The organism is Paenibacillus sp. GYB004, assembly GCF_036577605.1.
GTDB classification, from domain to species: domain Bacteria; phylum Bacillota; class Bacilli; order Paenibacillales; family NBRC-103111; genus Paenibacillus_AB; species Paenibacillus_AB oceani.
Genome location: NZ_JARBDB010000011.1, coordinates 346,028 through 403,698 on the forward strand (window position 1 = coordinate 346,028; position 57,671 = coordinate 403,698).

Consider the following 57,671-nt stretch of genomic DNA (forward strand, 5'->3'; position numbering starts at 1 on the left):
GCTCGCCATAGGGGCTGTAGGCTGCAGCGGCGGCGGGGACAGCCGGGAGGGCGAGCGGGGCGGCTCGGAGACGGCCGGGAAACAGTCGGAGGCGAAGCCGCCGGAGCCGATCGAAATCGTTTTGTATGGCGGGCAATCGAACTGGACTCCAGAGATGTTCGACGCTCTCTACGGGAACGCGATCAAGAAGAAATTCCCGCATATTACGCCCAAGCTGATCCCGAACAGCAGCGTGCCGCTCGACCAGCTGATCACGGCCGGAACGCCGTTCGACCTGATGCTCGTCACGCCGTCCGGCACGCGCCGGATGGTGTTGGATTACAACCTGGAGACCGACTTGACAGAGATGATCCAGGCGAGCAAATTCGATTTGAACCGGTTCGACAAGACGATTATCGATACGCAGCGCGATATCGCCAAGGGAGGTTTGTACGGACTGCCGGCCTTCACCCAGTTCCAGGTGCTGTTCTACAATCGGACGCTTTTCGATAAATTCGGCGTCGCTTATCCGAAAGCGGGCATGACTTACGATGAACTGTACGATACGGCGGTAAAACTGAGCCGGCTCGAAGGCGGCATCAAATATTACGGGCTCGGCACCAATATATTGTGGCAGTATCGTACGAGTCAGCTTCCTGTAGAGCTTGTCAATCCGAAGACGAACAAATCCGTTTTCGACGACAAAGTGAAGACGATCTTTGACAACTGGGTACGATTCTTCACCGTACCGGGATTCGAAGCGACGGACAGGATGGCGAAAGGTTCGGATCTGGAAAATATGTTTTTCAAGGATCAGACGCTGGCGATGTATCCCCACTATACGAATGTCGCCCGGCGGCTGCCCGACACGGAAGTTCTGAACTGGGACGTCGCTCCGATGCCTTCTTATAAAGAAGCGCCGGGCATAGCATCTTCGGTCGATCCGTACTATCTGTACGTCATGTCCACGAGTAAACATAAACAGGCCGCCTTTGAAGTCGCTGCGTACCTTACCTCGCAGGAGGTTCAGATCGAGCTGGCGAAGGAAGGGTTTACGCCGGCAATCAATACGCCGGAAGTTCAAGCGGCGTTCGGGCAAAACAATAAAAACTACAAAGGGAAAAATATTGCCGCTTTCTTCCCCGATAAGTTTGCGGCGGCACCTCCCTTCTCGCCGTACTACGCGATCGCCGATACGAGCATCCAAGCCGTATTTGCCGAAGTGGTTACGGGCAAAAAGGATGTCAACACGGCTTTGCGTGAGGCCGAGGCGACATCGAACAAGCGCATCGAGGAGCAGATCGCCACTACCGGGACGAAGTGACCGGCAAGGAGCGGCACACAACGCTAACTTTCCGAATGGCGAAGAGGCGATGCAGGCGAACTATTCGTCTTCCAGGTTTCAGTATCGAGAAATGGCTTGTACGAAAAGCGGCGATTATCGAACGGCCACGCAAGTTGCACCAATGCAGGGAGAGTCAGTCGTAAAGTCAGGTCCTATCATTTCGGGTAACAGATGGGGTAAATAGGAGTGGAGAAAGGGCCGGAGATCCGATGAGCGATTTCCGGCTCTTTGGCGTTCGGACACAAACGAGCGTGAACTTACGCGTTTAATTAATTTATTATACGATCAGTAAAATTAGCTATTTACTGATACTTACACGTTTAATATAATGAACATATAACGGATTAGGAGTGAAGAGACAGAGATGGTTACGATCAAGGATATAGCAAAAGCGGCTGGCGTTTCCCATGTAACCGTTTCCAACGCACTGAATAACGGAAAGGGGGTAAGTGAAAAGACCAAACAAAAGATTCTCGCGATTGCCGCCCAAATGAATTACAAGCCCAACCTTGCCGCCAAACGACTTGTCGATCGAAAGACGCGCCACGTCGGTCTGATTTGGCCGTCCATCAAAGGACAGTTTTTTTATCACCTCAGCATGGAGCTTCATGCGGAAGGGCTTAAGCGCGATTTCAATGTGATCATCTCGATGAACGAGCCTGCAGCGGCCTTAAGCGTGTTTAATCAGGTTTTCGCGGATAACGTTATATTTTGGTGCCATTCCACTTGGGAACCAACCAGCGAATTTTTGACAGAAAAGGAGGCTTTCCAAGGCAAACTGCTGCTGATCGGTGGCAAAAAAATGGACGGCGCTCTGACGATCTCGATCAACCGGAGAAAGGGCATCTATGAGGCGGTCAGCTTCCTTGCCGGGCAAGGCCATACACGCATCGCTTACGCGGGCGGATATAACGATAAGCTGGAAGGCTTTATGCAGGCCGGCGACGAGCGCGGGCTCGACTTTCGCCGCGAGTATCTCGTGCACCCGAACGACGAACATTTTGAAGCCAAAATGAGAAGCATGCTTGAACATGAACAAAAGCCTACCGCACTCGTAGCCGATTCACACGCGGTGTATCTAAAGGTGGATCACGTTCTGCGAAAAAACGGGGTGCGCGTTCCCGACGATTTATCGATCATCGTGTACGACGATATCCCCGAGCTGGAAGCGCTTCCTGTCCCGATGACGACCGTCGGACCTTCGGCAAGCGAGATTGCCGCCAAAGCGTTCGATATGCTGACCGGGATCGTGAAGCCTGCCGACGAATCCGATTCGTTTGACCTGATGATAGAGACGGTTCTGACCGTGCGTCAATCGGTAAAGCCGGCGGCGCCTTGACTCGTAACACGGAATTGTTGCCTGTGTTATGGAGCAGGAGCACTTCCCGGACGATTACACAGAAGGAGCGATTCGAATGTCCGAACAAAAGATGAGCCGCAGATCGATTCTGACGGCGCTTGGTGTCACAGGCGCAGCGCTTGCGACGGGGCAATTTATCCAAGTCACCTCCGCTCAGCAAGGAACGGTTACGGGACATATATACGGAGGCGGGCCGGGAGGTTTGCCCGACATGTTGAAGAAGCGGGTGCTGGCACTGGACAGCATAGCCGACTTGAACGGGTATGAAGGCGAGTATGCGGGTCGGCAGGTGCATCTGATCGGCTATATGCCGGGCACGGATACGGGCGGCGGCATCTATTACTGGGACGCTGATTGTCCGAAATCCGCTCATAACGGAGGGACGATTATCAGTCCTACCGTGCCATTCGATATGAACAATCTGGCCGGATTTTTGCAGCGTGCCGGCGAAACCGACCCTTCCGGCCTCGGATGCTGGATGGCGATCGGCCTGCTGGTTGATGTCAATACGGTTTCTGCTCTGGTTGCGGGAGGGCGAAGAGAAACGTTTCACTTTGAAGGAGAAACGTCGATATCATCTGAAATTTTCGCCAAGTCGTCGCTCTACGCCTGGAATGCGGAGATTGTGCAGACGGCTGTCGACCATTCGATCGTTTATTTTACCGGCGTACCGGGACCGAGCTACAAGGATATCGTCGGCTTCAGGCTCGCTCAGCCGGATTCGAGCAGTCCCGGGGGAGGGACGGCCAATAATCACGCTTCGATCAAGTTCGGCGGCGGGGAATTCAACAGGGTGATGCTTAATAAGGTGGATACGGCTGCACTCGGGATCTCTTTCGGTTACGGAAGCATTCATCTGCCGCGCCGTCGCCACGAGTACGGAGTCGCTGCCTTCAACAGCTTCCGTAATATCGAGAAGATGGCGATCGAGAATATCGGGGCGTCGTACTCGATGATCGTCGGCAATGGAGTTGACGGAATTCGCGGCAACAGCCACGGGATTCGTCTGAGCGGATACGGCAAGCCGACGGACGCTGCCGATGCCGAATGCGAAGGCGTTGTCGGGGCTGCCAACGTCATCCGGGGCATGCAAACCGGCGTTTCGATGCAAAATACGGCCAAAGGATTTAATCTGTCGGCCTTGTATATGGAAAATGTCGGGTATGCGGTACATGCGATCAAGGGCACGTCACAGGCGAACAATCCGACGCTCGGCCGCCTCGATTTCTCGTCCAAAAACGTAGGCCGGGGCATCTGGTCGCAGGGAGCAAGCTATACAACTTACGACTTCACGATAAACGGCACCTCCGAGGGGGCAGGAGTCGAAGAACTGACGGAATCGTCCGCCGAAGGTCACAACGTGTACCGCGGAGTGATGAGAAGAACGGCGGGCACCGGAGCGATGATCCGGTACAGCTATCAAGTAATCGATTTACTGATCGACAGCCCGGCACAGAGCGGCTGCGTTCTCTCGGGCGGCTTTTGCCGGGGCAGCGTCACGGTTACCGGAGCGGGGAGCAACGGAGTCGCCGTGTACGGGTCGAACAACAAGCTGGAAGTCGTTGCCGCCAACTGCGCCGGCTACGAGCTGCTGATCGCCGGAAACCGCAACGTCATGGACGTTAACATCGACGGTGACATACTCCTCACAGGGAGCGACAACCAGCTTCGCGGCTTCGTAAGCGGTACGATCACGGTTCAAGGTCAAGGCAACGATATTACCGGCGTACAAGGTTATACGGCGAGAGGCAGGTATGCCGGTACGACGAATGCTGCCGGAGAAGTAGCCATCCCGCTCGGACTGAGATCCTACTCCAAAGGCTTTAGCGTAACGGCGACGGTGGAGGATGCTGCTGAAAACGTATCGTGCCGGCTTTTCTCGCTGGATTCTTCCGGCGTGGCGACATTCGCTGTGTTTGCTAATAACGTACCTGTTACGTCCAGCAGTGTCGTTATTCATTGGCAGGCGCAGGCGCTCTAATCGGGAGGCGGGAAGACGGATAAAAAGAAAGCTTCGCTGTTCACAGTTGCAGATGAGTGGTAATCGATATCTGTTAAGCGGATTGCTATAAGTAAATACCGTTGGAATGGAAGTGAAGAGCGGTATATAGTACAATGGCAGTAAAACGGCTGTCCAAAGGAGTACCTATGTGCCGAAATATAAAAACGTTGCATAATTTCGATCCTCCTGCGACCGACGAGGAGATCCAAGCGGCCGCGCTGCAATTCGTCCGAAAGCTGTCCGGATTCAATACGCCGTCCAAGGCGAATCAGGCGGCGTTTGAAGAAGCGATCCAAGAGGTAACGGAAACAGCCCGCAAGCTGCTCGGATCGCTGGTAACGAATGCGGAGCCCCGCAACCGCGAGATCGAGATCGAACGCGCCCGGGCCCGAAACGCAAAGCGGTTCGGCACCGCCGACGAGTAGAGGAATATATAGCGTTTTTGAAAGAAAAGCCCTTGCCGGGCTTTTTTCAATAGAACGGAACCCTTAAGTTCTTCACCGTGCTAAAGCGACCAGGGGGTTCTTCCCTTGACAAGTCAGCAGGTGTCGGAAGTATCGCAAGTCGCTTATCGTGGCCGTTCGACTTTGGGCTTGCTTAAAGTATTACGACGGAACCTGGATGAAGGCTAGCCCTAATAAACGCAACTTATTGTTGTTTTTCGGCGTTATATAATGTAGAAGGCGGCATAATAAAGGAAAGCGGGAAAGGGGGGAAGGCAGATTGGCAAAATGGGGTTCGTTTGTGCTGGAAATGATTCGGCTCGTCATTTTGCTTGTATTGAGCCTGCTAGTGCTTGGCGGGGTCGAACGAGCCGTATACGAAGCCGTATTCGGTTCCCCGGTCTACCATTGGACGATGACGGCTGGCAATCTGCTTTTGTTCCTGGTATTGTACCGGAACTACTTTCAGTTCAAGGGCTGGTTCAAATCGGAGAACAACAAAAAATTGAACAAAGCTACGACACGAGGCTTGGTTACGGTCTCCGCCGTACTGCTGCTGCTGCCGATCTGGCTTTAAACATTGGATAACCAGACATTAGCGCTATCCGGGCACCCCATCGAATCATCATTAGTATGAAGCGATAGGGTGTTTTTGTCGTTTCGGGAAAAAGCTGCATGCTGCATCCGGTAGAACCCAAAAAGCTTTGGAATGAATCACTGTTCCCTCCGATCACATAAGATATACCAAGGATCGAATGAGGAACGCCGGGCAGCGGCAGACTTAAGTCCGATTCGCTCCCGTTAATCGAACGTGCGGTTGAACTTCATCAGCAACTGGCCGAACATCAGCTGATCTTCGGCGGACCAGCTTTTCAGCAGCTCGGCTACGCGCTCTTGCCTGGCCTGTTTGTTTTCGGTCAATGCCGCCGCACCTTGCTCTGTAATATGCAACGAATAGGAACGCCCGTCGACGGGATCGGGAATCCGGTACACGTAACTTTTCTGTTCCAGCGCCGCCGTCTGACGGCTTACGGTTGAGACATCCAGATGAAATTCATCTGCTAGCGTTTTGACGCTGGCGGAGCCGTGCGAAGAGATTTGGTGCAGCAGCAAATAGGCGGAGCGATCCAGGCTCCCGATTTTTTTATAGGTGGTGAACGAAGAAATCCGGCGTATTAAGATCGACAATTCCACCTCGATGATCTCCAATGCTTGATCGTTCAACTTCTCTTCCAAGAAAAAACGCCTCCTTACATGAATCCGGTAACGCTAGTCCCATCATACCATAGGAACAAGCAGGGTGTGATTGACAACTTGACAAGTGGTTGTATAATACAATTATATAGATAGTTTCATTATACAACTTGTTTGCATGAGAAGGAATCGTGAAGCGGGGGGACGCGAATGCAAGCGAGAGATATTATGATCAGCCCGGTGTACAAAGTGAAGGAATACGACACGGTCCGTGCGGTCATCGAGAAATTTATCGATCACCGGATCAGCGGACTGCCCGTTATCAACGACCGGAATGAAATTAAGGGTTACGTAAGCGACGGTGATATTATGCGTTATATCGGTAAACACGACGATATGATTATTAGCAGTCTGACGTTTACGGCCGTCGTCAAGGGAGACGAGGAGGCGTACGACGAGCGGGTGCGCAAACTGATGAAGGTAAACGTGATGGAGATCGCCAAGAAAAAACCGGTGACTGTTCCTTGGGACGAGGAAGTCGAAAATATAGCGGCTATACTTGGCCGGAAACAAATCAAGAAAGTACCCGTCGAACGGAATGGAGTGCTTGTCGGCATTATCAGCCGCGGCGATATTATCCGCCACTCCTTTAAGTGACCGCTTCGGCCAAACGAATTGGAGGAATGGCTGAAAGAGTTTTTCCTTGTCTGGAAGGCGTTGTTCGCCATAAACAATTTGTGCAGACGATTTCGAAATGGACAAGAAATCAAGTCCATACCGGGCCAGCGATAAGACTTTGTCAGCAGCGATCGTGGAACTAGACGGGAAAGCCGTGAATTAGCGGCTTTTTATTTTTTGCCAAAACGGTTATGGTGGTCCGTCAATCTTGGGGGCATAAGTAACAATCATTTGAATCAGAGCGACCCATCAGGGTCTATTTTTGTAAAAATGCTGCAAATAAAAAGTTAACAAACAGGGTTGCCAATGTGATTAAAGAATACGTATAATGTACTTGAGTCATATGGATTAATCCTGAATATTTAGGAAGAAAGGAAATCGTATTCGTATTTAGTAATCGATTTCTAAAGAATCGGGTTTCGGGTTCCAGATGCGGAGGTGATCACGGACGTTCAAAACGTTGCGCACGGAACGTGCCGCGCAAACGGCAAAACTTTGTTCAAGCTAGGGTAAGCTTATTCAGCAGGAGAGGACAGGATGAAACAAAACCGATATTCGGTAAGCAGGGAGGATATGTGAAATGAGAACGATGAAAAAACGCATCGGGTTATCCGCGCTACTGCTGGCTGCAATCGGCGCAACATGTATTTGGCCGGATTCTAATGAAACCGCTTACGCGAGCGGTCCGATACCGGCTTTTCCTGGAGCCGAAGGCTTCGGCATGTACGCGACCGGGGGACGCGGGGGAGACGTGTACGAGGTGACGAACTTGAATGACAGCGGTCCCGGCTCGTTCCGCGACGCAGTCAGTCAGGGCAACCGCACGATTGTGTTCCGCGTAGGCGGCACGATCGAGCTGAACTCGCCGCTTATTATTACTAGCTCCAATTTGACGATTGCCGGCCAGACTGCACCCGGAGACGGGATTGCCGTGATCGGCCGCCCTGTGCAGCTGTCCAATACCGACAACGTCATTATGCGACATATGCGCTTCAGACTCGGCGACCGGAACAATTTGGAAGCGGATACGTTTTACATGGGCAACAGCACGAACATTATTATCGATCATTGCTCGTTTTTGTGGGGGGTGGATGAAGTCTTTTCCGCCTATCCGAATGAAAGCGTTACCGTGCAATGGTCGGTCATCGGAGAAGCGCTGAATACGTCGGTTCATTCCAAGGGCAGCCACGGCTTTGGCGGCATATGGGGCAGCGGGACAAGCTATCATCATAATCTGATTATGCACAACAGCGACCGCAATCCGCGGTTTATGACGTACATGGAGCCTCCATACCCGAATGACCGTCTGATCGACCTGCGCAACAACGTTATTTACGATTGGGGATCAGTTACGAGCCATAGCGGGCAGGGCCTTGATTTTAATATGGTGAACAATTACTACAAGTGGGGCCCGTCAACCCAGACGGCGCGTAAAAATATGATTTTTACCGGAGGAGAAAATTCGACCGCCCATATTAGCGGCAATTACATGGACGGTTCTGCAGCCGTAACGGCGGACAACATGCAGGGCGTGATCAATCCCGGCGCGACCGTAACGTTTTCGCCCGCCGAGGTGCCGCGTTCTTCGGCGTACCCGACGACCTCGGTCACAACGCATACCGCTGAGCAGGCTTATGAACTTGTGCTGGCCGATGCCGGCGCAACCTTACCGAAGCGGGATTCCGCAGAAGCTCGCGTGATGGCCCAAGTCAAAGAGCGCACGGGCCGGATTATCGATTCTCAGCACGAAGTCGGCGGCTATGCGGCGATGCAGGGCGGGACGGCTCCGCTGGACAGCGATCACGACGGCATGCCAGACGCGTGGGAATTGCTGCATGGTCTGGACCCAAATCATCCGTCCGACCGAAACGGCGATATGAATAACGACGGGTATACGAATTTGGAGCAGTATTTGAACGGCATCATGGGCAATGGCTCGAACAACCCGCAGGTGAGCATCGTAAGCCCGGGTCTCGATTCGTTTCATACGGCCGGCGGCAGCATGACGATTCAAGCGTCGGCCAGCGACAGCGACGGCACGATTGCAAAGGTGCAGTTTTTTGCTGATGATGTGCTGCTGGGCGAGGCGCTCAGCGCGCCGTACTCGTACACGTGGAGCTCGCTTCCGGAAGGGACCTACAGCATCACGGCCAGAGCGATCGACGACAGCGGGACGTCGACGAGCACGCCGGCGCGACCGGTCTACATTCATAATACCGGATCGATTTCGCCGTGGAGCTCGGCGGACATCGGTACGCCCGATCTGGCTGGACACGCGGATTTGACAAACGGCGAATATACGGTTAAAAGCGGAGGAGCGATCCGCGGCACCGCCGACGCGTTTCACTATATGTACCGGCCGCTTTCCGGCAACGGGGAAGTTATCGTTCGCGTGGACGAGATTACCCGCACGAACCAGCAAGCCAAAGCCGGCATTATGCTGCGGCAAACATTAGCCTCCGATTCGCGCATGGTCATGCTCGCGCTTGATCTGAACGCGCAAAAGTTCGATCCCGCCCTGCTGAGACGCGGCGGCACAGGTAACACGATTCAGACAACAACGTATGAGGCGGGCGTACCGCTCTCCCACTGGCTTAAGCTGCTTCGTTACGGCGAACGGGTCATTGTTTCACATTCACAGGACGGCTTGTACTGGACGAAACTGGGTGAAACGACGTTCCCGAGCGGAGCCGCCTATATCGGTCTTGCAGCCGATCCGGGCCAAGAACCGACTTTGCGACTACGGTACAATACATCGCGCTTTTCCCATGTAGTCTTCAACGAAATCCCGCCGCTGCCGGAAGCGCCGCACGGGCTGACAGCGTCTCGCTCAGCAAGCGATGTACGGCTGGGCTGGGAGCCTGTGAGCGGGGCGGACTCGTATACTGTCAAACGCAGCTTGACCAGCGGCGGACCCTACCGTACTGTCGGTTCTTCGGTTTACGGTCATTTTGTGGACAACAGTATGGAGGCAGGAACGAACTATTTTTATGTTGTGCATGCAGTGAATACGCACGGTGAAAGCTTCGACTATTCCGAGGAAGCAAGCGGAGCACTGCTCGGGACGAATCCGCTCACTGCGCTGACAGCGGAAGACTTCGAGACCGCAACCCTCGGCTCGCGCGTGCCGCCGCGTATTGTAGCTACTCCTGGCAATGAAACGAATTATGCGATCGTATCGGCTGTGCCGCCGGGCTCGACTGGCAATGGGTCGTCGCTTGCCGTGGAGCTGTCCGATTCCTCCACGGCTCAGACAGTGGCCAGTGTGGCGATTCCGCCGCAGTCCGGTCTATTTGCAGCCGAAGCGGACTTCATGCTGCCGCAGAGTGTCACGCCGATCCGGGCCTTCAAGGTGATGAACGGCAATCGCGCCCATATAGAGATTCTGGTATATAACGGCGTCGGCTGCCCGACTGTACCATGCTTCTCGTATCGTTCCGCGGCTGGCTATACTGCGCTGCCTGCGAACAACAGCTTCTCACCGAATACGTGGTACAACATTCGAGCAGAAGTAGACGTCCCGAATGAAACCGCGTCCATATCCATCAACGGTCAACTGGCGGGAACGATTCCGTTCTTTTACGGCTCGGGCTGGACCGTTCCGGCTTCCATGAACGCAATCGGCACGCAAACGGCTTCGACCGCGCAGACCAGTGTATTTTGGGACAACATGCGGATAGGCGTCTATGGTTTGCCCGCAGCCGCTGCGCTGACCGGCAGCGGCGATCATGGAGCGGCGGAGCTGAGCTGGACGGCAGTCGACGGAGCGGAGTCTTATCATGTGTACCGGATGGATACGGGACTGAACCGCTATGTGCGCATTGCCGCAGGGGTTACGCAAACGACGTTCACGGACGAGGATGTATCCGGGGGGGCTGCGTACGTATATGTCGTCGCCGCCGTACGGGCTCTGACCGGGGAAGGGGAATATTCGGCTCCGGTGGAAGTTACGGTTGCAGGGGCGACCGTACAGTCGGTCACGTCGATGTTAACCGGCTACCGCACGTCAGGAGTAATGGACGAAGCGTTGTACCGCCAGCTGGATAACAGCTTACGGCAGGCGGAACACCATCATGGAATAGGAAACAGCAAGCAAGCCGCTCATTTTATAAAAAAAATGATGGAAGACCTGGACCGGTTTCGCCAGACCGGCGCCTCGGCAGAAGCTGCATCCGAGTTGATGGCTGCGATCGTAGACATTCAGCGTCAATGGTACTAGACGGGGAAAGCCGCGTGAAATCGCGGCTTTTCTCTTTGCGCCCACAATCGGCCGCGTCTATGCCGAACGTGCAGAACCCTGGAATGGAAAGTCGTATTATTAATAGAGGATCATAACAACGGAATAGGGGTGGATTCGAATAAATATTAGTCGATTGAATCACCTGGCGTTAACTGTCACTAATATAGGAAAAAAATGTGTTTTTTATTCCCGCATTTTAGGAATGAAGGTTATTCCTTTTGGAGAAGGGAGAAAAGCGTTACATTTAGGACAGCAGAGGATCAACCTACACGAGGTGGGCAAAGAATTTGAGCCGAAGGCAAAATCGCCTATGTCCGGTACCGCTGACTTATGTTTTATAACAGAGTTCCTATGGTGATGTAATTCGTCATTTGGCCGATTGCAAAGTAGCTATTGAAAAAGGACCTGTAGGAAGAACGGGAGCATTAGTACCGATAACATCCGTATATATTAGAGATCCGGATGGAAATATGGTATAAAATTCCAATCATATCTCAACGAATGAGCAGCCGTAGTTCAACTCTAACTGAAGTGAAGGAAGTGCGTATCGTCGGTGGCGACGGCTCCCCGGTTCACGCCGTTGCGGTGCTGATCACAGGTGAAACATGAATTTTTTTTTGGCTATATACATACATTCAGTATGTATGTTAAAATGAATGCATCCGAACAATCCAAGGAGGAACATCGTATGCATGCATCAAGCTTTTATCCGGTTCTTATGACGACTCGGATCGCGGAGAGCGCGATCTTTTACACCCGGTATTTCGGGTTCGAGATTGTATTTGAAGCGGATTGGTATGTGAGCTTGAAATTAACGCGCGGCACCGTGCCGTTCGAATTGGCTTTGCTGGACCCGACTCATCCGACGGTTCCCGCGGCATATCGGAAGCCGGTGCAGGGGATGATTCTCAATTTCGAGGTTGACGATGTCGATGAGCAGTATGAGCGGCTGATCCGCAAGGAAAAGCTTCCGCTGCAGCTCGATATCCGCGACGAGGAGTTCGGACAGCGCCACTTTATAACAAGCGATCCGAGCGGCGTGCTGATTGATGTGATCAAGATCATTCCGCCCACGGAGGCGCACAGCGGCCAATATGCAGAGAAAATATGGTCGGGTGATCCGGAGAGCGGCGGAAGCGCATGAGCGGTACGCAGCCATTGAAGTTGTACTTCGGAGCCGAACTGGCGGAGCGTTTATCGGATTTGATTAAGCCTCATTATGCGGAATTTCCGGTCCGTTCGTTCGTGGATTCTGTAGCCGGCTTAGTCGGTCCGCTTGAGCTGAAAGGGAGAGTTGCGGTCATTGCCGACGGCTTGAAGCAGGCATTGCCCGATGATTACACGGAGAGTATCGGAATATTGATGCACATCCTGGGTCCGGAAAACGAGACGGACGAGGGGATGTTTACGAACGGGTATTTCCTGATGCCGGTCGCTTATTTTGTAGAAAAGTACGGGTTGGACCACTTTCAGCTCTCGATGCGGGCGCTCTGCGAAATTACGAAGCGGCATACGGCGGAGTATGCCATACGGCCCTATCTGGATGTATACTTGGAGGAGAGTATCGGGCAACTTGGCAGTTGGTCGCAGGATGCGAACTTTCACGTCCGCCGTCTGGTCAGCGAAGGAACCCGGCCGCGGCTTCCTTGGGCGAAGCGGATCGGCGCGCTGCGGAGAGATCCGGCCTGTAATCTGGCGCTCCTGGAGCCGCTGCTTCACGATCCGGCGCCTTATGTCCGCAAGTCGGTCGCCAACCACCTAAACGATCTGACGAAAGATTATAAGGAAGTTGTGCTGGACTGGCTGCGGGAGCATCAAGCTTTTGGCGGGGACTCCTACAGATGGGTGGTCCGCCACTCGCTGAGATCGCTTGTGAAATCCGAAGACCGGGACGCGCTGCTGCTGTTGAACGAACTGTAAACTACAGCGGAACAGGAGCAGGAGGAAGGATGAGAAGAAGCAAGGAAGATACGAATGAAACGATACGTATACTAATAGAGACGGGTGGACAAGTATTCACGAGGAAAGGATACGCGGATGCGGCGCTGGAAGATATCGCAAGCGAAGCGCAGCTGACGCGCGGGGCTCTGTACCACCATTTCGGCAACAAAAAGGGAATGTTCCACGCCGTACTGGAGTCCGTGCAGATGCGTATCGCGGAACGAATCTTGACCGAATCCGCTCAGAGCGACGATTTGTGGGATCAACTGCTGCTGGGATGCCGGGCATTCGTCACGGCCGCCGTTGAGCCTCAGCACAAGCGGATTCTGCTCATAGACGGCCCTGCTGTATTCGGCTGGGAGGTGTGGCGCACGATGGATTCGCAAAATTCGGTGAGGCTGCTGCACGAACAGCTCCAACTGCTGGAGCAGGAGCATATCCTTCAGCCGGTATCTATAGATGCGCTCACTCCCGTCATTTCGGGAGCGCTGAATGAAGCCGCGCTCTGGATCGCTCAGCAGCCCGACGAGAAGCAGGCGTTAGCCGACTCCATGACGGCCGTATCGCTTATGCTGAACGGATTCAAACGATAACGTTTCATATGCCAATCGGATCGCCTTAGGCGGTCTTTTTTCTTTACATACGAACATACGTTTGATATGATGAATGGGTAATTATGGAACTCGGTCAGCTGAATATATATCCAAGTCATAATTTGACGCTCCTCTATTACGTATCAATTGGAGGCGAAGGAGAGAACGATGGAACGTTCGCGCGAATTAGTGAATGAACTGCTGGAACGAGCATGTGTGGTCGGCCAGGCGGACGACGGGCTGCGCATTTTTTGCAAAAGCGACGGTGGCTATGCGGTAACGCCGGAGAAGTACAAAGTACCTGTTGTAGTCGATGCCATGGTCAAAACGGACAGCACAAACATCCGGCTGCGCTTCCGGGAAGGCGCGGTTATTCTGAATTGGGAGAACAACAAAGACGAGCTCCGCTGGCATGACCCGATCAGCGGTAAGGAAGTCGGGGTCCGCGGCAAGGGCCGGGTGCCGGAAAACGAATGGATTCGGATCGTATGGAGGATCGACGAGTCCAGCGCGTCGCTGATTGTTGACGGAGAAGAACGGTGCCGGTTTGAAGGGGATTACCGCGACGCGGCCGGGCAGATTGGGATCGGTTCCGAAGATCCGGACGGGATCATCACTCATGTTAGCTGGAGAACGCCGGACGAAGTGAGTGGCTGCAGTCACGCTTACCCGGAAGATCGCGAGTTTTTGATCGATTATATGACGTCGAAGCGGCAGACGGAACGGTAAGCCGGATCTGCACGCGAGGAGCTGTTGCCAGCTCCCCGTATGCATTAGCTATATCGGCTGCGCCATCTGAGGGATATTGTCGGGGGCGGCTGTTTCTTCGCCTTTCCACAGAAGCTGCATCTCGGCGCAGGTTTGGAGCAGTTCGGCAAGCGTTCCTTCCGCCTCGATCCGGCCGTCCTTCATCACGATTATCCGGTCGGCCTGGATTAAGGCCGATCTGCGATGGGAGACGGCGATGCATGTAACGTCGCGCTCTGCGAATAATCGTTCCCACAGCTGCTTCTCGGTGTGCACGTCGAGGGCGCTGGACAGGTCGTCGAAGAGGAATAAGTCCGCTTCGGTCAGCATCATCCGCGCGGTAGCCGACCGCTGAATCTGGCCTCCGGACAGCATCACGCCGCGCGGGCCGACATACGTCTCGAGACCGAGCTGGAGGTCTTCGACGTCTTTGTCCATTACGGCTAACCGAATCGCCCGATCCAGAGAACCGGAGGACGGTTCGCGCCCCAGGACGATATTGTCCCGAAGCGTATCGCTGAACAGCCGCGGCACTTGAGGCGTGTAGGCGGTTCTGGGCGGGATGAGGAAGTTTGCCGGTTCATCCAGCTCGCGACCGTTCCAGCGGATGGTCCCTTCCGAACCCGGCAGCAGCCCGAGCAGCGTCCGGAGAAGAGTTGATTTGCCGGAGCCGATTCTGCCGGTTATTACGACGAATTGCCCGCGCTTAACCTGCAAGTTCACATCGGTGATACCATGAACCGAGTTCGGATACGTATAGGAAAGTCCAGTTACTTCCAGTTCGACGAACCGATCGTCCCGCTGGTCGGCGGTAACGGGCAGTTCGGGCGGGGAAGCGTACATATGCAGCTCGCTGTACTCGGCAACGCGTTCCTCTTCGCCGGGACGGAACAACTCGCGCATCCGGTCCAGCGACACCCTCAGTCGCTTATGCTGAAACACCATATATCCGAATAGCGAGATGCTGGAAGCGAACATGGTCAGGTACGAAGTAAACAGGGCGAAGTCACCGACCGTAAACCGGCCCGCCTGCATCTGGGCGGCGCACATCAGCAAGATGATGCCGGTACTAACCGTCAGCACGTGCTGATTCAGCGAACGCATCCACTGTTTGAACAAATTGTCTTTGAGCGCAGTATGCCGGCGCGCCTCGTTCAGCACCGAAAAGCGGTTCAGCACATGCTCCTCCGCCTGACCGAGCTTGATCGCTTGTACGGCGCCGAACGTCTCGGCGATAAATCCGGTTAAGCGTCCGGACGCTTCGCGGCTCAGCCGGCTGTATGTTCTCGCACGGTTGCCCGACAAGTTGTTAATGAGGGAAACGACGACAAGCGGCAGGATCGCGACTACGGTAATTTGCCAGTTGATCCTGGCCATGATGAGGATTGCAACGACGGCGAACGAAAGACGTCCCCAGAAGTCTACCCACGATTCGACATACTCGACCGCTTCGTTGACGTCCTCCCGGAAGCGGGTCATCGCTTCTCCGGGTGAAGCGGGAAGATTACGTCCCGGCCAGCGCATAATACCGGCGAGCATATTCGTACGAAGAAGCGCTTGAACATGATAGAAGTACGTGACCCATTTATAAAAGGCGATAAAAAATACGCCAACTCTCGTAAAACGGACGAGGGCTACGACGATTAACGGGACGGCCAGCCAGACGTAGCCTTGCGAGGGAGCCGCCACCCGGTCGAAAAACCACTGCATGCCAAGTCCGACGAGCAGCGGCATGGAGTGGAACATTCCCCATAACAGTCCGTTGATTACAAACAAGGACAGCCGAAAACGAAGCAGCCGCCCCAGAAACCGGCTTACAGTCATGCCAACTCCTCCTGTCGATCGTCTCGAAGCAGTTCCGCGTAGCGGGACTTCGGATCTTGCGCAAGCGTCTGCCGGGAACCGAATTCCAGAATTCGCCCGCCGCCGAGCACCATAATTTTGTCTGTTGCTTCCAGCGTCGATAACCGGTGTGCGATCACGATTCCGGTACATTGCTCCATCAGCTTGTCGACTGCGGTTTGCAGCGCCGCTTCGGTTGCCGTATCAAGTCTGGATGACGGCTCATCCAGAATAACCAGACTCGGCTTCGTCAGAAATACACGGGTAAGCGCGAACAGCTGCGCTTCTCCGGCCGACAGGGAAGCGCCTCCCGCCTTCAAATGGGTATCCAACCCTTGCGGCAGACTGTCGATCCAGGGGCGCAGACCCAGCCTGCCGGTCGTATCCCATATTTCTTCGTCCGACATCCGGCTGTTGAACAAAGTCAGGTTATCCCGCAACGTCCCGTCGAACAGCTGTACGTCCTGCGTAACCATGCCGACGCGTCTATACAGAGCTTCCAGCCGCAGCGTCCGGATATCGACTCCGCCGATGCGAATGACGCCGCTGTCGAGGTTGTACAGGCGAAGCAGCAGTCGGCTGATGCTCGTTTTGCCGCTGCCGGTGCGCCCGATCAGGCCGAGACGTTCGCCCGGCTCCAGCCGGAAGCTGATGTCCCGCAGAACCGGATTCTCTTGGTTGTAGCTGAAGTTCACCTGAGAGAATTCCACGGCGAGAGGGCCTTCGGGTAGTGAATCCTCCGTTCCGCTGCGGATTTCGCTTTCCAGCGAGAGGATCTCGCGGGAACGGCGCATGCCGGATTTCGCTTTTTGAAACTCCTGCATCTGGTTGCCGAGCTGCTCGATCGGATCGTTTAACATTTGCGTATATTGAAAAATCAGGAACAGAGCGCCGAGTGTCACTTGTCCTGTGATATACAGATGCACGCCCATCAGCAGCACGGCAGTGACGGCGACCGCAAACAGCGATACCGTTACGTTCCAGGGAACGACGCGTAGCATCCAGGCTTTGCGTCCCCGCACGAACACGTTGCGCATGGCGAGATGAAACCGTCTCATCACGTACGGGACGCTGCCGCTCGTCTGCACATCCTCGATGCCGGCAATCCGCTCCTCGATAAAGCCGAATAACACTGCGCTCGCTTCGCGCTCCGCCTGGGACGATTTGACGCCCAGATCGCGAATGACGAACATCGCGCCGACGGATACGCACGTGAATATCGTCATCACGATGGCGATCGGCCAATTGAAGACGAACATATAGCCTAAGATCCCGGCGAGCAGAATAAAGCTGCCGACGATCTGGACGACGAACATCGCGAAGAAATTCGACATTCCTGATACGTCGCCGTCGATGCGCTCGATCATTTCTCCAGGCGTCTTCACGTTGTGAAACCGCATGTCGAGACGCAGGCAATGCTTCAGCAGATCGGCCCGAAGCCGGTTGGTCGCCCTCCAGGCCACATCGTTGCCCAGGTAGCTTAACAACACCGTTAGAAGCTGGCTGCAAACCGCCAAGACAAGAAAAATTCCGGCGAGCGACAGTAAGCTGTCCAAGGGGCCTTGGCTGGATGCGGTGTCAATAAATCGCTGGATAATCTGAGGATTGAGGAGCTGCACCCCCGTAGACGTCAACAGCAGAAGCAGCAGGACGAGCATTCGTCCTTTAACGGGCAGCAGATATCGGAACAGCCAGGTGATCGAACTTGGTTTATTTTGCGGCATGCCGCACCTCCATATTGCTTTCGAAAACGATTTTTGTCATGACTGCCCCTGGACATGCCAACGAAAAAACTCCAAGCGAAGCGCTCCCGGAGTCAAGGGGACGACGAGACAATGTATTCCCATCATACAAGAATTTGCAATAAAAGGAAGGTAGAGAATCGGTATAACCGTTGTTGGTGCGGCGGGAAGCGGAAACATTCCTTATTGCGGAGGAATCGGATAACCGGCGAGAAATAAGTATATATCGATATGGATGATCGAAAGGGGCTAATGTTAGGGTGATGTTAAGGTGATCCAAGCGTTCTTGTTTGATACATAGTTTTCGCAAACTCGTGACTTCAGTCATGAGTTAGAAAACATCGGATAGGGCGTGGCTTATGCCACGTTAACTATCCGATACATGTTTAGGTGACTATTACAACAATCCCTTTAATGTCAAGGTTTCTAAGGTGAACAACGCTGACATAGGTTATCCTGTAATCAGAGGTGATTATGTGTCAGAAATAAAGCGTGGTCGTGGTTACGTCTATGCCATTCAGTACCCATCGTATGGTGCGTAAAGTACCGACACAAGATACTTGTGGAAGAAATCGCCGTAAGACTAAAAGAAATTCTTGTTCAGATTGCGTCCGATAACAACTTCACTATATCTGAAATTGAAAGCGACTCCGATCACATTCATCTCTTAGTGGAATGTACACCACAGCATTCAATACCTGGTATGATTAATGCGTTAAAAGGTGTTTCCGCGAGACTTTTGTTTAAAGAGTTTCCTGAGTTAAAAAAGAGATTGTGGGGAGGGAATTTTTGGAATCCTTCTTATTTTGTTGCAACAGCCAGTGAACATACAAAAGAGCAGATAAGAACGTATATCCAAAATCAGAAAGTGAAGTGAAAAGCAATGGTAGTGAATAAAGCTTATAAATTCCGAATTTATCCCACGCCAGAACAAGCGACACTCATTAACAAGACGATCGGATGCGCTCGATTTGTGTATAATCGTTTTCTAGCCCTATGGAGTGACACCTATAAAGAGACAGGAAAAGGCTTATCTTATGGAGCATGTTCTGCTGAACTCACAAAACTAAAACAAGAAATAGACTGGTTGAAAGAACCGGACAAATTTTCTTTACAAAATGCACTGAGGAATTTGAGTGACGCATACAATCGCTTTTTCAAAAAACAAAACGATGCGCCAAAGTTTAAGAGTAAAAAGAATCCTGTACAGTCTTATCAAACAAACTACACGAATGGAAATATTGAAATTGTAGACAATCAGATCAAGTTGCCTAAACTTGGACTTGTGAAATTGGCTAAAAGCCGTGAAGTTGAAGGGAGAATCCTGAACGCTACGATTACACGCAAGCCAAGCGGGAAATACTTTGTATCCGTGCTTGCAGAAGCGAGCATCGATGAGCTGCCCAAAACAGGCAAAGAAGTTGGCATCGATGTTGGCTTGAAAGATTTTGCAATTCTATCCAATGGCGTAGTAGTTGGCAACCCTAAGTTCTTTCGCAGATTGGAAGAAAAACTGGCAAGAGCACAGCGTAAACTTACACGCATGATGAAAGGCAGCAGCAACTGGAACAAGCAGCGCATCAAAGTAGCGCGTATTCACGAGAAAATCATGAATGCTCGTACGGACTACTTGCATCAGATTTCAACGCATATTGTCAAAAACCACGACATCATTGCCATTGAAGATTTACAGGTAGCCAATATGGTCAAGAATCGTAAGTTAGCCAAGGCCATTAGCGAGGTTTCCTGGTCGATGTTTCGCTCCATGCTAGAGTACAAAGCGAAGTGGTATGGCCGCATCGTAGTGGCTGTAGGCTCAACATTCGCATCTTCGCAATTATGCTCCTGCTGTAGCTATAAGCACAAAGATGTAAAAGATTTGAAGTTGCGTGAATGGGATTGCCCGGAATGTGGAGCGCATCACGACCGAGACTTTAACGCAAGCCTGAATATTCTTGCCGAAGGCAAAAGACTTCTTGCTGTGTAATCCTTACACGAACTGTCGGAACGACAGGGTTAGCTTGGTGAACTTCTCTTCGTTAGAAGGGACTACCCAAGAATCTCGTGACTTTAGTCATGAGAGGTTCAAATGGACGGAGTAATCATCGACTCTCATTCCGTCGCCTACGAGCTGCTGAGTGAAGCTGCCCGAACCTACGATTGCAGCATAACGGCTGACGAGATCAAGTCATGGGGGAGTTTAAGCTCCCGGCAATTTTGGTCCATTGTGAAGGAACGCTACAACTTGCCGCATGACCTTTCTACCTTGATCGGCAGCTATAATCAAGACCGCGAGATCGAGCTGTACGCTTCTATGCAGCCAGTCCCCGGGGTGCTGCCGTTTTTGTTGGAGTGCAAGGAGTATGGAATGAAGACGGCGCTCGCCACAAGCGCATCGAGAAAAAGAATGAACGCCGTCCTGGATTTGTTCGGGCTGCGCGACTTATTCGATGTTACGGTATGCGATGAAGAGGTGGCTGCCTCCAAACCGGATCCGCAGATTTTTTTGCTGGCTAGCGATAAGCTTCAGATTAATCCCCGTGAATGTATCGTAATCGAAGATTCCCGGAACGGGTGTTGGCGGCTAAGCAAGCCGGTATGAAATGTCTCGGTTTTAAAGGACTGAGCCATGTCGATGAAGATCTGACAGGAGCCGATCTGCAATTCCACCAGTTTCAGGAGCTTTCGGTTGAGGGGCTGGTTCGCCGCTTTTCGCTCGATTTCGTACCGCTTGATCGGGAAGGGCTCGCCCTGCTGGAAGCGTGGTTTCAGGACCAGGAGGTGCGAAACTGGCTTGGCGGTATACTGCCTTTAGACCGTTGGTATCGCTTCGTTCAGCAAAGCTCCGGTTATTACGCGTGGAACGTATACGAAAACGGGAATGCGATCGGCCACATTCACCTAGAGACGTACGCGGACCGTACCGCTTCGGTCGGGCTGATGGTTCATCCTGCAATGCGATTCCGGGGCTACGGAGCCCGTTTGCTGCAGTATTTGCTTGTTCGGCCTGAGCTTATGGGGATCGAAACCGTCAAGGCGTATGTAGAAACGGAAAACCGGGCCAGTCTACGTTGCTTTCAAAAAGCCGGGTTTACCGAAGAAGGGTTGGACCCGGACGGCTTGGTTGTATTCACTTGTCCGTTATCGGCTGGAAGCTGATTGGCGGAATTGCTAGTGGAGAATTCATTCGATAGAATAAGAGAAATGGTTGAAGATGGCTAATCGAGGTTGGCTCCGAGCACTCGATGGATCGTATGGAAGGAAGGCTGCCAAGGTGACGGAATTACACACGATTGCTGAACCCGATGTTTTGAAAAAACGGCTGATGGCTTTGGCCGCGCTGGATCTGATCCTTTGCCCGGAGGAATGGCTGCGGTATCACAGTTTTATAGTGGAGTGGGCACCTCAAGTTTCGCTTGCGAAGATCGATAACGGGGCAGGCGACCACCTGTTTGTTTTGTTCGCTTCGGAAGGGGTTATTATGAAAGGGTTCGATCACGAGTCGGCCTTAAGCCCGCACGCTGGAGACGAATACGAGGTATGGACCGGTATTTATGACGAAACGCCGGAAGCGCTTCTGGCTTGGCTGGACGATGAGGCGCTGGAGAAAGACGAGGTCACCTTCTGCCTATGGCGGGAAGCCGGAGATTCCGTTTGGCGGAAAGGCAATGTTGATATCCCCGACGGGGAGGAGGATGGTTCCGGCTTTCTGCTCGGCACGATCTTTGAAACGCCGGAGGATTATGCCGACTGGGCGGAGGGTTACTTCGAGATGACAGTGCCGCTTGAAACGGTGCAGCAGATCTACGCCGGCGCTCCGATTACGGCCGACATGATTCGATCTTTGAACGCGGAGTGGGATGTGGCGGAAGCTTTGCGAGAGTTGGAGGAGCTGTTTATGGGTATATAACCTATCGGAATAGAGGGACGAGCGTGAGCCTTTATGTGAAGGAAGCAGGCGATTCCAACAAGCCGCTGCTTGTCTTTCTGCACGGAGGAGGAGTAAGCGGCTGGATGTGGGACAAGCAGGTCCGCTATTTCAAGGACCGTTATTCCATCTTAGTCCCAGATCTGCCGGGTCATGGCAACAGCGCCGACGTGCGCTTCATTTCGATTCGCGATACTGCTGAGGAGATCATGAAGCTGATTAAAGAAAGACAAAACGGGCGGGACGTGACGATCGTCGGATTTTCGCTGGGTCACTTGAGTTTTCAGCAGTCAGTCGAGCAGGGTGGGACCGGACTTTTTACGAATAAATCCGGCTAGCCAAGGAAATACAAGTAAAGCTGCTTTATGTCCATACTTTACCGAATAGCTGATAAGTACAAGGATCATGTTTTTATGTTTAACTCTGTGGTTGAGTATTAGGAATACAAAATTCATTATAAGAGGAGACCAACAAGATGACGATACCAGGCAATAAGTTTATTCCGTTTTTCACGTTTGACGGACGAGCCGAGGAAGCGATGAATCTGTATACCTCGTTATTCGAGCATTCGCAAATTATGAATATAACCCGATACGGGGCTGAAGGTCCTGGGAAGGAAGGCAGTGTTATGCATGGCACCTTCCTGTTGAACGGTCAAACGTTCATGTGCATCGACAGTCCTGTCAAGCACGAGTGGACCTTCTCGCCGGGGATCTCCATCTATGTGAATTGCGAATCGGAAGCGGAAATAAGCCGTGCCTTCGAAACGTTATCGCAAGGCGGCGTAGTGTTAATGCCGCTTCAGGCGTATCCGTTCGCCAAACAGTTCGGCTGGGTCGCAGATCCTTTCGGAGTTTCGTGGCAATTAAGCTTGCAGTAAGGGAACCGCGGTGATCCGGAAGGGGAAACAGCTGAATGCTGCGGCAATCGGCTGGAGCGAAGGTATCCGTTCCCTCCAATGCACTAATGTCTGGGATTGCACATCAACGACCGTCCGCTCTTTTACGGACGGTTTTTCTATTGATACGAAAGGAAGAGACCGGAGTGGATAGGTTCATGGTATAATATTCGGTAACTTACGACAGACACCAGGCACCAGACACAGAGGACAGAGGACAGACGGCGGGCAGGAGGAGCAGATGAAGGAGCGCGAACAACGTACTCAGGTGGACATCGACAGAGAGGAGACCGGCAAGGAGGAAGAACCGGTATGGGAAGAGCCGGACTTTTTCGACACGGATGAGGATGAAGCGGATGAAGCCGAAGAGCGGGCATACTTCGAACGCAAAGCGAGAGCGAGACAGCGCCTGAAAAAATGGATCGCGGTCACAGCTATCGCCGCTATGCTCGGCAATGTTGTCGCCTTCTGGCCGATGCTTTACAATATGCAGGCGATTCAGTTTCTGGCGATTTCGAGAAAACTGTCGCAGGACGATTCGATCGCCCGGTACAAGCAATCCGTGGTCGTCGTCGGCACGGAAGATGGAAAAGGCACCGGATTTGTCATATCGCCGGACGGATATATTGTCACGAACCATCATGTGATCGACGGAAACCAGAAAGCGTTTGTACGTTTTTCGGAAGGGGCGAGCCATGAAGCGGAAGTTGTGATCAGCGAAGAGACTCTCGACCTGGCTGTGCTTAAGATCGTAACGCCCGAGTCCGAACTTCCGGCGCTTCCTCTCGAGCGAGAGTCTCAGTGGCGGCCCGGCAATCCTGTGTATGTGATCGGCAATCCGCTATTTTTCAACCATATCGCAAACCAGGGAACGATCGTTGGCGAGATCCCGGTGCAGGGTCTGGATGTGAAGGCGATGGCTCTCCGTGCTCCGATCTACAAAGGCAATAGCGGCAGTCCGGTCATCAACGAAAACGGCGAAGTGATCGGAGTCGTATTTGCAACTACACAAGTTGAACTTGGCGGAGAGAAGGAGAAGATGGGGCTGGCCGTCCCGATTCGCCATCTGATTCCGCTGCTGGAGAAACAGTCAGGCGGTCAATGACGGACGAGGAGACGGCAACGGGATTATGGCTGATGAGGAGAAAAGAGCCGCCGGATACTCCCTTTTCGCCTGGCCCAGCCAGCCGTTCATTTCGAGACATGAGACAACTGAGGGGGTCATCCGCAGCGCTCTCCCACCATGACCGTATACGCTGGATCGGGCCTTGTCACCGTTCTCTCAGCAAATCGGTGTGCATATGCAATAGGATGAATTCTAGAAATGGGCTCCTAAAATTACCGGGAGCTCTTCCTTTTTTGCTGAATTTGGGTTAAACTTTTGCGGTCAAGCCTCATAAGCGCTGATAGTATCCAACTTGAGGGGAGCAGATAGTGCGTGAGTAATAGAGCGGTTTTTTTGGGATCGGATGACAACGGGAAACGAACGCAAGTATATGACAGCGGTTTCTACGAACAAATGGACGGGATTCTCGAATTTATGGCGGAGCCTGTGAACCACAAAAACATCGAGTCTTTCGAGTCCGAGCTTCGGGACGTGGAGATCGCTTTCTCGACATGGGGGGTTCCGCGTTTTACTGAGGAGGAAATCAAGCGGTACTTGCCGAAATTGCGGGTATTGTTTTATGGGGCGGGGTCGGTGCAAACGTTCGCTCGTCCTTTTATGGCTTGCGGGGTAACCGTCGTCAGCGCATGGGCGGCGAATGCGGTTCCTGTCGCGGAGTACACAGCGGCTCAAATCGTATTGGCGAATAAAGGATTTTTCCGGTCGGCCGCGATGTGCAAATCCGATCACTTGGAGTCGAGAATGCTGGCGGACCAGTATCCGGGCAACTACGGCGCGAAAGTCGGCATACTCGGCGCAGGCATGATCGGCAGCATGGTCATCGAGAGATTGCAAGCGTACCGCATCTCGGTCGAAGTCTTCGATCCTTATTTGTCGGAGGAACGCGCAGCCAAGCTGGGAGTCGTCAAGTCGGAGCTGGTCGATCTGTTTGCGAACTGTCATACGATCTCGAACCATTTGGCAAACTTGCCTGCGACGGTCGGGATTTTGAATAAGGAGCATTTCGATCGGATGATGCCTTATGCGACGTTTATCAATACCGGCCGGGGCGCCCAGGTCGTAGAGCCGGACTTAATCCGGGCCCTGCGGGAGGTGCCTACTCGGACGGCGCTGCTGGACGTCACATACCCGGAGCCGGTACGAAGGGACAGCGAGCTGCTGCAGCTCGACAACGTTATTCTGACTCCCCATATCGCAGGAAGCATGAGCCGTGAGGTTGCGCGTATGGGGTTGTATATGGCGGACGAATGCAAGCGGTATTTGAACGGCGAGGCTCTGAAATTCAACGTGACGTATGACATGCTGGAAACGATGGCTTAATGGAACTTGTCCGTCATATGTGGAGAAAAAGTGTGTCCGTGCTTGTCGGCTCACCTTTTTCTCTTTTTTTTGAGGAGGATAAGGGTGGTTTATGAGGCTGTCGATTCATTGTGGACAACCAAGTGGAAAGGGAAAAGATTACCTTCTGGCGAGTTTTGTCTGGAATCCCCTACCTTACAATCCTTATACAATCAAGGGATTCCGGACAACCTGTCTGAGCAGAAGAAGGTAACTTTTCACTTGGAACGGTCTGCTAACACTTCTACACAATGAATCGACAGGCTCCCCAGAGACTCCAATTGGTGAAGTCACAAAAGTCCTTTTGCGATTTTTTTTGCCCCGCTCAGAACCGATGCTGCTCGGGAAGAAGGACCTCAACTTCCACGTTACAGTGGGAATGGAGGTCCTTTTGTCTAATAATCGGCTCTACTGTCCTACGACACTTTGGAGACAGCCTCTTCCTTATGTCACAGGCGTGGGACGCAGGATTACCGGCTTCCGGCGGTCTGTAGAGACAACCCCGGCCGGACTTTGTCGCCGATGCGCCACTGGATGCCGATCATAACCAGGATGACTGCCAGCATCATCAGGAAAGCGGGGAGAAAGCTGTTGTATGCATCGTGCAGCAGGCCGATGGCAAAAGGCCCGGCCGCGCCGATGACGTAACCGCCGCATTGCGACATCGCCGACCAACTGCCGGCTTCTTCAGCCGAATCGGTCTCGACGATCGGCAGCATCAGAGCGAGCGGGAACAAGCCGCCTGCACCGAGACCCAGACATACGACCGCAACCGACAGCGGGAGTCCGGATAACAGCAGAAGAATGCCGATCAGTTCGCATGTACTGCACAGGATAAGAAACAGCCGGCGTTTGCCGTAACGGGCGACCAGCGAGGGCACGATCACCGATACCGGAATTTGGATAAGCGTAAATACGGTCAGTAGCAGCGCGGCGTTTGTTTTGCTGTAGCCGAGACTTTGGGCGATCGGCGAAATCCATGCGGTTAACGAATAAAACATGCTGGCCATCAGCCCGAAGAAAAATGTGAGCATCCAGGCCCGCTTGCTGCGTATGGGAAGGCGGGAGCGGGACGCCGGCAGTCCGTTTTCGTTACGCTTCCGGATGAGCCCCGCCCAGATCAGCAAGGCGAGCACGCCCAAGACGGCCCAGCACGCCAGGGTCAGCGGCAGATTGTTCCCGGTCCGGGCGTATACCGGAATCGACAGGCCGGAAGCCATAGCGGCGCCCACCGTCATCGAGGCGGAATACACGCTGACGATTCCCGGATGGTTCGGGAAATACTTTTTGATAAAACCGGAGAGCAGCGGTCCGGCCAAACTGATACCGATTCCAGCGACGACCGCGGTCAGGATCAGGAGCGTTTCCGAACCGATAAGTCCGCGTAACGCGGTGGCTGCCGTAACCAATGTGAGAGCAAGAAAAATCGTGCGTTCGAGACCGATCCGATCCCGAATCGGGGTCGCAACGACCGCGAATACCCCCATGCACAATACGGGAAGCGTAGTCAGCAAACTGGCTGCCACTCCGCTCATTCCCGTGTTGGCCTGGATCGTCTGCAGCAAGGGAGCCACCGATGTAATTACGGGGCGTAAATTCAAAGCCGCCAAAAAAATAGCGGCCAGCAAATAAAAGGTTCTCATGGGCACTCCATCCTTTATATTTCGCGGTTAAGTAGTAACTACGAGTATAGAGAAGGAATGAAAATTGATCAATACTATCGTTTCTATTATAATCATAGAAAAATACTATTGATGGAGCGAGGATATGGATACCCGGCAAATTCAATATTTTTTAGCCGTTTGCGATCATCTTCATTTTACTAAAGCGGCAAACGAGCTCGGGATCAGCCAGCCAACTCTAAGTCAACAAATCCGCGTGCTGGAAGACGAGCTCGGTATGCCGCTGTTTGACCGGATCGGCAAAAAAATCGTGCTGACCGAAGCCGGCAAGCTGCTGCTTGTATATGGGGAGAAAATGCTACAAGCCGAACACGATGCCAAACAATCGATTCAGGAATTGTTGCGGGGGCGGAGGCGGGACGATTCGGCTCGGTGTTCTTCCTTCCGATCTGGACTTCCTGCTCGTGCCTCTGTTTATTCATTTTCATCAGCACTTCCCGTCCACGCAGCTTCAGGCGATCTCCACGCTGCGGATTCAGGAGGAAGTGTTGGACAATACCGTGGATCTCGGAATCGGCGTGAGGAATACTCCGGACAACCGGTTAACTCAAATTGCGCTTCGCTCCGAGCCCTACGAACTGGTGGTTAACCGCTCCCATCCGCTGGCGGGACGGAAGGAAGTGAAGCTGCGCGAAGTGGAGCCACTGCCGCTGGTGATGTATCCGAGAGGGTTCCTGGGGCGCGAGCTGGTAGAGAAGGCGTGCAGGGAGGAAGGATTTCACATCTCGACCGTCATGGAGACGACGACGGCTTCTTCGCTGCTGCAGCTCGTCAAAGCCAATATCGGCGCGACGATTCAACCACAAAGTCTGCTGAAACGGGGGCCGGAGCAATACGAACTGCTGGCGATTCCGATCACCGACCGTCCGCCTGTCCGTCACCTGGAGCTGGTCCATCGTTCGGACCGGTTTATCAGCGCTGCCCAGAAGCAGCTAACCGGGTGGCTGATTGAATTTTTTGAGCGCTAAGATCGCATGTAGGCGAAAGCTAAACACCAGATTCCAGCAGACCCCGGTCCGTGTCCAGGACGCCGGGGCTTTTTTGGGCCTGTCCGAAGCGTTAACCAAATAGGCATTCGCACATATGATGTGGGGGAAATGGCAATTCGGGGAGGACATGTGAGATGGCTGACGTATTTGTGGCTCGTTCGCTGGATGAAGTGCGATTTTGGTCGCGGATTATGAAGGAGCATTCTTTGTTTCTGAAGTTGGGGTTCCGGTGCGACGACACTCAACTGATCCAGGAAGCCAACCAGTTCTACGCAATATTCGAGTCGATCGAGAACCGGGCAAACAGCTATACGGCCGGGACCGATCCGCAGACGATCCGTACATTCAATGAGGATACTTATGTCGCCGTATCCCACATATGGGCATTCAAAAGAAAAGTGCTCGGATTAATCCTGACATGCCAACTGCCGGGGGCGAACAATTTCCCGCTGCTGGTCGATCATGTGAGCAGGGAAGCCAACTATTTCAGAAACCGGCTGGCCGAGCTGAACACCGGTAGACTGGAACCGCTGCCTGATGCGATTATCGATGAAAATGTGTTCTTTCTGCGAATTATGGCCGATCATGCCAAATTTATCAGCCATCTGCTCGATCCTTCCGAGCGGAAGCTGGTGCAGCAGGCGAACGAATTCAGCCACGATTTTGACCAACTGCTGTTCCAGGCCAAAGATTTGGAATCGATGAGGCCCCAGTCGCAGACCGCACCGCTGCTCGATCAGTTTCTCGATCAAAACCGGGTCTCGGTCAAGTCACTGCGCGATTTCAAGAAGACGGCGCGCGAATTAATCGAAGCATGCCGGATCAAAAGCATCATTCATCCGCTGCTTGCGGATCACGTGTTCCGCGAAGCCGAGCGTTTTCTGTTTCTGATCGATATGTTCGAAAACAGTTTGACGGGAAAGCCGGTTCCTGCCGCACATGAACTGATCATGGATTGACGGCTGCATGAGCCGGAGTGTATAACCTGGAAATCGTCCTCTGAAGGGGCACAGGAGCTAGAGCGGTATACCCTTCACAGGACGATTTTTGCGGTTAACGGTAGCAAGCCGGCCGCTTCACGCCTGATCGAACCAGCACACTTTGTTGGGGCCGGTCAGCGGGAGCGGTTCCCGGTTGAGCCGGAGCTCGACGAGCGTTGTCGTAAACGGGTAAAAAAATTTAACTTCCGTATCGCCGAGCAGGGGCGACAAATCCAAAGCCGCATGCCACGTGCCGTCCGCGTCGTATGGCTGCTGTCCGCCATTTGTATCGCCGGAGATGCCGTGATACGTAACGAACGAAGAGCCGGAAGAGGCGATCACGCGCAGAATCAGGCTTTGGAGGGAGCCGGGCTTCAGCTCTTCCAGATTGACATGAAAATTCCGCAGGCTCGTGTCGCCGCTGTACGCGTGCACGTCTACATCAAAGTATTGGAGCTCTTCCGGCCCGCCGTGATGCCGCCGACCTTCAAGCTGTACATAATAGTCCGGTACCGGTTCGCCCCGTTCGTCGATGACCCGGATCACAAACTGCTGCCAAGGGGTCAACCGGGCCATCGTGTCCCGGGTTAGGGCGTTGACGCGCCGATGCCAGTCTGCGAGTTCCTGGCCGCTCTCCACCCCGAGCGCGTCGTATACGATCGCTGCCAGTTCGTCGGATGGCTCGCGGAGAATCGTGCCGTGATTCGCCCCCTCGACCGGAATAAACGGAATGTCGACATTGCTCCAATTCGAGACAGAGATCCGCTCTTGCTTCTCTTTGTGCTTGGCCAGATCGAGGACGATTTTCCGGGAGTTCAGCGCGCAGCCTGCCCATCGTACGGTCCCGTCCGTCCCGGCGTCGCTGATCAGCTTCTTGAGGCCGCCATATCCCAACGTACCGCAAAATGTAAATACATACGGGGTATCGCCGTTCGGGCCGTAGCAAGGCGTAAGACCGAGCAGATCGTTCTCCGCCAATTCCCAGGTGAACTTGCTCCCGAGCTCCAGCCCGTCCAAAACCCGGTCTCCGGCTTCCAGGAAGTCAGGGCCGAATTCTTTTCGGCCTTTGAATATACCGCCAAGCCAGCTTCGGCCTTTGTGAGCGAGCGGGGAGCCGAAACTGGCCGGCGCAAGCCCGATTAGGTGCTTCAAGCGGCTCCGTCTCGAGGCGTACATCGACAACCAGGAGCGCACGACGAGCATCCCGGTCGAATGGACGATCGCATCGAACTCATCATCTCCTCCCAGGCCGATCCGTTCGCGGAGCGCACGGTCGAAACCTTCGGCGATATCCGCGATCGACACCTCGTTGGTTAACGTTTCATACGAACAGACGTGAAGGGTGCGGGGATCGTAGCCAAGCTCGCACAGCTTGCCGACCCAGGTTTGAAACGACTTTCCTTTGTCGGAATAGCCGTGGATCAAGATGACGGGGCGTCTAGCCATAACACTCCTCCTAAAAAGTAACTGCGCCGGCAGGCGAAGAGGCGAAAAGACGAAGAGACGGAAGCGGCAAACGGACAAGTCTGCACGAAGGATAGGCTGTTTTGCCGCTAAGCTATATATAGGGCGATTCGTTCCGATTCAGAAGCAAATTGTTGCGGCAGGCGCCCGGTCGGATGCGACTAAGTTGGAAGTAATTATTTTGGGAGCAGGCAGGTAATGGCTCCCTGTACAGCGAAGGTTATGTGGTCATGCAGTGAAGCCATGGATATTTCGTAGGTATAAGGGGAGAAGAGGAGTATGAGATACCGGACGATTCCGCGTACCGACATCCACGCGTCGTCAATCTGTCTCGGAACGGCGTCGATCGGCAGTACGCTGAATGAAGCGGATTCCTTCAAGATGCTGGATACGTTCGTCGATTTGGGCGGCAATTTCCTGGACACGTCGCTGAATTATGCGGATTGGCAATGTGAGATCAAGAGCGTCAGCGAGAAAACAATCGGCAAGTGGATGAAGCTGAGACAAAACCGGAACCGGATCGTGGTCGGAACGAAGGGCGGCTGTCCGAAGCCGGCGGAGGGACGGTTTTTCCGGTTGTCGCGCGAGGAACTGGAGCACGACCTGCAGAAAAGTCTGAGCAATCTGCAAGTAAGCACGATCGATCTGTATTGGCTGCACCGGGACGATCCGTCGAGAGCGGTTTCGGAGATGATCGATTTTCTGCACGAGCAGGTGATCGCCGGCAAGATCCGCAGCTTCGGCTGCTCCAACTGGTCGGTGAAGCGTATAGAGGAAGCGAGAGCGTATTCGGAAGCCGCGGGGAAGTACGGATTTTGCGCCAATCAGATGATGTGGAGTCTGGCCGAGCCAAATCCGGATGGAATATCGGATAAGACGCTGGCGGTTATGGATCAGGCAACGAAGAAGTATCACGAGACATACGATTTGGCGGCGGTGCCGTTTTCGTCTCAGGCCGGAGGCTTTTTCGGCCGCGCGCTCAGCCGCTCAGAGCTGGAGAAAGCCAAGCCTTCGCTCGGCAAATATTTCAACGACGTCAACTTCGGACGTCTGGAGCGCGTACGCGAAATTGCCGGAGAGATCGGGGCGGCTCCCTCGGCGGTAGCGCTTGCCGTATTATTTGCGCAGCCGTACGCGGTCTACCCGATCATCGGCTCACGAACGACGGAGCAGTTGGCGGACAGCTGCGCCGCCGGACAGCTTCGGCTGGAGGAGAGAACCGCGAGATACATCGAGACAGGAGAATAACGCAAGATGCCGCATCGTTTTCGTGACCCGACCGGCGAACATCGAGGCGGGTTTTTGGTCTCAACGATCGAGAGGGAGGCGGAGAAAAAGGCCGGCCAAGGAGGAGACGAATCATCGTGTTACCGGATCTCGCGGCATTTCGGGAATACCGTTATATCGAAAAGCGGTCTTAACTTGGGCGGCACGGGTTGGCCGGGCAGGAGCGACCCTTACTTGTTAATCTCAACTGGCGCAGCGCATAAAGGCAGGTGAACGGCAATGGCTCTGAAGGCGTGGAAGTTGGCCCCGGGCAGCTTGAAAGTGATGTACATCAGTTCGTTTTTTATGAATTTGGGGTTTTACGCGCTGATTCCGTATTTAACGCTGCATCTTACCGGCGACTTCTTCTGGACTCTGGCACTCACCGGCGTCTTGCTCGGTGTCCGGCAAATCTCTCAGCAGGGGCTGACGTTTATCGGCGGTCTCGTAGCGGACAGGTTCGGCTGTAAGGAAACGTTAGTATTTGGCGTCGGAGTGCGTGCCGCCGGTTTTATGTCGTTTGCTTTTTGCAGCGAAGTTTGGCATTTTTTCGCCGCAGCGATCGTCTCCGGGCTGGGCGGAGCTTTGTTCGAGCCGTCCTACCAGGCCGCCTTCGCGCGGTTGACGCCGGAAGAACACCGCAAGACCCTTTTTTCTTTCAAGAACATCGTATCCAACCTGGGCATGGTATCGTCCACGATCGTAGGAAGCGTGCTGAGCTCGATCGATTTCTTTTATTTGTCTGTCGCGTCCGGCAGCATCTACGTGTTGATCGGCGGACTAATCGCGTGGCGCTTGCCGCGGCTCGAAGTCGATTTTGCCCGCAACAGTGTGTTTAAGGATATCCAACTGATTTTAAAAGACGGGCCGTTCGTCGCTTATACGTTCATTCTGATCGGTTATTACTATCTGTTTATGCAATTGTTCCTGACGCTACCTCAGTTGGCCGAAGCGGTTGTCGGCGACAAAAGCGGGGTAGCCTACGTATACGGCGCGATCTCGCTCTCTGTCATCCTGTTCCAACTGCCGATTACCGCGAAGCTGCAAAACGTTCAAAACCGGTTTTGGCTGATCGGCCTGGGTACGCTTGTGATGGGAGTCGGACTGTTCTCGTTTCTGTTTGCCTTCAACCTGATTGCGCTGTTGGCGGGATCGGTCGTTTTTGCTTTCGGAACGATGATTGCCGGCCCTCTGCTGATGGACGTCGTGCCGATGTTCGCGCCTCCCCGGCAGCTCGCCTCGTATTACGGATTCAACGGGTACTCGTTAGCCGTAGGAGGCGCGCTGAGTACGATCGCCGGCGGCTGGCTGTACGATCTGGGTGTTGCGAAAGGTTGGCCGGGCTTGCCGTGGCTCATATGTCTGGGTGTTGCACTGGCGGCCGCCCTTGGCCTGTTCTTGCTGAAAGACAGCCGGAACCGGTTCCAGACGAAGCCGCAATCCTAATTAGGAATAAAACGCATGGCCGGGAAGCGGAACTGTCCCAGGCGATGCGTTTTTTTTGGTGAGCCGACGATTTGTTAGGGCAGTTATGGCAAAGATGAACCCTATTCGTTCATATACCTGGCGGCCCTGCCAATTTCATCCGGTTGCGGTGCTCCCGGGGCGACAAGCCTTTGAACTGTTTGAACTGCTTGTTAAAGTAGCTTAACGAATGAAAGCCGCATTCAAAGGCGATGTCCGTAACCGACTTGTCGGAGTAATCGAGCAAATAAACGGCGGACTGCAGCCGAAGCCGGCTTATGAACTCATTCGGGGAGAGACTCGTCATCTCTTTGAATTTGGTATAAAACATCGTCTTGCGCATCTGAGCCATAGCAGCCAACCGATCGATCGCGATGTCCTCGCTGAAATGGGACAGCACATACTCGATGACCCGCAGCACGCCTTCATCGGTTGAACGATCGATATGCGCATCGCGATCCAGCTCGAGGTAGTACCGGTACAGATGCACCACAATATCGATAAAAGCTTGAAATTGTTTGGCTTGCCAGCCGGGGAGCCGGTTCTCTTCCTCCAGCACGGCTTGCCTTGCGGCGTCGTGAATCGCGATGGCATAAGGCGAATGCGCCGGAATGAGCGGCGAGAACCGGCTGGCCGCCGTGTAGAAAGGCCGGATCAGCTTGCCGCCCTCGGGAATGGAACGAACGATCGACGGGGAGAACAGCAGCATAATCCAGTGAACCGGTTTCTCCGTATCCTGCACGAGGTTGTAATGAGGCTCGAAAGGCCGGAAGACGAAGACGTCTCCGGGCTTCCCGTGATAATCGCGGCCGATCAGCCGGTATTTGGCGTCGTTCTCCAGCAGGATGCTGACCTCCAGCGCATCGTGGACATGCATATCGTGCTCGGATAACCGGCCGATCTTCCGAACGAAGTTCAGCTCCCTATCCAGTCTTACATCTTCGTAGAACATAACGACCCCGCCTATTTCGCTTGATTTCCCTATCGTATCCCGGAACGCAGTTTTCGTAAAGAAGCACATCGGACGAGAACGGCCCGGGTTGAACAAAAATACAACTTTTTGCGCCGTTTCGAGCAGTTTTTGCGGCCGCATTCCTGTACATTTAGTACAAATCCAGCTGAGGAGGCGTACGAATGAGTACAGCAGTTATCTCGAACTTTGTATTGACGGAGCAAATGATAGAGGAGTTTTACCGGGAAGGATTTTTTTACGCGCCGGGATTCATTACGCCCGAAACGGTGGAGAGAATCAACAAAGAAAATGCGGATTTTGCGAACCAATCGGAAAGCGGGAAGTGGAAATCCAACGGATTCATCCATTTCGACAAAAGTGCGGCGCAATTTCCGGAAACGGCCTCATTGCTTGCCTCCAAGGTTCTGATCGAGGTGTACGAGAAAATACTCGGAGACGAAGTTAGATTATGGATGGGCATGTATGCGGTTGTGCCTCCGCACGGAGAGGGACTTGCTTGGCACCAGGACAACATGTACACCCATATATTGGGGCATATGCTGAACGGTTTTATCGCGCTGGATACGATCAGTCAGGAAAATGCGGGATTGTGGCTCGCGCCGCGTTCGCATCGTCTCGGACGCCAGGCGAATCTGAACGAGGACGGAGCGGAGCACCGCCGCGCCGCCGATCCGGAGAACGGGATGCCGTGCAAGCCGATGGCTCCCGGGGACGCCGTCATTTTCCATCGCGAGACGCTGCACCACAGCAAGACGAATCACACGGAAAAGCCGAGAAGAGCTTACGCGTTCCAGGTCGCATCGAAGGCGTGCCGTTATGCAGAGACGGGCAAGCAGCTCACCGATCGGGAACTTCTGTCGGCATTGAAACGGTAAACGGATTACAACCAGTATCAGCCCTCCCCAGGCAGGCGTTCGCTCCTAGCTTGGGTGAGGGTTTTTTCTTTAGGGCGAGGTCCGGGCAGGAGAGTCCTCGGTTCATTCTGGAGGAAACCAATACGATTGCGGGCTGAGGCCTGGATGAATACAATGGAAGTTATACATACAAATCTAGGAGGATTTTGTGAAATAGAAATAATACAATAATGCAGTCGCAAGCTGCTGGAGCGGCTGATGGAAGAACATCCATTTGCCGATTGCTGTAGCTGACCGATCAGCTTGACCATACAGAAAAGGAGGGAATCCGTTGGCGGATTTGACTTTTATCCGATCCGGTGTACACCGTCATCTGGCGGCGGAGATGTTGGAAGCTGTTGTTGCCGATGCGGACGTATCCGGACTGATGGTTTCGGGCTCGGTAGCGAGAGGGGATGCAGCGGAAGGATCGGATCTCGATCTGTACGTGTTATTAAAGAAGGGTGCTCCAGGGATTTTTATACCGGGAATCACTCCGGAATTCTTCTGGAGATCAAGTATGCCGACTTCGATAAGGCGCTGGACAAACTGAACCGCAATAGCATGGAAATGTATAACTACTTGGACGGACATATCTTGTATGATCCGGAAGGGCTGGTGCAGAAGCTGTCCGATATAGCAACCGAAAATTACAACGGTTACCGGAGCCCCCGGAAAGATAAAAAGGAGACGGCTCATTGGCTGTTAAGCGCCAAAACGAAAATGGAAGCGGCCGCCGGAGCGGGGGATTCGCTGAAGGCTTCGTTCGTGGCAAGCACGACTTCTTATAAAATACTCGAAGCGTTTTGGCTCGTCAATCATAAACCGATGCCCCCCTCCGGGGGGGTTCTGGCCTACCTGAAAGACTTGGAGCATGGAGCCGCGCTGCTGGAGGATTGGATGAGCCGGCTATTCCTAGGTTCCGCTGAAGCCAGAGTTCGTGCGGCGCTGGAAATGATCGACTTTGTCCATCCGCTGCTTCAGAACGAGACCAATTAGCAAGGACGGGCGGGTATGGGAAAACAGGCTGCGCGATCGCGGCAGCCTGCTTACGCCAGTACAATAAAGGAGCGGAGCCTGTGACAGGCTCCATGAAATTCAGCATACAACCACGATCCACAAACCTCCGACCATTTGATCGCGCTCGTTCACTTGGGTAATCTCCACAACTTGCAGATCGCCTTTCCGCGCGCCCGGATTCGGCGTGATCGTCACGACCGCCTGACGGACTTCACCGGCTTTCATGCGAATCTTTTTGGCTCCTCCGGTACGGCCCGGAACGATTGGTTTGTCCAAGAGGCCAATCAACGGACGATCGATCCGTTCGATCCCCTCAATCCGCTCGAATCGGTCCAGACGCCCGGAACGGATCGTAAGGTCCATCCGAATCGCATCCGACCGGTCGCGGACCGGCAGCTCCTCCCCGAGATCAAGGCGGACCGCCCGGAGCGGTTTGTCGGAAAACTGGGCAAATCCGCAGCCAACGGATTGTCTCAGCATATGCAGCTGTCTGTCGTCAGCGGGCCGGATTTGCGCGGCTTTAACTTGAAAGGCGGCTGCATCCGGAGCAGGGTTCACCAGCGCGAAGGAGAACGAAAACGGCTTCATGTCATGAGCCGCCGAATCGACGACGCTAATGTTTTTTTGGGCGACATGACGGTCGCCCGGTACGTCGAAAATCGCTGCGTTCGCGAAGCGGTCCGGTGGAATCGTTAGACTGACCCGGGCGAGCAGGCAGCGGTGGCCGCTATCAGCGGGTGCCGGACTCCAAGGGAAGCTAATGGCTGCTTGACTGTACCCGCTCACCGTTAAATAGCCGGAGCCGATCGGCGTTGCCGTAGCCGGGGTAAAAGCGGTCGACGGGTCCGCGACGAAAGCTTCGACGTAAGCGTCCACCGCATCGATGCCGCCGCCGTTCGTAACCACGACTTTCATCTGATTCATCTTGCCCGCGACGGCTTCGCTTCCTTCGGTCCCGTCCGGCTTCACGATGGTGATGTCCGGACTGACCCAGAACGGCAAGCCGGGAGCGAGCGGCTCCGAACCGTCGTCATAGGGGTGGGTACGTATCAATAAATAAGTGATACCGTCAAATCGGCCTTTATCCCGGTCGGGATTGTCATTATGATCTGGAAAACGATCGTTTGGCATAGACGGATGAACCTCCATTTTCGCCCAGAGGCGGGATCTGTTCATGTTCTGCTTTCGTAAACAAGCGGCGCGGACCGCACGAATGATTTAGGGACGAAGATACGGGGTTTCGACCGGGTTGGACGTTTCGAGATCATTTTTGGCTACCCACGTTTTCCAGCCGTACCCCCGGTCGCCGTCCAGGTTGTAATCCGGCAGCTTCTCCATCCGTTCGCCGATCAGCCGGGCGCAGAAATCGATGGCGCTGCCGAACTGTGCCGTATCCCACGTCAGCGAATCGACGTGGTGGGTAAACTGCATCCCTTCTCCGTACGGACCGTCACATTCATGGAGATGCTCCGCCAGCGGCTGGAACGGCCAGCTGCCGCTGATGAAAGCGTCGGGATACTGTCCATGGAACGGCTTCGGCGCAGGTTCGGCGTGTTCGCGTTCCCGGGCGGTAGTCGGGTAGATCAGATGATGCTCGGTCGTTCCGAACATCCCGTGACTTTCCTGCTTGCGCGGGTATTGGTAAAAGTTCGCATAAGCGCCGCCGGTCGTATGGGCGTAAGCTGTGTTGAGCAGCGCTTTGCCCCAGGGCATCTTGTCCAGATCACGCGGCTCGGGGAACAGGTAACCGCCCAGCACGAGACTGAACCGGACGTTGTCGTAGATTTCCCAGATTCCTTTCTGGATCTGGTACAGCAGCCACTTGATCAGGCCGGTCGCTTCAAGATAGGGGAGTGTCAAAATATCTTTTGCATGGGTGATTATCCAGTCGATGGTATACTCCACCACATCGGCCAGCCACTTCGCAAAAGCGAAAAGAGCTTCGAGAATCGAGCCGACGCTGAAACCGCCGCCGCTCGGTCCGCTGCTGGGAGGAGACGGGAATCCGCTGGTGTAGTCGTTGATAAGCGCTGCGGTGGCGCTACCCGGAGGAGGGACCGGTACGGGCTTCTTGGCGTCGCCGATCGTTGTCGATCGTTCGTACCATTTCATCCAGAGCCGGTAGGTCGTATCCAGATCGGCGCCGTTCATGGAGATCGGGTGTTCGATATCGGAGTAGGTGACGTCCATCGCCTTGACCAGCAAATTTTGCAGCTTCTCGGGCAGTCCGCCGTCCGGAAATTCGCAGAGCCGGTAGTAGTAGCTTCCGGAGATGGCGTCCGGGATGTAGGTATCTTTAGAGGTGAGTCTTAAGCAGGAGGTAATCGCGCGGCTGTCGGGGTAATGCTTTCTGGCGTAAGCGTCGATCCAGTTTTCTACCAGCTTGTGCCGGTGCCAATGCGTCCGGAACGGACCGCCGACGATCGAATTGACGAAAGGATGTCCGACGACGTCCGTCCCGATGTGGCTTGCATAACCGAGACAATACTTCATCAAATCTTTATCACCTTGGGCGAGGTTCCACATATTCGAGCAAAATTGGCCGGTTCTCCGGTAATGCAGGAAATCGAACCAATACCACTCTTTTTCCGGTGCGCCTTGCTGGATCTTCGGATAAAACGGATAAAACAGATCGACGTGGCTGGTCACAACCTTGCCCGCTGCAGTGAGAAGCGTGTTCGATGCAAGTGCGGCCGTATCCTTAATCTGACTGAACAAGCCTTGAAATAAAGCTTCGTCCAGCGCGGCCGTCGCGTCGTCGATCGCATCTTCGACGGGCTGGATCGTATGTTCGTAGAAGTCGCGCAGAGGTTCCATGGCGTCGTACACGGAAAACATAAAGTTGACAAGATCGTCTAGCGGAGTGTCGTACTCCTTTAAGGAAAAAAATAAAAAATCCGGTCCGATGCTGCCGAAGGCGGCATAAGGACTGCAAGTGTCGCTAAGCAGCTCGGCATAGTCGCGGTTCGTTTTGCGCATAGCCCTGCCCAATCGCTGTTGTACGATCATGTGAACGATGGATCCCGGCATGTAGGCTCATCCTCCTTGTCAGTATGAAAGACGAATGAAAGAAAAGATAACACAGGTGAGACAAGGAAGATGCTACCATAACCTTTGTCCAGTACAAGACCCAAAACGATCAGGAGCTTAAAAATAAGCTTCTCCTCCTAGTAGCTGTACGGCTTGGTAGAAATATGGCGGATTCGCTCGAATGCGGATGTGTTTTTTTATTGTTTGGCGAAGCCGGATTCTGTGTTGAAGAAGTTTAGTATGAATTTGAAAAGGAGTGTTGGATGTAATGACACACGGTCCAGACCGGATTACCGAGATGTTAACAATCGCAGGTCGAGAAGGGCTCCGGTTGAACCCTTCGAATATCGAGCTTAATGAATCGGGGATGGATTTCATCGTCGCCTTCGCAACGGATACGGACGGAACCGATTGGGTGCTCCGCAAGCCCCGGCGGTCCGACGTATGGGAGAGGGCGGAGAACGAGAGAAACGTACTGAATCTGGTTCGGGAGCTGACGATAGAGACTCTTATGCGGTCGTCCGCCACTGTTTTGCTGCGAAAAGTCATCTAATCCGGCGCATTGATGGTAACCGTGTTGCTCCGTATAATTGATAATGCAGACTTGCTGGTCGAGCTGGAGCAAACCGGCCATTGTGTCGGTTTTGCTTCCGACCGTCCTTGCCGGGATATGCTTCCCGTCTTGGATGAACGGTTGAGAAAGCGGCTTCTGATCGGCGCCAACGGGGCGATGACTTACTTCGAGGGCGAGCTTCAAGCCTCGGTTCCGATCCCTGTCGGACTTGCGAAGGAACTGCTGCATATTTTACAAGAGTTCGATGCCGAATATCTTATCGACGACAGATGGAATTACGCCTGCCGCATGGCGGATTCGCATCCGGCATCCGTTCCTTTGCTTTGTAGACCCGGACAAGCTTGCGGCTCGCATCGAATTGGACTAGATCGAATCGTATATGAAAATCGTAGTGCTGCCCGGCTCCGATTTCGGCGAGTTACCCCGGAGATTGGAGCGGATGGACGTAACGATCCACCATCATTCGACAGAAGGAATACTCGATCTGACCTACAAGGGCGTAAACAAAATGTCGGCTCTGGAGCTATCGGGTTATCCCATCGGCCCGTTCGTCTGCTTCGGTAACGACATGAACGATCTGCCACTGTTCGAGAAGGCGCATCATTCGGTGGCGATCGGGGATTACGAGCCTTTGCTGCGAATCGCCAAGGAACGAATTCCGGCAGACCAGCATACGGAACGCAACATCATCTGCAAGCTTCGCGAGTTGGGCGAACGATATGCATGACTTTCGAATCAACCCGGCTGGACTTCAATCTGACTCCTTATGAAAGGGGACAGATTTTTTTGTGCCGAAAGTCGCATTACTGTATTAACGGAGATACGGGAATTTGGGAGTTCTGGATTTTTGCAAACGGGTCTGTCCGGGTTCGCGCGGGGAACGTTTACAAATCTTCCATGTCGTTTTACAATTTTTAACTTGAAAGCGGGAGACGATCATGCTACAAATAAGGAATATAGTGCCAAACGAATTCCAGGGATTAACTGAATTGATTCAAATGTAACAACGAAGCATCCTATATAGTGGAAAAACGACAAAATTCACCATGAGAAACCATAAAAACTTCATCGAAAAATGACGATGAATGGCGTTTTCTGCCATGGGAATGATTAAAAACACTTGAAATAATTATTATATAAGTTATTATAGTACGTAAGACTCAGTATATGGATGTTTCATAACAGAAAAAGGCACACTGTCCGAAAGGACAGGCCGCAAAGCTACAGGGGCTACCCCTTCCCGCATGGAAGGCATGCCAGCCAGTTGCCTGTCACCAACGGCCAATAGAGTCTATGGAGGTGACAATTACTTTGTCGCCTTTTTTGTGTGCGCAGAAAGGGGGAGATGCAATAAACCCGGCATAAGGCTCGACATTTACGGCCATGTTCAACCAAGCTATATACCAACGGAGGGTAGAGTATATGACGAACGGTTTTCGAAAAAAAATAGCCATTATTACGCTTATATTCACATTATGTTTCAGCAGCATCGCTGCGGCGGCGCAATCGACAGGCCGACCGACGACGATGGGGACGAACGGCATGGTCACCACCCAGCATTATCTGGCTTCCGCAGCGGCGCTCAAAGTGCTCCAGGACGGCGGTAATGCGGTTGATGCGGCGATTGCGGCGGCAGCTGTATTGTCGGTCGTGTATCCGCACTACGTCAGCATCGGCGGAGATGCGTTCTGGATGGTTTACAACGCGGAAACCAAAGAGCTGAAAGCATTAAACGCGAGCGGCCGCTCCGGGGAAAATGTCACGATCGATTTCTACAAAAACCTCGGCTACAGCCAAATCCCAAGCCGCGGCTACTTGTCGGCCAACACCGTGCCCGGAGCCGTATCGGGCTGGGAAGAAGCCTACAATTACGCCAAAACATCGATGAAAAACAGTTTACCGTGGCATAAACTGCTGGAGCCGGCCATCCAGTACGCCGGCAAAGGCTTTCCGGTTACTCCGAACCAGGAGCTCTGGACGATTATCGATACCGATACGACTCAGCCGGAGATCAAAAATCTGCAGCGGTTCGAGACGTTCCGCAACACCTTTTTGAAGCCGAACGGCGACGTGTACAAAGCCGGAGATTTGTTCGTTCAGAAAGATTTGGCCCATACGCTTGAGCTGATTGCCAAAAAAGGAGCCGACGGGTTCTATAAAGGCGAAGTGGCCGAGAAAATTGTCGCGGACATTCAGAAGCACGGCGGCGTGATGACGAAAAAAGATTATGCCGACCACAAAGCAAACTGGGTAGACCCGATCTCGGCGAACTACCGCGGCTATACGGCTTACAATTTCCCGCCGAACACGCAGGGCATGGCATCCTTGTCGATCCTGAACATTTTGAACAACTTTGATCTGAAAAACGACGTGGAGGAAGGCAGCGCCGACTACTATCACTTGATCGTCGAAGCGACGAAGCACGCTTTTGCCGATCGGGACAAATGGTTGACGGACCCGGAATTCGCCGATATACCGGTGGATGAGATTTTGTCGAAAGAGCGCGGAATCGAGCTTGCTTCCCGGATCGACATGACGCAAGTATCGAATAACTTGAAGCCGCTCGATCCGAAGGGCGATACGGTCTGGCTGGGGATCGTGGACAAGGACGGAAACGCCGTATCGATGATTCAGAGCCACTACTTTGACTACGGCTCGGGCGTCGTCGCCGACGGTACGGGCGTATTGCTGCAAAACCGCGGCAGCTTCTTCTCCCTGGACCCGGATCATATCAACCGTCTGGAGCCGAACAAGCGGACGTTCCATACGCTTAACCCGGCGATGCTGTTCAAGCACGGCAAGCCTTATCTGGTGTACGGCACGCAAGGTGGAGAGGGACAGCCGCAAACGCAAACCTCGCTCGTAACCCGGATTATCGATTACGGATTTACGGTGCAGCAAGCGATCGAGGCGCCTAGATGGCTGTATGGCCGGACGGTCGGCGCCCAATCGAACGACGTGAAGGTCGAAGGAAGAATTCCGAAAGAAGTGCAAGACGAGCTGATCAAAAGAGGTCATTCGATCGTTGAGCTTGAAGCTTACACAGACATAATGGGACAATCCGGCGCGATTCTGATTCATCCGGATACGAATGTGAAATTTGGCGGAGCAGACCCACGTGGGGAAGGGGCCGCACTCGGTTACTAATTGGTTGCTCCTTATCGCTTAGGTTTCGGCAGACAAGCAGCCGGACCTGAGCATAAGGAGCCTTCTTGTGACTGGACATCGGCTCGATCCCAATTAATCAACTTAGGATAGGGGTTAAATGAAGTGTTATCGAACGAACAACCGGACAACAACCGAAAAGGAATTGTTACGATCGGCAAGCGGATTACCGGCAAGCTTCAAAACAAATTGATCATCTTTTTTCTGTTAGTCGCACTCGTTCCGCTGATCGGCACGGCCATCTTCGTCTACCAAAAGGGATCTTCCGAGCTGATAACCAAACAGCGCGAGAGCTACGAGAAGCTGGTGGACAGCCGGGCGAACGGGATCAATCAATGGCTGGAAGAGCGGATGGGCAATATCAAGCTGCTCGCCACGACTTCGGAAGTGAAATCAACGGACAACGCGGCCAAATCCCGTTTTCTGCAAAGCATTACGAAAAATACGGAGTTTGACGGAAACGGCTTCCTGAATCCGAAAGGCACCGTCGAAGCCGTCGATACGCTGGAGCCGGGAACCGATCTTTCGATGAGACCGTTTTTCCACGCGGGAATGGAAGGGAGGTCGACGTTCTCCGACGTCTTGCTCGCCAAGACGACAGGGAAACGTTCGATCATTGCCGCTACGCCGGTAATCGGGAATAACGGAGAGAAGCTGGGCGTGCTGACGGGCGTTATCAATTTCGGCGATTTTGTTACAGCCTACTTGCAGGATTTGAATCTGGACGGCGGTAAAATATATCCGATCGTAATCGACAACCTGGGAGCGATTCAGGTCCATCCCCAGGAGGACGTAATTAGCCAGCCGTTCGAGGAAGCCAGTCTGCCCGAGAGCCTGAAAGATATTTTCCGAAAGGAGAAAACGTCATCGAACACCTACACCTACCGGGACGGCAGTCAAGAATACCTTGTAGTTGCAGCGCCGATCCCTTCGACCAATTACGGCTTGTACCTTCATGTGCCGGTCAATTCGATTACGGCGGCGGTCAGCTCTATCCAAACGAGTGTAATCGTCATTATTCTGCTGGTCAGTGCGATCGTAATCGGTTTCGCTTATATGATCGCACGCCAGATTACACGGCCGATAAAAGCAGTTGCAGACATTATGACCCGGGTCTCCAACGGGGATTTAAGAGTCGAGCGGCTTACGATCCGTTCCCGTGACGAGGTGGGCCAGCTGGCGTTTTCTCTGAACGGAATGGTGGATCAGCTGAAGCATTTCGTAGCGCAAGTGAACCGGACGGCTACCGAAGTGGCAGCTTCTTCCGAAGAATTGTCTACCAATGCGGAGGAGACGAACAAGGCAACCGAGCAGATCGCAGTCTCCATCCAGGAAGTAGCCGACGGCAACGAGATGCAGGTGCAGAAAGTCGATCAAAGCGTCAAGTCGATCGAAAAAGTGGCGATGGGCGTCCATCAGATCGCCTCCAGTGCGGAAAGCGTGGCCAAGTCTTCGATGAGCGCGTCCGAAGCGGCTGAGGCGGGCAACAAAGCGATTCAATCGGTCATCGTCCAGATGAACTCGATCGAGAAAACCGTCAGCGATATCGAAGTAATCGTCAGACGATTGGGTGACGGTTCGCAAGAGATCGGCGAAATGGTCAAATTTATATCCGATATCGCGGCACAGACGAACTTGCTTGCCTTGAATGCGGCGATTGAGGCTGCCCGGGCCGGAGAACAGGGAAGAGGCTTCGCCGTCGTTGCGGCAGAGGTTCGCAAGCTGGCGGAGCAGTCCGCCCAATCGGCCGGACAGATCGCCCAGATGGTCGCGAACATTCAGAGCGAGACGCTGCAGACGGTACAGTCGATGGAGCAAGGCACGCGGGAAGTGGCGATCGGACTGGAAGTAGTAGGCCAAGCGGGCCGGTCGTTCGAGGAAATTCAGCAGACGGTCGAACAGGTGGCGGGGCAGATTCAGGAAGTCGCTTCCTCGTCGCAGAAAATGCTTGCCGAGACGGAAGAAGTCGTTACTGTCATTAACAACATCTCCGAAATCGCAGCGCAATCCGCAGTCGGAACGACCAGTGTCTCTGCGGCTACGGAAGAGCAGCTGGCGACCATGGAGGAAGTCACTTCCTCGGCGACATCGCTTGCCAGCATGGCGGAAGATTTAAACAGACAGGTCGGCAAGTTTCGGATTTAAATAGAATAGAGGAAGTGACGGTATTCCAGTCCGTCCGCGAACGAATCTGTCCCCGGTTAGCGCTGCGCTGACGGCCGGGGACAGATTTGTTTTCGTATGGCTGGTAGGCAATGGCTCAATAGTAACCTTTGCTTATATGAACGACGAGGGCGATATCGGCGTAGGGATCGTTGATCTTGGCGCAAGGAACCGGCAGAAGGCCGGGGTCCATATTGACCGTAAGGATCCGTTGTCCAGCCCGGCAATACCGGACAAATCGAAAGAAGCTATAGACAGATCCGTCCCTGATGTACTATGATAATGTTACAAACGAACATTAATATGTTTGTATTAAACATAATGGAGTTGGGGATATGAGCAGCTTAGCCAGATTGAACCGGATGTTCAGCAGCCAAGGGAAATGTTTCGACGTAGCGATCGATCACGGCTTTTTTAACGAGTTTACTTTTTTATCCGGGATTGAGAATATGAAGCAGGCGATCGAAACGATAGTCACGGCGGCTCCCGATTGTGTACAATTAAGTGCGGGGCAAGCAAGACTTCTGCAGGAGATTCCGGGCAAGCACAAACCTGGACTCGTGCTCCGAACGGATGCGGCCAACATATACGGCAGCGTGCTTCCGCGATTTCTGTTCAGCGAGCTGATGGACCGGGCCGTCGAGCATGCGGTCCGTCTGGACGCGGTAGCGGTGTGCGTGAATTTGCTGCTGCTGCCGGGACAGCCGGAGTTGCATCACCAATGCGTCCGCAACGTAGCCCAGTTGAAGACGGAATGCGAGAAGTACGGCATGCCGCTTATGGTGGAGCCTCTGGTCATGCTGCCTAACGAAGCGAAGGGCGGTTACATGGTGGACGGCGATATTCAAAAAATCATGCCGCTCGTTCGCCAAGGCGTAGAGCTTGGAGCTGACGTAATCAAAGCGGATCCATGCGACGATGTGACGGAATATCATCGGGTCATCGAAGTGGCGTCGGGCATACCGGTACTCGTTCGCGGCGGCGGCCGGGCGAGCGACGAGGAGATCGTGGGCCGGACGGTCGAGCTGATGAACCAGGGCGCCTCCGGCATCGTATACGGGCGCAATGTCATTCAGCACCCGAATCCGGCCGGAATGACATCGGCTCTGATGGCAATCGTCCATAAAGGAGCTTCTGCGGAGCAAGCTCTGGCTATACTGCAAGGCGAATCCAAAGCTTAGTCCAGACTTGCCATCCTGCTCCTCGAGAGGAGATTTATGAGCAGATGATCAAACAAAGCGAACTGCAAATCGCCCGGCAGCGTACGGCGGAACTGTTCCGGCATGCCGGAATCGTCCTGTCGGAGGAAGAGAAGGAGCGAATCGAAATCGCCGAATTCGGCTTGGGCCAGCTGGAGCGGCAAGGGTTGGAGCTGGTCACCTACGTCAACACCGGCAGGTACTGCGCCAAGGAGCTCGTCCTGTTCCCCGGGCAAACGTGTCCCGAGCACAAGCACCCGCCGATTGGCGACGATCCCGGCAAAATGGAGACGTTCCGCTGCAGGTACGGCAGCGTATTCCTGTACGTCGAAGGGGAGCCGACTCCGGATATTCGTGCGCTCGTACCCGAAGGCAGCGAGAACTACTACACGGTATTTCACGAAATCGTCCTGCTGCCGGGCGAGCAGTACACGATTCCTCCGAATACGCTGCACTGGTTCCAAGGGGGAGACGAAGGCGCTGTCGTGTCGGAGTTTTCCAGTACGAGCCGGGACGAATTCGATGTATTCACAGATCCTCACATCAAGCGGATGCCCGAAATCGAGGAGGACTAGATGGTGAGGCTTTACAACCGGGATTGGACGCGACGGGAAATCGAAGAAAGGGTCGGCCGCATCGATCAGATCGGCGGCATTCAGCGGGTCCGGGGAGCGGAAGGAGTAGAGGATGGCGTCGAGCTGGTCCGGATCAGGACAGGAGCGGGTTTATCCTTTGACGTGATCCCTTCCCGCGGGCTGGACATCGGCATGAGCGAATATGGCGGCGTACCGATCGGCTGGCTCGCGCCGGGAGGCGTAGCCCATCCCGCCTATTATGACGCTCAAGGCGAGGAGTGGCTGCGTACGGCGGCAGGCGGTCTGCTGATGACATGCGGACTGATGAACGTAGGCAACCCGTCCGTGGACGGGGGACTCTCTTACGGCCTGCACGGCCGGGTTCACCATCTCCCGGCACGCCATGTCGGCGTAGAAGGTAGCTGGGCCGGCGACGAATACGAGATGACCGTCAAAGGCACGGTTGACGAAACGTCGATATTCGGCGATCATCTGAGACTGACGCGGGAAATTCGCAGCAGACTCGGAGAAAACGTCATCCGTATTCGCGACAAAGTGGAGAATGTCGGGTTTACCCGGGCTGCCCATATGCTGCTGTACCATTTTAATTTCGGCTTTCCGCTTATGGACGAGCATACGAGGATCGATTTCCCGGAGGCGGCGTTGTCTCCGCGCGAAGCGGACATGCAGGTGGACGGATACGACCGCTGGCAGTCCCCGGAAAAAGGGTATGACGAGCGGGTATACTACCACCGTAATATACGTTCCGCAGATCGGGCGAGTGTGCGAATCCGCAACGACCGGTTCCCGGCTTCCTCGGGGGCGGCGCTGCCGATCTCTGTAGAGCTTTCCTGGGATGCGGCCAATCTTCCGAATCTGATTCAATGGAAAATGCCGGGTCAAGGCACGCATGTGCTAGGCCTGGAGCCTGCCAACTGCGTCGTGGAAGGACGCGCCGCCGAACGGGAGAGAGGGACGCTCGTATTCCTCGAGCCCGGCGAAAGCAGGCAGTATGAACTGGAACTTCAGGTGAACCCGGGCGTTACCGCACCTTGATCTATAACCGGGTACAGACAAGAGGAGCTTGCTGCGGCAGGCTCCTCTGTTTTCTTTGCGCTCATGAGCGGACAAAAATCGGCCGAGGACGTGAGCAAGCTGATTCAAAACCGGGTGACCACCTATCTCAATGAGTGAAGCGATTTCCATAGAGAGCCGTTACGTGCAACTATGATTCGGGGAAGGTGAGGTTTTTCGTGAATGTGACGACTAGCGGAACGTATACGAATCATCGGGCGAATGAGGAGTTGTTCAATCAGCTGTTCAGGACATATTACAAGCAAACCTATTACTCCGCCTATGGGATGTTGAGAGATCGCGGCTTGGCTCAGGACGTCGTTCAAGAAACTCTTGCTTCGGGCGGGGTTGGGGAGCGAATACGAAAAAGCCGAAAATAGAAGGCGCGAAAGAGGCTGTCGATTCATTGTGAACAACCAAGTGGAAAGGGAAAAGATTACCTTTTGGCGAGTTTTGTCTGGAATCCCCTACCTTACAATCCTTATTCAATCAAGGGATTCCGGACAACCTGTTTGAGCAGAAGAAGGTAACTTTTCACTTGGAACGGACTGATAACACTTCTACACATTGAATCGACGGCCTCGCAAAAGACTTCTATCTGGTATCCAGCCCGAACGTTGCCGTCTCTATGAATATACTGGTAAGATGTGTATAACGGTTTGTTCAACGTTTCGGTACGTCCCCTATGAAGGAGCGTGATTGAAATTTTTATTCGCCCCCACTCCGAGGAAAAGCACGACATCTCGGCATGGTTCCGGTCCTACTCCGAACCGCTGCACGGCGATCCTTATCCGTTCTACAACTATTTGCTGGAAAGAGAACCGATCTATTACATAAGTGATCGAAACCAATGGGTGACTTCCCGCTATGAGGACGTCAATCGGATCTTGAAAGATCCTGCATTCGTACGCGAACACCGGAATGCCGCACCGCCGTCTCCGCCGTCGCAGGAGCATCCGAAACAGGAAGCGCCACCCGCGCCGTCCGTCTGGAAGCCGGTGAACGATCTGCTGGGCAATTGGATGCTGTTCCGCGATGCGCCGAACCACACGAGGTTAAGAGGGCAGGTCAGCCACGCCTTTACGCCGCGTACGATGGAACGGCTCAAGCCGAAAATACAGGCGGTCGCGAATCATCTGGCCAAGCAGCTGACGGAGGAAACGAAGCCGGATTTGATCGCGTCCTACGCATTTCCGCTGCCGGTTATCGTGATCGCGGAGATGCTTGGAGTGCCGCCGGAAGACCGCGAGTTATTTAAAGGATGGTCGCACACATTCGCCAGAATTCTCGAAGGCGGCGACAGACCGCCGGAATTTGCCCAGCAAGCGGCTCAGGCGGCTGTCGAGATCACCGACTACTTTCGTCTTCTGATTGCGGAGCACAGGAAGTCGCCGCGCGAAGATATGATCAGCGATCTGCTTGCCGCGCAAGGACAAGGGGGCACCCTAACCGAGCAGGAGCTGATTGCGACCTGCGTGCTGCTGCTGGTAGCCGGTCATGAGACAACCGTGAACCTGATCGGCAACGCGGTTTTTACGCTGTTGAGTTTTCCCGAGCAGCTCACCCGGCTGATCGCGAAGCCGGAACTGATCCGCCCGGCCGTCGACGAAGTGCTGCGGTTCGAAGGGCCTGTGCAGATGACAGGACGTCTTGCGTCCGCCGATTACGTGATCGGCGGTCAGACGATCAAGCGGGGGCAGTATGTCACCGTCATGCTGGGGGCGGCAAATCGCGACCCTTCGCAGTTCGAACAGGCGAACCGGTTCGATATCGGGCGTACGCCGAACCGTCATCTCGCATTTGCCTCGGGTCCCCATTTCTGTCTCGGTGCTCCGCTTGCCCGCATGGAGGGTGAGATCGCGCTCGGCAAGTTGGTGGAACAGTTCCCCGGCATGCGCCTTGCAGACGCCAAGCCGGATTGGCGGCCGAATATGTTGTTTCGGGGCTTGAACACGATGCGCGTGGAGTTGTAGTGGAGCGAAGCTTGACTTGCATTCGTCATCGGCTGCGTGATTATTAATCCGGACCGTTTGACACTGATCTTATGGCATATGAGACACGGGGCTATGGGCTGTCCCAAAGGCGTTCGCATCATATTGGGAACATACATCCCAAGATCCATACGAAAGGACCCCAAATTCCACGGTAAAGTGGAGGCTGAGGTCCTTTTTCACAAGAAAAATCGGGTTTAATGGGGCTCGAAAATCGCAAATTGACTCTTGGGACACCCGCTTTCTGATATTCAACTGAATTTGACTCCGAATGGATATGATTATGCGTATAAATTTTGACGTAAAAAAGCGAAATAGGCGATTATATATGAAAAATCGTATAGGATGTACCGAGTTGGATTATTATCGAAAATGATATACGAAAAATGATATACACGAATTCGAGGAAGCAAACAATAACCGGAGGAGGTTAGCTTCCAGCAGTAAAACGGCCTTCCTGCAGGCCAAAACGGCTAACGGGAAGGCTGTTATTCAATCCAATCGCTGCTATCTCTTACTAGTTAAGACCCAAGCTCAATCCGCTCCAGCTCCAGTTCATATCCGTCGGGAGCGGTTATCGACAGATCCAGTCCGGGCGGCGTCTCGACGCGGAGGCGAAGCTTCCGGTTCGCCCGGTCCGCGTGCCAGGTTATATCGATTCGCCCGAGTCCGGGGAGGGGAACCGTGCCTGTGGCCCAAGTGAGGTCCGCTATGTTCGGTTCGACCGCAATCTGCGTCCAGCCCGGATTCAGGCCGCGCACGCCGAGGATATACGCCCCCAGGAAGTAGCCGGGACCGGCCGACCAGGCGTGGCAATGGCTGCGCGTGAGCTCGTTCGGATGGTTGCGACGCTCCAGCGGCCTCGGATACATTTCCCAGCACGTCGTCGCGTCGTGTTCGATCATATGCCCGTACTGCGTCCGGATGTCGTCCAGCATGATGTCGATCCGTCCCAGCTTGGCCAGCGCCTCGTGATAGAAAAACGACATGAACGGACTGCCGATCTGGACGAATTCAACCGGGGGCTCGGCGACGTAGTTCTCCAGTATGCGCTGACGTTCTCCTTCCGCGATATCGCACAAATACCCAACCACCTGTGTCTGCATGCTGAACACTTTGGATATTCGGCCGTCGCTGTGAATGCAGTCCACAAAAGCATTTCGTTCTTCCGACCACAGGTGGGCATTGATCGCCGTCTTCAAGGCGTCGGCGCGGGCGAGCAGCCGTGCAGCTCCAGCCGGGTCGGTATCTGCCGCGATCCGGGCGGCGGAACGGAGCGCCTTGACGAAAAATAGGTTCTGGTGCGTAACGACGCCGTCTCTCGGCTGATCGATCGGGGCCCAGTCCAGCAAGTTCCATGCCTTCATATATAACAAGCCGCGGTCGTCCAGCTTCTCCGCGAAATGATCGAGCGTACTGCGGACTTGCGGCCAGATTTGCTCGGCAAAGCTGCGGTCTCCGCTGAATTCGTACAGTTCGAGGCAGGCGATCGCCCAGAAAAAGGTCCAGTTCGGAATAACGCTGTTCCAGCCGCTCGGCACCTGGTCCGCGTACAATGGCGTCTGGAACTGTGAGCCGGGAACGAGCCGCAAACAACGCTTGACGATGGCGTCGTTGCCGAATACGTAATAATTGACGAGCGCTTCGTTGCGGGCATCGCCTACCCAGAACGCCTGTTCGTACGCCGGACAATCGACGAACGTATCCTCCATGCACACCCGGGTCGTATGCTTGCTAATCTCCCAGATGTCGTTAAGCAGCGCATCGGAGCTGCGGAACCGCCCGATCTCGGCGACTGCAAAATTGCTTTGCAGCATCGAGATCCGGTGGAATTGAACCGGCGCTGCGGCGTTTCTCACGACGACCATCAAGTAGCGGAAGCCGCGACGGACGAGGGACGAGTACGATTGACGGCCTTCCCGGCAGACGTATCGCATCGTGTTGTCCAACTCGAATGTGTCCTGTCTCCAGCCGTCCTGGATAAACTCCAGTCCGTAGAAGTCCAGAATCGTGCCGGCGGAGGCTTCCGCTTCGAACTCGATATAACCGGTATATTCCTTGCCGAAATCGATGATCATCTCCGTGTCCTCGCCGGGATATACAGGCACGACGGCCGCCGACCGGTTCGCGATGACGGCCTGATGAAGCGAATACGGGACCGGAAGCCGGACGGATTGCGTCGTCCAGATGCATCGGCTGAACACGTCGTCCTTGCTGACATAACGATTGTCCACCGGACGCAGCCATTCGGGGAACTCGTGTAAACCTGCTGCCGAGCTAATAGCTCGGGCCCGGTCATAATCCGGATGCGATTCATTCAACGGTCGTGCCGGCTGGTGGTCGATGATTTCGATATGATCGAACGGCCCCAGCGTTGCAAACGAAGAACGGCTGTCTGCATTCGTACCGGCTGCGGCAAGAGGGGAGACGACTTCGAACGGCTCTTCGCAATCGATCCCGAAGTGGAAGCTGTGTCCATGAATCGTACCTTTTAAGGCAAGCATCAGGAAATTATCGCCTTGCTGCAGCTCTACATCGAGAAAACGTCTCGGCTTTTCTCCATAATAAGCCGTATCCGGGTACCAGGTCCCGTTGATGCTGCACGACCCGGGCAGCCGTCCGCTGTCGACGATGCCGATCGTCGCGCGAACGGCTTTGTCCGTTCGGATGACCGTAGCGAGGAAACCGTACAGCCGGACATTGTTGGCATGATGTTCGCTAGACGGAACGAAATGATTCCGCAGGTCCAGCACGACTCCCCACGATCTCGGCTTTACCCGGCTCAAGTTCTCGACCCGTACCGGGTAGACGGGTTCCTCGGTCAGATGCGGAATATCCCGCTCGACCAGCTGCGTCCACGGCTCCATGCCGACAGGGCCGATGACGGAGACGTTCTCCCAGCCTGAATCGTCGAACCCGGCATCGCTCCAGCTGGCGTCACAGCCTGCGGCATCGTACACTTCGGTGAATGGAAGCTGGCACGAAATACGCGGTGAACGCGAATCGTAACCGGCATGGAGAGAGGTTGTCCAGCTGGCGTCCGTGGCCGCCAGGACCGTACGCTCGCCCTCGCCGGAAAGCTCCACCTGGGCCAGCAACCCGCCCCGTCCGCGCACATATTGAAATGTCGGGACCCCGTAGTGCGTCACCAGCACTGCTACCGTATTGTCTGTTCCCGGACGAAGCAGATGTCCGATCTCGTACTCGTCATAGGCGAGCTCGAACGGCCACGACCGGACAGGACCGCGTCCCGCCGCGGTGCCGTTCACATACAGGACGTAACGGGAATCCGCCGTAATCTTTAATTGTACCGGACGTCCCGCATCCGCTGACGGTAAAGTAAACTGCTTGCGAAAGCAGCGCCATTCATTCCGCGGGCTTGTATCTCCGCCGGACCATATCCATTTGGCTTTCCAATCTGCGTTTGGCTTCATATCTCGGGTAAACCTCCTGGTTTGCGAATCTGTTTTTGTATAGTATAATTCAGGAACAACCAGAGGTGGGGTGGCAATTAGGACATATTATGGGGTTGAAACGGACACGAGGGGAATCGGGCCGATGAGCGTAAAACGGATTGTACAAACGATACCGCTAAGTTTATACATAACGGAGGAGACGCCGATTCACGTTAACCGGGTATCCGAGTCGTTCGAGCTGGCTGAGCATAATCACGAATTTCTGGAAATCAATTATGTCAGCGAGGGGAGCGGTTTTCATCGGATCGAAGGATTGTCGCTGCCGGTTGCACGGGGGGACGTTTTTTTTCTCCCGCTCGGGGTGTCCCACGTCTTCCGTCCCGCGCACGCGCAGCCGAAGCGCAAACATTTGATCGTGTACAATATTTTGTTCAGCACCGCGTTTTCCCGCAAGCTGGAGCCATTTTTTGCGGAAGACGCAGCTGTGCTCCGCTTCCTCACTTCGCCTTATCCGGAGCAGATGTGGCTTCATGCCCAGGATTCGGACGGCACCTTCCAGTCGATCGTTCATACGCTGTTCGAGGAGTTCGTAAGAAAACGCCCCGATCATCTGCAAGTGATGCGTTCGGAGATGATCCGGCTGCTCCTTCATCTGCGCCGCTCCCAGCTGAGAACGGCGATAGCAGGGGAACCGGCTCCGCTCGATGATCCGCTGGAGCATGTGCTCGACCGGATCAGGGAAAAGGCGGCGGAGCCTCCTACGATTCAGGAGCTTGCTGCCGAGTCGGGACTGAGCGAGAGGCAATTCCGCCGAAGATTCGAAGCGCGCACCGGGATGAATTATACCGAGTACATACAGAAGCTGCGGATGGAGCTGATCTGCAAGCTGCTGGCTTCGACCAGCGATACGATTGCGTCGATCGCCTGGAAGGCCGGGTACCGGGACATTAAATTTTTCAACCGGTTATTCAAAAAGCTGGTTGGAGCAACCCCTAGCGAATACCGCAAAATGAAGGCGCAGCGGTAGCGACAAGGAACGGATCAATCCGGTTCCTCCGGCAGAGGACTATGCCTGGTCAAACATCATACAGCCGCCGCCTTCCGATTGGAGGGCGGTTTTTTCTACGATGAATCCGAGAAGCGAAATCAAAATTTTTATTAAAATTGGAACAATTCCCCGGTTTCCATTGTCCAATAAGTAGAGGGCGGGGTGAAGGGTCGTTGGAGGAGCAGGATTATTGGAAGCATATGGCGTCACTGAACAAGGAGACGTTCCGCGAATTGATGCTCACATACGGGCAGGACGTCTGGAATTACGCTTATTTGATGACGAAGCGCGCGGATCTCGCAGACGATATCTCGCAGGATGTATTTCTCAAAGTGTATCAGAATATCGGTTCGTTTCGGGGGGAATCGTCATTTCGGACGTGGCTGATCTCGATTACGAGAAATATAGCGATCAACTACAGGCGGTCGGCCTTCGTGCGGAAAGTAACGCTTGTGGATTGGATTGTCCGCAAAGAAACCCATTCGTCAGCAGAAGACGAAGCGATGGAGATTTGCCTGGCCGAGGATATATGGCAGATCGTGCTGAAGCTGCCGGTGAAATATAGAGAGGTGCTTCTTCTCGATGCGAGGTACGATCTCACGATAAAAGAAATCGCGGATGTGCTCGGGATATCGCAGGGTACCGTGAAGTCCCGGTTGTCCCGGGCGCGCAGCAAAGTAACGAGAATCTGGAAGGAGGGGGCGGCTTATGAACGAGCCTAAGCCGGAGTGGTACGAACAGATGCGAAACGATCCGTTCGATCGGAGGACATTCACGCTGCAGAACATCAACCGGATCGAAAAGATGGCCGCGGATGGCCGCGCCGGCTCGAAACGGAACGGACGCCCAAAGCCTGTGCTGTGGCTGGCTGCCGGTGTCGTGATCGTACTGCTGCTCCTAATTCCGGATATGCGGGCGACGGATGGACTCAAGCCGTGGAGCGGGGAGGCCGGGACAGAAACGAATCCGCCTGCGGAGCGGGAACGGTATAGGCTGAAAGGGGACGTCGAGGTCACGCAATATCCCGGAGCATATGAGCACGGCGCACCGGTGTTCGTTGCGGATGCGGATCTCTCTTACGAAGTGACTGAGATTCGCGACAACTTCGCCAAGATTGCTTCCGGGGGGGCGAGCGGGTGGATTCCGGAATGGTACTTGAACCGGGAACCGGAAACCGGCGCGCTGCTGAACGTTAAGCCTTACGAGATGCTGGTGCAGAATCCGGTGGTGTTCCGGTTATATCCCGATGAAGCGAAACCTTCGGGCTTCGAGCTGCCGGCCGGCAAGGTTGTGCAGGTTGCAAGGGAGTACCGGGACTGGGCCAATATCAGGCTGTTTACGTACGATACCCCGTATACCGGTGAAAAATGGGTGCCGAAGAGCGCTCTTGCGGTATTCGATCCCGCTTTCGCGCGGGAAGGAACGCTGCGCGAAGGAGCCGGCGTCTATACAGAGAAAGGAGGAGCCAAGGAGCGTCCGCCGGGGCCGATCTGGATCGATCGCGAAGCCGGCAACCGCTACGTGATTATCGCTCCGGGCGGGTACACGGGGTATATCGAGAAAGCGGATTTTGTTCCGAATCCGTTTCGTGACACGGGAAGCGAAGGGAGAGCGGAGTCCGGTTATACAGAGGAGGAGGAAACGGCTCTCAAGGAAGATCTTTCGCACCGGGCGGTTGGAACCCATACGGAGGGGCGAATCGTCGTAAAACCGTCGGGTCAGGCGAAAGTAGCCGCTCTTGGCGCCCCCAGCTGCTACGGACAAGAAACCGATCTGAATTGGAGAGGTGCTTATGAAGCGGTTTGGGAACCCAAATCGGGGGGAGCCGCGAGTCCGATTTTTTCGTTTCCGGCTGAGTTCGAAATCATCCAGAAAAACGATTCCCCGGTACAGATGAAGTCGTTCGCCTTAAGCGGCACGGATCTGTTCGCTTACGTTCCCCGGTATACGGACTGTCACGCCCTTGAGACCTACTTGTTCGGAGTAAGCGACGGCAAAGCGTTCCCGGTTCGCTTCGAGATGGACAAGGAGCGCAGTTGGACGAATATCGGACAGCTGCCGAACCGGCAGTTCCAGGTAACAAGCGGAGAGATGATCGTGACCGGCGGATATGGGGCGGGTCAAGACTTTATCGATGTGTATCATTTCCGCTACGATTCCAAAAAGAAAGCGATGGTGCTGCAGCGGACGGAACAATTGAAGCCGAATGAAATAAACGAATAGGTTTGTCGAATCAGACTACTGCCGGTCTAAGAGCTGGCAGTTTTTTTGTGTAAATTTGCCGAAAAACCACAAAAAATGATGATACGCAGCACGATTTGATGGTATGGTATAAATAGGAAATAATTATTTGCGGAACACGGAGGTTTTTATGAGATTTGGAATGCCGACACTCGTCGAACATGCGTCCATCGAAGACAATGTGCAGCTGTGCCGCAGACTCGGTCTGCACTTCGTCGAACTGAACATGAATCTTCCGATCTGCCTGCCGGAAATCTTGTCCCCCTCGGCTATTCGATCCTATACCGAACGATACGGAGTCCGCTTCTCGGTCCATCTCCCGGAAGAGCTCGATGTAACTTCGTACCACCCCTCCATCCGATCAGGGCATCTGGAGAGGTGCGAGCAGACGATGGAGTGGGCGAACCGGTCGGGCATCCGCACGCTCACGATGCATTTGAACAACGGGATCTATTTTACTTTGCCGAACTCCAAAGTTTGGATTAACGAGCAGTATGAGGAGACGTATCTGGAGCTGCTGCTCAAATCGTATGCAGAGCTGTACCGGCTGGCCAAAAGTTACGGGGTCGACTTATGTATTGAGAATACGGGCAATTTCCAGCTGCCGTTCGTAGGGAGGGCGCTCGAATTGTTAAGCGCTTCGCCGAACTTCCGTCTGACCTGGGATGTGGGACATGACGCCAAAGCCGGTTTCGCGGAAAAAGAAGTGTTCGACCGCTACAGGAGCCGGGTCCGGCACATGCATCTGCACGATTATAACGGCAAATCGGACCACCAGCCCTTATACAAGGGAGTCGTGCCGCTTGGAGATCGGCTGAGCCTGGCCCGGGAGCACGATTGGACGATCGTCATCGAAGTGAAGACAGCTGACTCGTTGACCGAATCGGTGGAGGCGCTTCGCCACCGAGGCTTTATGGATTTCTAGCCGCTGGTTCGGGAAGCGATGCCGACCGAGCCCGCTTGTTTCCGGATGGATCAGGAGCGAATGTAAGAAGCCGTTCATCCAGGTCATAATCGGCAAATACCGAATGTAAATATCGGAAAACGTCTATGCGAATCGTTCATATA

Annotated in this window: 48 protein-coding genes, 3 pseudogenes and 1 riboswitch (1 of these 52 cut by a window edge); of the genes and pseudogenes, 42 read left to right on the plus strand and 9 right to left on the minus strand. The window is 54.0% G+C overall.

Annotation, left to right across the window (positions count from 1 at the left end):
• From PV433_RS07410 to PV433_RS07430, 5 genes are all read left to right on the plus strand, one after another.
• Window positions 1-1,303: the 3' portion of an extracellular solute-binding protein gene (locus PV433_RS07410; protein WP_332071542.1), read on the plus strand. It extends 44 nt beyond the left edge of the window; 1,303 of the gene's 1,347 nt are visible here — the last part of the coding sequence; the start codon falls outside the window, past its left edge; its stop codon occupies window positions 1,301-1,303.
• Between the two features lie 385 nt (window positions 1,304-1,688).
• Complete coding sequence (locus PV433_RS07415) at window positions 1,689-2,663, plus strand: LacI family DNA-binding transcriptional regulator (RefSeq protein ID WP_332071543.1); 975 nt, start codon at window positions 1,689-1,691, stop codon at window positions 2,661-2,663.
• Window positions 2,664-2,739: 76 nt separating this feature from the next.
• The gene (locus tag PV433_RS07420; RefSeq protein ID WP_332071544.1) at window positions 2,740-4,665 is read left to right on the plus strand and encodes a hypothetical protein; all 1,926 of its coding nucleotides are present in this window, start codon (window positions 2,740-2,742) and stop codon (window positions 4,663-4,665) included.
• Between the two features lie 167 nt (window positions 4,666-4,832).
• Entirely contained in the window at window positions 4,833-5,111 is a 279-nt protein-coding gene (locus tag PV433_RS07425) for a DUF2277 domain-containing protein (protein ID WP_332071545.1), read from the plus strand.
• A gap of 298 nt (window positions 5,112-5,409) precedes the next feature.
• Window positions 5,410-5,706 carry a hypothetical protein gene (locus tag PV433_RS07430; protein ID WP_332071546.1) on the plus strand — a complete coding sequence of 99 codons (297 nt, stop codon included), beginning with the start codon at window positions 5,410-5,412 and terminating at the stop codon, window positions 5,704-5,706.
• A 224-nt stretch (window positions 5,707-5,930) separates the two neighbouring features.
• Here the strand turns inward: PV433_RS07430 and PV433_RS07435 are convergent, their stop codons facing one another.
• The gene (locus PV433_RS07435; RefSeq protein ID WP_332071547.1) at window positions 5,931-6,365 is read right to left on the minus strand and encodes a MarR family winged helix-turn-helix transcriptional regulator; all 435 of its coding nucleotides are present in this window, start codon (window positions 6,363-6,365) and stop codon (window positions 5,931-5,933) included.
• A gap of 168 nt (window positions 6,366-6,533) precedes the next feature.
• Between PV433_RS07435 and PV433_RS07440 the strand changes: the two genes are divergently transcribed.
• The 7 genes from PV433_RS07440 (at window position 6,534) to PV433_RS07470 (ending at window position 14,504) form a co-directional block, all read left to right on the plus strand.
• Window positions 6,534-6,980 carry a CBS domain-containing protein gene (locus PV433_RS07440; RefSeq protein WP_332071548.1) on the plus strand — a complete coding sequence of 149 codons (447 nt, stop codon included), beginning with the start codon at window positions 6,534-6,536 and terminating at the stop codon, window positions 6,978-6,980.
• A gap of 601 nt (window positions 6,981-7,581) precedes the next feature.
• Window positions 7,582-11,220: an Ig-like domain-containing protein gene (locus tag PV433_RS07445; protein ID WP_332071549.1), complete on the plus strand. Its 3,639-nt coding sequence runs from the start codon at window positions 7,582-7,584 to the stop codon at window positions 11,218-11,220.
• Between the two features lie 154 nt (window positions 11,221-11,374).
• A complete protein-coding gene (locus PV433_RS07450) occupies window positions 11,375-11,599 on the plus strand; it encodes a hypothetical protein (protein ID WP_332071550.1) in 225 nt (74 codons plus the stop codon).
• Between the two features lie 330 nt (window positions 11,600-11,929).
• The gene (locus tag PV433_RS07455) at window positions 11,930-12,385 is read left to right on the plus strand and encodes a VOC family protein (RefSeq protein WP_332071551.1); all 456 of its coding nucleotides are present in this window, start codon (window positions 11,930-11,932) and stop codon (window positions 12,383-12,385) included.
• On the plus strand, window positions 12,382-13,161 hold the full coding sequence (locus PV433_RS07460) for a DNA alkylation repair protein (RefSeq protein WP_332071552.1): 780 nt from the start codon (window positions 12,382-12,384) through the stop codon (window positions 13,159-13,161). Before PV433_RS07455 ends, PV433_RS07460 begins: the two co-directional genes overlap by 4 nt.
• 29 nt (window positions 13,162-13,190) lie before the next feature.
• Window positions 13,191-13,775 (plus strand): TetR/AcrR family transcriptional regulator, encoded by a 585-nt coding sequence (locus tag PV433_RS07465; RefSeq protein WP_332071553.1) that lies wholly within the window; start codon window positions 13,191-13,193, stop codon window positions 13,773-13,775.
• 168 nt (window positions 13,776-13,943) lie between these two features.
• The gene (locus PV433_RS07470; protein ID WP_332071554.1) at window positions 13,944-14,504 is read left to right on the plus strand and encodes a hypothetical protein; all 561 of its coding nucleotides are present in this window, start codon (window positions 13,944-13,946) and stop codon (window positions 14,502-14,504) included.
• 48 nt (window positions 14,505-14,552) lie between these two features.
• Here PV433_RS07470 and PV433_RS07475 read toward each other — a convergent pair whose 3' ends face one another.
• Window positions 14,553-16,346 (minus strand): ABC transporter ATP-binding protein, encoded by a 1,794-nt coding sequence (locus PV433_RS07475; RefSeq protein WP_332071555.1) that lies wholly within the window; start codon window positions 16,344-16,346, stop codon window positions 14,553-14,555.
• On the minus strand, window positions 16,343-18,088 hold the full coding sequence (locus PV433_RS07480; RefSeq protein WP_332071556.1) for an ABC transporter ATP-binding protein: 1,746 nt from the start codon (window positions 18,086-18,088) through the stop codon (window positions 16,343-16,345). Before PV433_RS07480 ends, PV433_RS07475 begins: the two co-directional genes overlap by 4 nt.
• Before the next feature lie 494 nt (window positions 18,089-18,582).
• On the opposite strand from PV433_RS07480, the pseudogene tnpA reads away from it, so the two are divergent.
• The 9 genes and pseudogenes from tnpA (at window position 18,583) to PV433_RS07525 (ending at window position 25,378) form a co-directional block, all read left to right on the plus strand.
• Window positions 18,583-18,983: pseudogene (gene tnpA, locus PV433_RS07485) on the plus strand (IS200/IS605 family transposase).
• Window positions 18,984-18,989: 6 nt separating this feature from the next.
• Entirely contained in the window at window positions 18,990-20,093 is a 1,104-nt protein-coding gene (gene tnpB / locus PV433_RS07490; RefSeq protein ID WP_332071557.1) for an IS200/IS605 family element RNA-guided endonuclease TnpB, read from the plus strand.
• Window positions 20,094-20,195: 102 nt separating this feature from the next.
• The gene (locus tag PV433_RS07495) at window positions 20,196-20,708 is read left to right on the plus strand and encodes an HAD family hydrolase (protein WP_332071558.1); all 513 of its coding nucleotides are present in this window, start codon (window positions 20,196-20,198) and stop codon (window positions 20,706-20,708) included.
• On the plus strand, window positions 20,684-21,265 hold the full coding sequence (locus PV433_RS07500) for a GNAT family N-acetyltransferase (protein ID WP_332071559.1): 582 nt from the start codon (window positions 20,684-20,686) through the stop codon (window positions 21,263-21,265). Before PV433_RS07495 ends, PV433_RS07500 begins: the two co-directional genes overlap by 25 nt.
• 115 nt (window positions 21,266-21,380) lie before the next feature.
• Window positions 21,381-22,016: a hypothetical protein gene (locus PV433_RS07505; protein ID WP_332071560.1), complete on the plus strand. Its 636-nt coding sequence runs from the start codon at window positions 21,381-21,383 to the stop codon at window positions 22,014-22,016.
• A 23-nt stretch (window positions 22,017-22,039) separates the two neighbouring features.
• Window positions 22,040-22,372: an alpha/beta fold hydrolase gene (locus PV433_RS07510; RefSeq protein ID WP_332071561.1), complete on the plus strand. Its 333-nt coding sequence runs from the start codon at window positions 22,040-22,042 to the stop codon at window positions 22,370-22,372.
• 137 nt (window positions 22,373-22,509) lie between these two features.
• Window positions 22,510-22,914 carry a VOC family protein gene (locus tag PV433_RS07515; RefSeq protein ID WP_332071562.1) on the plus strand — a complete coding sequence of 135 codons (405 nt, stop codon included), beginning with the start codon at window positions 22,510-22,512 and terminating at the stop codon, window positions 22,912-22,914.
• Window positions 22,915-23,173: 259 nt separating this feature from the next.
• The gene (locus PV433_RS07520) at window positions 23,174-24,037 is read left to right on the plus strand and encodes a S1C family serine protease (protein ID WP_332071563.1); all 864 of its coding nucleotides are present in this window, start codon (window positions 23,174-23,176) and stop codon (window positions 24,035-24,037) included.
• A 333-nt stretch (window positions 24,038-24,370) separates the two neighbouring features.
• The gene (locus tag PV433_RS07525) at window positions 24,371-25,378 is read left to right on the plus strand and encodes a hydroxyacid dehydrogenase (protein WP_332071564.1); all 1,008 of its coding nucleotides are present in this window, start codon (window positions 24,371-24,373) and stop codon (window positions 25,376-25,378) included.
• 488 nt (window positions 25,379-25,866) lie between these two features.
• Here PV433_RS07525 and PV433_RS07530 read toward each other — a convergent pair whose 3' ends face one another.
• On the minus strand, window positions 25,867-27,039 hold the full coding sequence (locus tag PV433_RS07530; protein ID WP_332071565.1) for an MFS transporter: 1,173 nt from the start codon (window positions 27,037-27,039) through the stop codon (window positions 25,867-25,869).
• 124 nt (window positions 27,040-27,163) lie between these two features.
• On the opposite strand from PV433_RS07530, the pseudogene PV433_RS07535 reads away from it, so the two are divergent.
• The 3 genes and pseudogenes from PV433_RS07535 to PV433_RS07545 form a co-directional block, all read left to right on the plus strand.
• Window positions 27,164-27,289: pseudogene (locus tag PV433_RS07535) on the plus strand (LysR family transcriptional regulator); the annotation flags it as partial.
• Between the two features lie 103 nt (window positions 27,290-27,392).
• A complete protein-coding gene (locus PV433_RS07540; protein ID WP_332071566.1) occupies window positions 27,393-28,046 on the plus strand; it encodes a LysR family transcriptional regulator substrate-binding protein in 654 nt (217 codons plus the stop codon).
• Window positions 28,047-28,201: 155 nt separating this feature from the next.
• The gene (locus PV433_RS07545; protein WP_332071567.1) at window positions 28,202-29,026 is read left to right on the plus strand and encodes a DUF2935 domain-containing protein; all 825 of its coding nucleotides are present in this window, start codon (window positions 28,202-28,204) and stop codon (window positions 29,024-29,026) included.
• 117 nt (window positions 29,027-29,143) lie between these two features.
• On the opposite strand, the gene PV433_RS07550 is transcribed toward PV433_RS07545, so the two are convergent.
• Window positions 29,144-30,493, minus strand: a complete 1,350-nt coding sequence (locus PV433_RS07550) for an esterase/lipase family protein (RefSeq protein ID WP_332071568.1) — start codon at window positions 30,491-30,493, stop codon at window positions 29,144-29,146.
• Between the two features lie 297 nt (window positions 30,494-30,790).
• Here PV433_RS07550 and PV433_RS07555 point away from each other — a divergent pair, with 297 nt between their 5' ends.
• Both PV433_RS07555 and PV433_RS07560 read left to right on the plus strand, forming a co-directional pair.
• Window positions 30,791-31,759, plus strand: a complete 969-nt coding sequence (locus tag PV433_RS07555) for an aldo/keto reductase (protein ID WP_332071569.1) — start codon at window positions 30,791-30,793, stop codon at window positions 31,757-31,759.
• 258 nt (window positions 31,760-32,017) lie between these two features.
• Window positions 32,018-33,223: an MDR family MFS transporter gene (locus tag PV433_RS07560; protein WP_332071570.1), complete on the plus strand. Its 1,206-nt coding sequence runs from the start codon at window positions 32,018-32,020 to the stop codon at window positions 33,221-33,223.
• Between the two features lie 109 nt (window positions 33,224-33,332).
• On the opposite strand, the gene PV433_RS07565 is transcribed toward PV433_RS07560, so the two are convergent.
• Window positions 33,333-34,193 carry an AraC family transcriptional regulator gene (locus PV433_RS07565; protein ID WP_332071571.1) on the minus strand — a complete coding sequence of 287 codons (861 nt, stop codon included), beginning with the start codon at window positions 34,191-34,193 and terminating at the stop codon, window positions 33,333-33,335.
• 182 nt (window positions 34,194-34,375) lie between these two features.
• On the opposite strand from PV433_RS07565, the gene PV433_RS07570 reads away from it, so the two are divergent.
• From PV433_RS07570 to PV433_RS07580, 3 genes are all read left to right on the plus strand, one after another.
• Entirely contained in the window at window positions 34,376-35,089 is a 714-nt protein-coding gene (locus tag PV433_RS07570) for a phytanoyl-CoA dioxygenase family protein (RefSeq protein WP_332071572.1), read from the plus strand.
• 310 nt (window positions 35,090-35,399) lie between these two features.
• The gene (locus tag PV433_RS07575; protein WP_332071573.1) at window positions 35,400-35,660 is read left to right on the plus strand and encodes a nucleotidyltransferase domain-containing protein; all 261 of its coding nucleotides are present in this window, start codon (window positions 35,400-35,402) and stop codon (window positions 35,658-35,660) included.
• 29 nt (window positions 35,661-35,689) lie between these two features.
• The gene (locus tag PV433_RS07580) at window positions 35,690-36,106 is read left to right on the plus strand and encodes a hypothetical protein (protein ID WP_332071574.1); all 417 of its coding nucleotides are present in this window, start codon (window positions 35,690-35,692) and stop codon (window positions 36,104-36,106) included.
• Window positions 36,107-36,205: 99 nt separating this feature from the next.
• Here PV433_RS07580 and PV433_RS07585 read toward each other — a convergent pair whose 3' ends face one another.
• Both PV433_RS07585 and PV433_RS07590 read right to left on the minus strand, forming a co-directional pair.
• Window positions 36,206-37,258: a hypothetical protein gene (locus PV433_RS07585; protein ID WP_332071575.1), complete on the minus strand. Its 1,053-nt coding sequence runs from the start codon at window positions 37,256-37,258 to the stop codon at window positions 36,206-36,208.
• An 87-nt stretch (window positions 37,259-37,345) separates the two neighbouring features.
• Entirely contained in the window at window positions 37,346-39,157 is a 1,812-nt protein-coding gene (locus PV433_RS07590; protein ID WP_332071576.1) for a hypothetical protein, read from the minus strand.
• Window positions 39,158-39,425: 268 nt separating this feature from the next.
• Between PV433_RS07590 and PV433_RS07595 the strand changes: the two genes are divergently transcribed.
• From PV433_RS07595 to PV433_RS07635, 9 genes and pseudogenes are all read left to right on the plus strand, one after another.
• Entirely contained in the window at window positions 39,426-39,710 is a 285-nt protein-coding gene (locus PV433_RS07595) for a hypothetical protein (protein WP_332071577.1), read from the plus strand.
• A gap of 12 nt (window positions 39,711-39,722) precedes the next feature.
• Window positions 39,723-39,932, plus strand: a pseudogene (locus PV433_RS07600) (HAD hydrolase family protein); the annotation flags it as partial.
• Between the two features lie 238 nt (window positions 39,933-40,170).
• Window positions 40,171-40,458 (plus strand): HAD family hydrolase, encoded by a 288-nt coding sequence (locus tag PV433_RS07605; protein ID WP_332071578.1) that lies wholly within the window; start codon window positions 40,171-40,173, stop codon window positions 40,456-40,458.
• Window positions 40,459-40,911: 453 nt separating this feature from the next.
• A riboswitch (cyclic di-GMP riboswitch) is annotated at window positions 40,912-41,003 on the plus strand.
• Between the two features lie 255 nt (window positions 41,004-41,258).
• Window positions 41,259-42,878, plus strand: coding sequence for a gamma-glutamyltransferase (gene ggt / locus PV433_RS07610; RefSeq protein WP_442951487.1), 1,620 nt, complete (start codon window positions 41,259-41,261; stop codon window positions 42,876-42,878).
• Between the two features lie 123 nt (window positions 42,879-43,001).
• Complete coding sequence (locus tag PV433_RS07615) at window positions 43,002-45,041, plus strand: methyl-accepting chemotaxis protein (protein WP_332071580.1); 2,040 nt, start codon at window positions 43,002-43,004, stop codon at window positions 45,039-45,041.
• A gap of 353 nt (window positions 45,042-45,394) precedes the next feature.
• Entirely contained in the window at window positions 45,395-46,240 is an 846-nt protein-coding gene (locus PV433_RS07620; RefSeq protein WP_332071581.1) for a class I fructose-bisphosphate aldolase, read from the plus strand.
• Between the two features lie 62 nt (window positions 46,241-46,302).
• On the plus strand, window positions 46,303-46,833 hold the full coding sequence (locus PV433_RS07625) for a D-lyxose/D-mannose family sugar isomerase (RefSeq protein WP_442951488.1): 531 nt from the start codon (window positions 46,303-46,305) through the stop codon (window positions 46,831-46,833).
• Window positions 46,834-47,889: an aldose 1-epimerase family protein gene (locus PV433_RS07630; protein WP_332071583.1), complete on the plus strand. Its 1,056-nt coding sequence runs from the start codon at window positions 46,834-46,836 to the stop codon at window positions 47,887-47,889.
• 713 nt (window positions 47,890-48,602) lie between these two features.
• Complete coding sequence (locus PV433_RS07635) at window positions 48,603-49,880, plus strand: cytochrome P450 (protein ID WP_332071584.1); 1,278 nt, start codon at window positions 48,603-48,605, stop codon at window positions 49,878-49,880.
• A 539-nt stretch (window positions 49,881-50,419) separates the two neighbouring features.
• On the opposite strand, the gene PV433_RS07640 is transcribed toward PV433_RS07635, so the two are convergent.
• A complete protein-coding gene (locus PV433_RS07640) occupies window positions 50,420-53,332 on the minus strand; it encodes a family 78 glycoside hydrolase catalytic domain (RefSeq protein WP_332071585.1) in 2,913 nt (970 codons plus the stop codon).
• 124 nt (window positions 53,333-53,456) lie between these two features.
• Between PV433_RS07640 and PV433_RS07645 the strand changes: the two genes are divergently transcribed.
• The 4 genes from PV433_RS07645 (at window position 53,457) to PV433_RS07660 (ending at window position 57,528) form a co-directional block, all read left to right on the plus strand.
• Window positions 53,457-54,341, plus strand: coding sequence for an AraC family transcriptional regulator (locus tag PV433_RS07645; protein ID WP_332071586.1), 885 nt, complete (start codon window positions 53,457-53,459; stop codon window positions 54,339-54,341).
• A gap of 194 nt (window positions 54,342-54,535) precedes the next feature.
• Window positions 54,536-55,084, plus strand: a complete 549-nt coding sequence (locus PV433_RS07650) for an RNA polymerase sigma factor (RefSeq protein WP_317891203.1) — start codon at window positions 54,536-54,538, stop codon at window positions 55,082-55,084.
• A complete protein-coding gene (locus PV433_RS07655; RefSeq protein ID WP_332071587.1) occupies window positions 55,071-56,585 on the plus strand; it encodes a hypothetical protein in 1,515 nt (504 codons plus the stop codon). The genes PV433_RS07650 and PV433_RS07655 overlap by 14 nt, the downstream gene beginning before the upstream one ends.
• A 148-nt stretch (window positions 56,586-56,733) precedes the next feature.
• Window positions 56,734-57,528, plus strand: a complete 795-nt coding sequence (locus tag PV433_RS07660) for a sugar phosphate isomerase/epimerase family protein (protein WP_332071588.1) — start codon at window positions 56,734-56,736, stop codon at window positions 57,526-57,528.
• Window positions 57,529-57,671: the final 143 nt, after the last annotated feature.

Bases quoted from the DNA above. Each gene is read 5' to 3' on its own strand.
- PV433_RS07565 (WP_332071571.1), bottom strand. From the start codon at position 34,193: ATGTTCTACGAAGATGTAAGACTGGATAGGGAGCTGAACTTCGTTCGG.
- PV433_RS07640 (WP_332071585.1), bottom strand. From the start codon at position 53,332: ATGAAGCCAAACGCAGATTGGAAAGCCAAATGGATATGGTCCGGCGGA.
- PV433_RS07560 (WP_332071570.1), top strand. From the start codon at position 32,018: ATGGCTCTGAAGGCGTGGAAGTTGGCCCCGGGCAGCTTGAAAGTGATG.
- PV433_RS07420 (WP_332071544.1), top strand. From the start codon at position 2,740: ATGTCCGAACAAAAGATGAGCCGCAGATCGATTCTGACGGCGCTTGGT.
- PV433_RS07455 (WP_332071551.1), top strand. From the start codon at position 11,930: ATGCATGCATCAAGCTTTTATCCGGTTCTTATGACGACTCGGATCGCG.
- PV433_RS07460 (WP_332071552.1), top strand. From the start codon at position 12,382: ATGAGCGGTACGCAGCCATTGAAGTTGTACTTCGGAGCCGAACTGGCG.
- PV433_RS07590 (WP_332071576.1), bottom strand. From the start codon at position 39,157: ATGCCGGGATCCATCGTTCACATGATCGTACAACAGCGATTGGGCAGG.
- PV433_RS07475 (WP_332071555.1), bottom strand. From the start codon at position 16,346: ATGACTGTAAGCCGGTTTCTGGGGCGGCTGCTTCGTTTTCGGCTGTCC.
- ggt (WP_442951487.1), top strand. From the start codon at position 41,259: ATGGGGACGAACGGCATGGTCACCACCCAGCATTATCTGGCTTCCGCA.
- PV433_RS07470 (WP_332071554.1), top strand. From the start codon at position 13,944: ATGGAACGTTCGCGCGAATTAGTGAATGAACTGCTGGAACGAGCATGT.
- PV433_RS07645 (WP_332071586.1), top strand. From the start codon at position 53,457: ATGAGCGTAAAACGGATTGTACAAACGATACCGCTAAGTTTATACATA.
- PV433_RS07415 (WP_332071543.1), top strand. From the start codon at position 1,689: ATGGTTACGATCAAGGATATAGCAAAAGCGGCTGGCGTTTCCCATGTA.
- PV433_RS07445 (WP_332071549.1), top strand. From the start codon at position 7,582: ATGAGAACGATGAAAAAACGCATCGGGTTATCCGCGCTACTGCTGGCT.
- PV433_RS07550 (WP_332071568.1), bottom strand. From the start codon at position 30,493: ATGGCTAGACGCCCCGTCATCTTGATCCACGGCTATTCCGACAAAGGA.
- PV433_RS07620 (WP_332071581.1), top strand. From the start codon at position 45,395: ATGAGCAGCTTAGCCAGATTGAACCGGATGTTCAGCAGCCAAGGGAAA.
- PV433_RS07585 (WP_332071575.1), bottom strand. From the start codon at position 37,258: ATGCCAAACGATCGTTTTCCAGATCATAATGACAATCCCGACCGGGAT.
- PV433_RS07660 (WP_332071588.1), top strand. From the start codon at position 56,734: ATGAGATTTGGAATGCCGACACTCGTCGAACATGCGTCCATCGAAGAC.
- PV433_RS07515 (WP_332071562.1), top strand. From the start codon at position 22,510: ATGACGATACCAGGCAATAAGTTTATTCCGTTTTTCACGTTTGACGGA.
- PV433_RS07570 (WP_332071572.1), top strand. From the start codon at position 34,376: ATGAGTACAGCAGTTATCTCGAACTTTGTATTGACGGAGCAAATGATA.
- PV433_RS07655 (WP_332071587.1), top strand. From the start codon at position 55,071: ATGAACGAGCCTAAGCCGGAGTGGTACGAACAGATGCGAAACGATCCG.
- PV433_RS07465 (WP_332071553.1), top strand. From the start codon at position 13,191: ATGAGAAGAAGCAAGGAAGATACGAATGAAACGATACGTATACTAATA.
- PV433_RS07540 (WP_332071566.1), top strand. From the start codon at position 27,393: ATGCCAAACAATCGATTCAGGAATTGTTGCGGGGGCGGAGGCGGGACG.
- PV433_RS07480 (WP_332071556.1), bottom strand. From the start codon at position 18,088: ATGCCGCAAAATAAACCAAGTTCGATCACCTGGCTGTTCCGATATCTG.
- PV433_RS07605 (WP_332071578.1), top strand. From the start codon at position 40,171: ATGGACGTAACGATCCACCATCATTCGACAGAAGGAATACTCGATCTG.
- PV433_RS07555 (WP_332071569.1), top strand. From the start codon at position 30,791: ATGAGATACCGGACGATTCCGCGTACCGACATCCACGCGTCGTCAATC.
- tnpB (WP_332071557.1), top strand. From the start codon at position 18,990: ATGGTAGTGAATAAAGCTTATAAATTCCGAATTTATCCCACGCCAGAA.
- PV433_RS07425 (WP_332071545.1), top strand. From the start codon at position 4,833: ATGTGCCGAAATATAAAAACGTTGCATAATTTCGATCCTCCTGCGACC.
- PV433_RS07545 (WP_332071567.1), top strand. From the start codon at position 28,202: ATGGCTGACGTATTTGTGGCTCGTTCGCTGGATGAAGTGCGATTTTGG.
- PV433_RS07630 (WP_332071583.1), top strand. From the start codon at position 46,834: ATGGTGAGGCTTTACAACCGGGATTGGACGCGACGGGAAATCGAAGAA.
- PV433_RS07495 (WP_332071558.1), top strand. From the start codon at position 20,196: ATGGACGGAGTAATCATCGACTCTCATTCCGTCGCCTACGAGCTGCTG.
- PV433_RS07520 (WP_332071563.1), top strand. From the start codon at position 23,174: ATGAAGGAGCGCGAACAACGTACTCAGGTGGACATCGACAGAGAGGAG.
- PV433_RS07440 (WP_332071548.1), top strand. From the start codon at position 6,534: ATGCAAGCGAGAGATATTATGATCAGCCCGGTGTACAAAGTGAAGGAA.
- PV433_RS07595 (WP_332071577.1), top strand. From the start codon at position 39,426: ATGACACACGGTCCAGACCGGATTACCGAGATGTTAACAATCGCAGGT.
- PV433_RS07530 (WP_332071565.1), bottom strand. From the start codon at position 27,039: ATGAGAACCTTTTATTTGCTGGCCGCTATTTTTTTGGCGGCTTTGAAT.